This is a genomic window from Halorubrum californiense DSM 19288 (assembly GCF_000336875.1).
In the GTDB taxonomy this organism is placed as follows: domain Archaea; phylum Halobacteriota; class Halobacteria; order Halobacteriales; family Haloferacaceae; genus Halorubrum; species Halorubrum californiense.
On record NZ_AOJK01000020.1, the window covers coordinates 1 to 45,387 of the forward strand.

43 protein-coding genes and 1 pseudogene are annotated in these 45,387 nt (G+C 68.9%); 26 read left to right on the plus strand and 18 right to left on the minus strand.

What is annotated here, in order from left to right; genetic code table 11:
* Window positions 1-91 precede the first annotated feature (91 nt).
* Window positions 92-2,446, minus strand: coding sequence for a tRNA(Met) cytidine acetyltransferase TmcA (gene tmcA, locus C463_RS03850; RefSeq protein ID WP_008441230.1), 2,355 nt, complete (start codon window positions 2,444-2,446; stop codon window positions 92-94).
* A 131-nt stretch (window positions 2,447-2,577) separates the two neighbouring features.
* Between tmcA and C463_RS03855 the strand changes: the two genes are divergently transcribed.
* Complete coding sequence (locus tag C463_RS03855; RefSeq protein WP_008441231.1) at window positions 2,578-3,024, plus strand: UPF0179 family protein; 447 nt, start codon at window positions 2,578-2,580, stop codon at window positions 3,022-3,024.
* 23 nt (window positions 3,025-3,047) lie between these two features.
* On the opposite strand, the gene C463_RS03860 is transcribed toward C463_RS03855, so the two are convergent.
* Window positions 3,048-3,773 (minus strand): nucleoside phosphorylase, encoded by a 726-nt coding sequence (locus C463_RS03860; RefSeq protein ID WP_008441232.1) that lies wholly within the window; start codon window positions 3,771-3,773, stop codon window positions 3,048-3,050.
* A 188-nt stretch (window positions 3,774-3,961) separates the two neighbouring features.
* Here C463_RS03860 and C463_RS03865 point away from each other — a divergent pair, with 188 nt between their 5' ends.
* The 7 genes from C463_RS03865 (at window position 3,962) to C463_RS03895 (ending at window position 11,188) form a co-directional block, all read left to right on the plus strand.
* Window positions 3,962-4,156: a hypothetical protein gene (locus C463_RS03865; RefSeq protein WP_008441233.1), complete on the plus strand. Its 195-nt coding sequence runs from the start codon at window positions 3,962-3,964 to the stop codon at window positions 4,154-4,156.
* Window positions 4,157-4,242: 86 nt separating this feature from the next.
* Window positions 4,243-6,087 (plus strand): hypothetical protein, encoded by a 1,845-nt coding sequence (locus C463_RS03870; RefSeq protein WP_008441234.1) that lies wholly within the window; start codon window positions 4,243-4,245, stop codon window positions 6,085-6,087.
* A gap of 460 nt (window positions 6,088-6,547) precedes the next feature.
* Window positions 6,548-7,717: a carboxypeptidase-like regulatory domain-containing protein gene (locus C463_RS03875; RefSeq protein WP_049905493.1), complete on the plus strand. Its 1,170-nt coding sequence runs from the start codon at window positions 6,548-6,550 to the stop codon at window positions 7,715-7,717.
* An 81-nt stretch (window positions 7,718-7,798) separates the two neighbouring features.
* The gene (gene hmgB / locus C463_RS03880; RefSeq protein WP_008441237.1) at window positions 7,799-9,142 is read left to right on the plus strand and encodes a hydroxymethylglutaryl-CoA synthase; all 1,344 of its coding nucleotides are present in this window, start codon (window positions 7,799-7,801) and stop codon (window positions 9,140-9,142) included.
* Between the two features lie 136 nt (window positions 9,143-9,278).
* A complete protein-coding gene (locus C463_RS03885; RefSeq protein WP_008441238.1) occupies window positions 9,279-9,734 on the plus strand; it encodes a 30S ribosomal protein S19e in 456 nt (151 codons plus the stop codon).
* Between the two features lie 274 nt (window positions 9,735-10,008).
* A complete protein-coding gene (locus C463_RS03890; RefSeq protein ID WP_008441239.1) occupies window positions 10,009-10,368 on the plus strand; it encodes an ArsR/SmtB family transcription factor in 360 nt (119 codons plus the stop codon).
* A complete protein-coding gene (locus C463_RS03895; protein ID WP_008441240.1) occupies window positions 10,361-11,188 on the plus strand; it encodes an arsenite methyltransferase in 828 nt (275 codons plus the stop codon). The genes C463_RS03890 and C463_RS03895 overlap by 8 nt, the downstream gene beginning before the upstream one ends.
* A gap of 6 nt (window positions 11,189-11,194) precedes the next feature.
* On the opposite strand, the gene ppc is transcribed toward C463_RS03895, so the two are convergent.
* Window positions 11,195-13,897: a phosphoenolpyruvate carboxylase gene (gene ppc / locus C463_RS03900; RefSeq protein WP_008441241.1), complete on the minus strand. Its 2,703-nt coding sequence runs from the start codon at window positions 13,895-13,897 to the stop codon at window positions 11,195-11,197.
* A 269-nt stretch (window positions 13,898-14,166) separates the two neighbouring features.
* Here ppc and C463_RS03905 point away from each other — a divergent pair, with 269 nt between their 5' ends.
* On the plus strand, window positions 14,167-15,006 hold the full coding sequence (locus tag C463_RS03905) for a menaquinol-cytochrome c reductase (protein WP_008441243.1): 840 nt from the start codon (window positions 14,167-14,169) through the stop codon (window positions 15,004-15,006).
* 100 nt (window positions 15,007-15,106) lie between these two features.
* Window positions 15,107-15,499 carry a hypothetical protein gene (locus C463_RS03910; RefSeq protein WP_008441245.1) on the plus strand — a complete coding sequence of 131 codons (393 nt, stop codon included), beginning with the start codon at window positions 15,107-15,109 and terminating at the stop codon, window positions 15,497-15,499.
* A 33-nt stretch (window positions 15,500-15,532) separates the two neighbouring features.
* Here C463_RS03910 and C463_RS03915 read toward each other — a convergent pair whose 3' ends face one another.
* From C463_RS03915 to C463_RS03930, 4 genes are all read right to left on the minus strand, one after another.
* A complete protein-coding gene (locus tag C463_RS03915) occupies window positions 15,533-15,925 on the minus strand; it encodes a hypothetical protein (protein WP_008441250.1) in 393 nt (130 codons plus the stop codon).
* Window positions 15,922-16,935: a DUF7490 domain-containing protein gene (locus tag C463_RS03920; RefSeq protein WP_008441251.1), complete on the minus strand. Its 1,014-nt coding sequence runs from the start codon at window positions 16,933-16,935 to the stop codon at window positions 15,922-15,924. The genes C463_RS03915 and C463_RS03920 overlap by 4 nt, the downstream gene beginning before the upstream one ends.
* Before the next feature lie 69 nt (window positions 16,936-17,004).
* Entirely contained in the window at window positions 17,005-17,535 is a 531-nt protein-coding gene (locus tag C463_RS03925) for a DUF5817 domain-containing protein (RefSeq protein WP_008441252.1), read from the minus strand.
* 401 nt (window positions 17,536-17,936) lie between these two features.
* Window positions 17,937-18,806, minus strand: a complete 870-nt coding sequence (locus tag C463_RS03930) for an inositol monophosphatase family protein (RefSeq protein WP_008441253.1) — start codon at window positions 18,804-18,806, stop codon at window positions 17,937-17,939.
* Window positions 18,807-18,923: 117 nt separating this feature from the next.
* Between C463_RS03930 and C463_RS03935 the strand changes: the two genes are divergently transcribed.
* Window positions 18,924-19,181, plus strand: coding sequence for a hypothetical protein (locus C463_RS03935; protein WP_008441254.1), 258 nt, complete (start codon window positions 18,924-18,926; stop codon window positions 19,179-19,181).
* A 72-nt stretch (window positions 19,182-19,253) separates the two neighbouring features.
* Here the strand turns inward: C463_RS03935 and C463_RS03940 are convergent, their stop codons facing one another.
* From C463_RS03940 to priS, 4 genes are read right to left on the minus strand one after another with little or no spacing between them, the layout of a single operon-like run.
* A complete protein-coding gene (locus tag C463_RS03940; protein ID WP_008441255.1) occupies window positions 19,254-20,504 on the minus strand; it encodes an MBL fold metallo-hydrolase in 1,251 nt (416 codons plus the stop codon).
* A 25-nt stretch (window positions 20,505-20,529) separates the two neighbouring features.
* Window positions 20,530-21,177 (minus strand): DUF998 domain-containing protein, encoded by a 648-nt coding sequence (locus C463_RS03945; RefSeq protein ID WP_008441259.1) that lies wholly within the window; start codon window positions 21,175-21,177, stop codon window positions 20,530-20,532.
* Between the two features lie 9 nt (window positions 21,178-21,186).
* Window positions 21,187-22,305: a hypothetical protein gene (locus C463_RS03950; RefSeq protein ID WP_008441260.1), complete on the minus strand. Its 1,119-nt coding sequence runs from the start codon at window positions 22,303-22,305 to the stop codon at window positions 21,187-21,189.
* A 10-nt stretch (window positions 22,306-22,315) separates the two neighbouring features.
* Window positions 22,316-23,479 carry a DNA primase small subunit PriS gene (gene priS, locus C463_RS03955; protein ID WP_008441261.1) on the minus strand — a complete coding sequence of 388 codons (1,164 nt, stop codon included), beginning with the start codon at window positions 23,477-23,479 and terminating at the stop codon, window positions 22,316-22,318.
* A gap of 576 nt (window positions 23,480-24,055) precedes the next feature.
* Here priS and C463_RS20095 point away from each other — a divergent pair.
* From C463_RS20095 to C463_RS03985, 7 genes and pseudogenes are all read left to right on the plus strand, one after another.
* Complete coding sequence (locus C463_RS20095) at window positions 24,056-24,280, plus strand: hypothetical protein (protein WP_008441262.1); 225 nt, start codon at window positions 24,056-24,058, stop codon at window positions 24,278-24,280.
* A 125-nt stretch (window positions 24,281-24,405) separates the two neighbouring features.
* Window positions 24,406-24,552 carry a hypothetical protein gene (locus C463_RS19140; RefSeq protein ID WP_007345373.1) on the plus strand — a complete coding sequence of 49 codons (147 nt, stop codon included), beginning with the start codon at window positions 24,406-24,408 and terminating at the stop codon, window positions 24,550-24,552.
* Window positions 24,553-25,029: 477 nt separating this feature from the next.
* Window positions 25,030-25,305: a PadR family transcriptional regulator gene (locus C463_RS03965; protein ID WP_004597247.1), complete on the plus strand. Its 276-nt coding sequence runs from the start codon at window positions 25,030-25,032 to the stop codon at window positions 25,303-25,305.
* A gap of 199 nt (window positions 25,306-25,504) precedes the next feature.
* Window positions 25,505-26,830, plus strand: a complete 1,326-nt coding sequence (gatD, locus tag C463_RS03970) for a Glu-tRNA(Gln) amidotransferase subunit GatD (protein WP_008441263.1) — start codon at window positions 25,505-25,507, stop codon at window positions 26,828-26,830.
* Window positions 26,827-27,861, plus strand: a complete 1,035-nt coding sequence (locus C463_RS03975) for a GNAT family N-acetyltransferase (RefSeq protein ID WP_008441264.1) — start codon at window positions 26,827-26,829, stop codon at window positions 27,859-27,861. Before gatD ends, C463_RS03975 begins: the two co-directional genes overlap by 4 nt.
* On the plus strand, window positions 27,858-28,070 hold the full coding sequence (locus C463_RS03980; protein WP_008441265.1) for a hypothetical protein: 213 nt from the start codon (window positions 27,858-27,860) through the stop codon (window positions 28,068-28,070). Before C463_RS03975 ends, C463_RS03980 begins: the two co-directional genes overlap by 4 nt.
* A gap of 61 nt (window positions 28,071-28,131) precedes the next feature.
* Window positions 28,132-29,521: pseudogene (locus C463_RS03985) on the plus strand (DUF6498-containing protein).
* Window positions 29,522-29,527: 6 nt separating this feature from the next.
* Here the strand turns inward: C463_RS03985 and C463_RS03990 are convergent.
* Window positions 29,528-30,064 carry an HPP family protein gene (locus tag C463_RS03990; RefSeq protein WP_008441266.1) on the minus strand — a complete coding sequence of 179 codons (537 nt, stop codon included), beginning with the start codon at window positions 30,062-30,064 and terminating at the stop codon, window positions 29,528-29,530.
* Between the two features lie 221 nt (window positions 30,065-30,285).
* Here C463_RS03990 and C463_RS03995 point away from each other — a divergent pair, with 221 nt between their 5' ends.
* The gene (locus C463_RS03995; RefSeq protein WP_008441268.1) at window positions 30,286-31,344 is read left to right on the plus strand and encodes an A24 family peptidase; all 1,059 of its coding nucleotides are present in this window, start codon (window positions 30,286-30,288) and stop codon (window positions 31,342-31,344) included.
* A gap of 356 nt (window positions 31,345-31,700) precedes the next feature.
* On the opposite strand, the gene dnaG is transcribed toward C463_RS03995, so the two are convergent.
* Window positions 31,701-33,260 carry a DNA primase DnaG gene (gene dnaG / locus C463_RS04000; RefSeq protein WP_008441270.1) on the minus strand — a complete coding sequence of 520 codons (1,560 nt, stop codon included), beginning with the start codon at window positions 33,258-33,260 and terminating at the stop codon, window positions 31,701-31,703.
* Between the two features lie 177 nt (window positions 33,261-33,437).
* Here dnaG and C463_RS04005 point away from each other — a divergent pair, with 177 nt between their 5' ends.
* The 4 genes from C463_RS04005 (at window position 33,438) to C463_RS04020 (ending at window position 37,153) form a co-directional block, all read left to right on the plus strand.
* Window positions 33,438-33,707: a DUF3311 domain-containing protein gene (locus tag C463_RS04005; protein WP_008441271.1), complete on the plus strand. Its 270-nt coding sequence runs from the start codon at window positions 33,438-33,440 to the stop codon at window positions 33,705-33,707.
* A complete protein-coding gene (locus C463_RS04010; RefSeq protein ID WP_008441273.1) occupies window positions 33,704-35,188 on the plus strand; it encodes a sodium:solute symporter family protein in 1,485 nt (494 codons plus the stop codon). Before C463_RS04005 ends, C463_RS04010 begins: the two co-directional genes overlap by 4 nt.
* 512 nt (window positions 35,189-35,700) lie before the next feature.
* Window positions 35,701-36,573, plus strand: coding sequence for a YqcI/YcgG family protein (locus C463_RS04015; RefSeq protein ID WP_008441274.1), 873 nt, complete (start codon window positions 35,701-35,703; stop codon window positions 36,571-36,573).
* Window positions 36,566-37,153 (plus strand): cysteine hydrolase family protein, encoded by a 588-nt coding sequence (locus C463_RS04020; protein WP_008441277.1) that lies wholly within the window; start codon window positions 36,566-36,568, stop codon window positions 37,151-37,153. Before C463_RS04015 ends, C463_RS04020 begins: the two co-directional genes overlap by 8 nt.
* Window positions 37,154-37,175: 22 nt before the next feature.
* Here C463_RS04020 and C463_RS04025 read toward each other — a convergent pair whose 3' ends face one another.
* On the minus strand, window positions 37,176-38,642 hold the full coding sequence (locus tag C463_RS04025; protein WP_008441278.1) for an MATE family efflux transporter: 1,467 nt from the start codon (window positions 38,640-38,642) through the stop codon (window positions 37,176-37,178).
* Window positions 38,643-38,808: 166 nt separating this feature from the next.
* Here C463_RS04025 and C463_RS04030 point away from each other — a divergent pair, with 166 nt between their 5' ends.
* Genes C463_RS04030 through C463_RS17405 form a run of 3 tightly spaced genes read left to right on the plus strand, consistent with a single transcriptional unit; the run spans window position 38,809 to window position 43,457 of the window.
* Window positions 38,809-40,239, plus strand: a complete 1,431-nt coding sequence (locus tag C463_RS04030; RefSeq protein WP_008441279.1) for a HEAT repeat domain-containing protein — start codon at window positions 38,809-38,811, stop codon at window positions 40,237-40,239.
* 54 nt (window positions 40,240-40,293) lie between these two features.
* The gene (locus C463_RS04035) at window positions 40,294-41,862 is read left to right on the plus strand and encodes a phospholipase D-like domain-containing protein (RefSeq protein ID WP_008441280.1); all 1,569 of its coding nucleotides are present in this window, start codon (window positions 40,294-40,296) and stop codon (window positions 41,860-41,862) included.
* Window positions 41,863-41,906: 44 nt separating this feature from the next.
* On the plus strand, window positions 41,907-43,457 hold the full coding sequence (locus C463_RS17405) for a site-specific integrase (protein ID WP_080510761.1): 1,551 nt from the start codon (window positions 41,907-41,909) through the stop codon (window positions 43,455-43,457).
* Between the two features lie 111 nt (window positions 43,458-43,568).
* Here the strand turns inward: C463_RS17405 and C463_RS18945 are convergent, their stop codons facing one another.
* The 4 genes from C463_RS18945 to C463_RS19435 form a co-directional block, all read right to left on the minus strand.
* Window positions 43,569-43,742 carry a hypothetical protein gene (locus C463_RS18945; protein ID WP_160163094.1) on the minus strand — a complete coding sequence of 58 codons (174 nt, stop codon included), beginning with the start codon at window positions 43,740-43,742 and terminating at the stop codon, window positions 43,569-43,571.
* A 312-nt stretch (window positions 43,743-44,054) separates the two neighbouring features.
* Window positions 44,055-44,453, minus strand: coding sequence for a hypothetical protein (locus C463_RS18375; protein ID WP_152422358.1), 399 nt, complete (start codon window positions 44,451-44,453; stop codon window positions 44,055-44,057).
* Window positions 44,446-45,012, minus strand: coding sequence for a hypothetical protein (locus C463_RS04040; RefSeq protein WP_152422359.1), 567 nt, complete (start codon window positions 45,010-45,012; stop codon window positions 44,446-44,448). The genes C463_RS18375 and C463_RS04040 overlap by 8 nt, the downstream gene beginning before the upstream one ends.
* Window positions 45,013-45,016: 4 nt before the next feature.
* Window positions 45,017-45,387 (minus strand): hypothetical protein (locus tag C463_RS19435; RefSeq protein WP_204365866.1); only part of this gene is annotated, 371 nt, incomplete at its 5' end.

A 45,387-nucleotide genomic window follows, 5' to 3' on the forward strand; every position in this document is an offset into this window, starting at 1 on the left:
CGACTCCCTCGCGCGTGCGACTCGCGCCCTTCGGGCGCTCGTCGGCACGCGCCACCGCGGATCTATTTATAAATAACCGTCACCGTTCCGTTCACTCGTCGGTGAATCGCTCCCGTTCCTTGTGCGCGAAGTCGGTGCCGTACCGCTCGACGATCGGAACGTAGGCGTCGCCGAGCGCGCGCATACACGCGCTTGTCGAGACGAAATCGAGTTCGTCGGCGACCGCCTCCCACGGACGGCCTTGGAGCACCTTCCGGACGAGCAGGCGCTCTTCGCGCTCGTCGAGGTCGACCCCGTCGTCGCCCCCGCCCTCGATCAGCGTCGCGAGCGCGAGGTCCCGAAACGCCCCGGGCGCGGTGTCGTACATCCCCGGGCCGACCGACGCGCCGACGACCGAGCGCCACTCGGTCTCGGTGAGGTCTATCGGGACCGGCGCGGAACACGCCCCCAGCGCTCTCCGGATCACGTCCGGGTCGACGTCGCGGTGCGCGTCCGAGAGCCCGTCGCGCTCGCGGTCGCGGAAGGCGACCGCGTGGCGGTCCAGCAGGTCGCGGCCGGCCGCGGTTTCCGGCCGGAGCATTATCGCGGAGTACTCGCCGGAGGCGTCGTTGCGAGTCGTCGAGAGGTGGACGGTCCGGTAGCCCGCCCGCCGCCAGAACCGGAGCAGCCGCGGCGTCGCCCCGTACCCGACCGAGAAGTAGTCGAGGTCGCCTCCGTCTCCGGCGCGGTCGCCGCCGAACTCCGCGCGGACCTCGTCGAGGAGCCGCGAGCCGAACCCCCCGTCCCGGAGCGCGTGGTGGGTCGCGATCCGGACCGTGCGCAGGCCGCGCGGGGCGGCGGCCGCCTCGTCGCGCAGTTGGCTCGTGAGCACGTCCGGCACCATGTTGCCGCGCACGCGCTCGCCCTCGTACATCCCCTTCCGGGTGTCGGCGTCGAGCCCGCCCTCCCGTGCGAGGAGCGCGACGGCAACGACCCGCCCCTCGGCGACGAGCGCACGCGCGACGAGGTTCGGCGCGTCGAGCAGCCGCGCGAGGTCGTTCGGCTCTGTCCGGTAGTGGGCGGCGACGAGCAGCCCGAACGCTTCGCCGAGCAGCGTCTCGTCGGCGAGCAGGTCGTCCGGGTCGAGCGTCCGGTACGTCACATCCTCGACCGACGCGTCCGCGACCGCGGCGTCGACCGCCGGGCGAGCGTCCAACAGGAGCGCGCGGGACGCCCACGCCTCCACCGGGTCGTTGCGCGCGTACCGGATCGGCTCGTCCAGCCGCACGTCCCGGACCACGAACCGGGAGTCGAGCAGCCGTTCGCGGAACCGGACCGCGAACCCGCGGCCCGCGCCCTCGTAGCCGTGGACCGTCGTACAGAACGCGACCGCGGGCGCGTCGAGGAACCCCTCCAGCAGCCGCACCGGGAGCGCCGCCGCCTCGTCGACGATCACGGAGTCCGCCTCGTCGGCGACCGCTGCGGCCGCCGCGGGCGGAAGGAACCGAACGCGACCGTCGGCCGCCGTTCGGAGGTCACGCCCGCTCGCGTCGCCGGTGCGGTCGTCGCGGTCGCCCTCGCCCCCGCCGCCTCCCCCGTCCGCCTCGCTCTCGATCAGCTCTCGGGCCCGCGCGAACACCTCTGCGGCGTTCCGGAACGCTGGCGCCGTGACGAGCACGTCGGCGCCTGCCAGCGCGAGCGCGCCCGCAGCCAACCCGGCCGCGCTCGACTTCCCGCGCCCGCGGTCCGACTCGACCACGACGGCGGAACCGGGATCGGCGAGCGCCTCGAACGCGCGCAGCGCCCGCGACTGGTCGGCGGTGAGACAGGCCTCGTACGCGGCCGCGGGAAACGTCGCACCGGGCGGGACGCTCCGCGAGTCGGCCGCGTCGGCCGCGCCGCCGGCCGCATCCTCGCGCTCGTCGCGCTCCCCAGTCCGTTCCCCGGTGAGTCCGTCGCGCTCCACGCGGTCGCAGCCCGCCCCGTCGCCGAGCGCGACGACCGCGACGCCGGGGTGCGTTCGGAGCGTCGCGACGAGGCGCTCGCGGAACCGCCCCGTCACGTCGTCGACGTCGTACGGGGGCACCGCGAGCGAGTCGTCGAAGCGGTCGCGGACCCCGGGCCACTCGTCCAGCGCTGGCGTCAGGAGAACGAGGAGGCCGCCGCCGTCGACCGCGCCGACCGCCCGGCCGAGCGCGTTCGGGACGAACTGTTCGTGGCAGTCGAGGACGACCGCCTCGCGGGTGCGTCCAAGCAGTTCGTCGGCGCTCCGCGGGCGACGTTCCTCGAACCGGAACCCTTCCCGCGTCGAGACGAAAGAGACGTCTCCGTCCTCGACTCCGAGCGACTCCACCGCGTCGAACGCGGCGTCGATCGCGCGGTCGCGGTCGCCGGCGAGCACGAGGACGCGCCGCTCGTTCGTCCGCTCGGCCTCGGCGCGCAGGTCGCGCGCGACTCCCCCGATCATCTCCGCTCGTCGTTGCCGAGGCGCGCGGATGTGTCTTCCCCTCCGCGCCGCCGCCACCGCTGCTCTCCGGTCGACCCGATGACGCCCGCGGAGGCGGGAGGCTTACGGACGCTCGGCGCGTCGCTCCCGACATGACCACGGTCACGCTCATCGGGACCCGGCTCGCGGACGTGGGCCGCGAGTTCGTCTACGAGGGAGAATCGGCCGACTGCGAGGGGTGTCCCTACCGCGGCCAGTGTCTCAACCTCTCCGAGGGCACCCGCTATCGGGTGACCGGGATCCGCGAGAACGCGCAGACGCTCGACTGCGCCGTCCACGACGCGGGGGTCCGCGCGGTCGAGGTCGAGCCCGCGTCGGTCCCCGCGAACGTCCCGTCGAAGCGCGCCTACGCCGGCAGCAAGGCGTCGCTCGCCGGCCCCTGCCCGCACACCGAATGTCCGAGCCACGGCTACTGCGTCCCCGACGGCGCCGACTTCGACGAGGAGCGCGTCATCGATCAGGTGCTCGGCGAGCCCCCGCACGAGACGTGCGCGCTCGACCGCGACCTGACGCTCGTGGAGTTCCGCGCCGAGGAGTAACCCGAGGAGAACGGCTCGGCCGCTTACAGCGACGTGACCGCGTTCAGCGTGATCCGGATCGCCCGCTCGACGTTGTCCTTCGCCTTCTCCGGCAGTTCGTCGTCGGAGTCCGCGCCCTTCTGCGTCCCCGCGACGAGGTTCCCGTCGACGGTACAGATGGCGCCCGCGGCGAGCCCCTTGCGCCGCGCGAGCGAGAAGACGGTCGCGGCCTCCATCTCGATCGCGAGCAGGTTCGCGTCGTTCCAGTCCGCGACGTACTCGTCGTCCTCGTTGTAGAACGCGTCGTCCGAGACGATGGGGCCGACGTGGATCTCCTCGTCGTTGTCCTCGGCCGCCTCGACCACCCCGGTGAGTACGTCGTAGTCCGGGACGGCCGGGTAGTTAGCGGACTCGTACCGCTTGCTCGTCCCCTCCTCCTTGGCCGCGCCGGTCGCGACGACCATGTCGCCGACCTCCATGTCGGGCTGGAGCGCCCCGCAGGTGCCACAGCGGACGAACGTCTCGACGCCGACCCGCGAGAGCTCCTCGACGGCGATGGCGGCCGACGGGCAGCCGATCCCGGTCGAGCAGATCGTGAGGTCGACGCCGTCGTAGGTCGCGTTGACGATCTTGTACTCGCGGTTCTGCGCGACGACCTCGCTGTCGTCACAGAGGTGCGCGATCCGGTCGACGCGGCCGGGGTCGCCCGGGATGACCGCGATGTCGTGTACGTCGCCTTCCTCGACCAGCAGGTGCGGCTGTTTCGCCATACGCGCGGAGACAGCCGCCGCGCGCAAAAACGGACCGGTCGGCGGACCGGGATAGCGCCTTGAGCAAGATTTGATATCGCGCCATACAATTTACGAAGGCGATCGAGGGGGTCGCGTCCGTCACCTGACGGGACCGACGACTCCGACAGATCGGTCCGTTTTATCGCCCGAGGCCGCGACCGACGCCCATGACCGACGCTGACGCCTCGGCGGGTCTCGCTTCGACGCTCGTCGCTCTCACCGTTGCGTTCCTCCTCGTCACGCTCGTCTCGGGGACGCTGCTGGATTTCAACTGGACGCAGGCGGTGCTGATCGGCGGGTTCGCCGGCGTCGTGGCCGTCGTGTCGGCGTGGCTAACGGATCGGCGGGCGGGCGGCGGCTGATCCCCGTCTTCGCTGCCGTACTCCGAGTATCGCGACTGAGAGGTCGGACGGAGGATTTTATACCCGCTCGGCGTCGACATCGCATAATGCGCTTCAGTCGCGACCGTCGGGGCCAGTCGGTCGTGGTCGGGACGGTGATCCTGTTCGGGTTCCTGATCGTCGCGCTCGGGGTCTATCAGGTCCAAGTCGTCCCGACGGAGAACGCGAACGTCGAGTTCGAACACAGCCAAGCGGTTGAGGACGACTTCGGCGACCTCCGGAACGACGTCCTCAGGGCGGGATCGACCGGGTCAACCGGGTCGACGCAGGTACAACTCGGAACGCGGTATCCGGCCCGGACGTTCTTCGTCAACCCGCCGCCCGTTTCGGGGTCACTGGAGACCGAAGAGATCGGGCCGATACGGGTCCGCAACGCGACGGTCGGGCCTGGTGCCCACCGAAACGCCATCGATTTCTGGAACACGAGTCGGACGTTCGAGACGCGCTCGCTCCGCTACGACGCCCGCTACAACGAGTTCGACGGCGCCCCCGAACTCGTCTACGAGCACTCCGTCGTCGCCGCTGAGTTCGACGACGCGGTCCTGCTCCGGACCGGCCAGACGGTCGTCTCCGAGGAGCGGATCTCGCTGACCGCGCTGACCGGCTCAGTGTCCGAGAGCGGCGTCGAGCCCCAGAGCGTCGACCCGCGGGCGGTCTCGGCGAGCGACACCACGGTCCCGCTCGAACCGAGAGGCGGGCAGATCACCCTCGAACTCCCGACCGCGGTCGGGAACGCCTCCGCGCTCGAGGCCCGCTGGACCGAGGCACTCCCGGCGGGCGCGACCGCGACGCGGAACGTGACCGGCGAGGCGATCAACGTCATGCTGGCGAACGGTTCGGACCCCTATCGGCTGGCGCTCTCCGAGGTGTCGCTGGACGCGACCGGAGAGACGGAACCGGCGTACGTCGTACCGGTCGGCTCCGAGAGCGCCGCGGTCGGAGAGACGGTCACAGCCGAAGTGCGCGACCGGTACAACAACCCGGTGCCGGACGCGACCGTCTCGTTCGACGGCGAGAACCGCACCACCGGCGACGGGGGGCGCGCGTTCTTCGAAGTCAATGAGAACGAGGCCCTCATCGCGACGATCAACGGGACCGGCGGGCCGACCTACGAGCGGGTCGCCTTCGACGTGTCAGAGGGTGGCGGCACAGCCGGAAATCAGACGTTCGATGTCAGGTGGATACCGTCCTCGCCGGTGAACGCCACTGAGAACACCGATACGGATCTCGAAGTTCAGATATTCGACCGACAGAGCGGGGACCTGATTAACGACGCCACAATAGATTATTCGTTCGCACCGCTACAGAACGGGGGTTCTCCGAGTTTGAACCCACTATCATCTCCACAACACGACGGCTCTGACACCCTCGTCTTCTCCCCGAACAACGCGGACGTCGGTGACGAATTCTACGTGTACGCAGCAGCGGGTGACGATGTCGATAGGCTCCTGGTGCGAGTCATCGAGAGCGGTCAAGGAACGATGGCCGACCGCACGACTGTAACCGGAGAAGACACGGCGGGTGGAAACAATGATGTCACGTTCACCATCGGATCGTCCGGTCCGGACACACAAAACATCGAGATAACCGATATCACAGTTGAGTCGGCTGAGACCAACACGGGGAACACCGATGTCGACAACGTCGAAGACACCGAAGGTGACACGTTCGTCAATACTGAAACTGACACCACGTTGGTCAGCGGGCAAATTGATGTCGGCACTACAGCGACGCTGAGCCCTACGCTCCAGATCACGGGCGGAAACAGCGCGGACGTCCGGCTCGGTCAGTTCAGGGACGGCAACCAGAACGCGAACATGAACAAGGCAAACGTCGAACTAACCTTCCAATTCAGTGATGGGAGCAGCAAGACGTTCCTGCTGACCCTCTAACTGAACGGCCTCAGCTGACGGGTTTATACCATGCCATCTCTCCATGACCGACGTATTTTATCAAAAGGTAATTTGAGTTTTACGAGCGATCAATTGCGACCGCGATAAAAACACGGTATTAAGATCTAATCTGAGCAGGTGGGATTATGCGTAAAAACGGCTAATCTTGAAATAAATCGGTTGGGATCGAATCGTCATTAAGCAGGAAATCGGCACCGAACTCGGTTCGCGAACACTGACTGAATAGGACTCGGACACCTCTCTCGATCTGAAAAGAATCGATCCCAACAGAACGTCCCAGTCCGATACGAGGCACGCGGGAACAGCAATGAACTCTCGTTGGGCTACCAACGGCTAATTGGGTAGCCGTAAGTCTCAGTTTCTACGCTTATCGGTGTTGATATCTGCGACCGCATAGTAAAATACCGCACCGGAAATAGTTGACCTGACTCTTCTCTCTATGCCTCGCCCCGCAACCGCCCGCGCTCAGTCGGAGACGGTGGGGGTCATCCTCCTGCTCGCCGTCTTCGTCGTGAGCGCGAGCGCCATCGGGATCGCCTACGTCGGCGGCGTGGACTCCGACGCCGACGAGGTCGTCATCTCCGCGGACCTGAGCGCTAACGGAACCGATCTGCGAGTCGATCACCTCCGCGGCGACGCCCTCCCGAACGAGGCGCTCGCGGTCGTCGTCAGGGCCAACGGAAACGCGACGCGCTACCCATTCGCGCCGCCGCTCGGCGAGTTCGCACCCGGCGACAGTCGTGCGTTTCCGGACGCGCTCGCCGCGAACGAGTCGAACGAGGTCGCGCTCTATCACGAGCCATCGGGCGAGCAGATCGCGCTAGCAACGCTGACTCCGGAGCCCGAACCGGTCACAGAGACGGGATCGATCGAGGGCACCGTCGTCGGTCCGGGCGCGGCCTCGATGCGGGTCGCCTCAGGCGCCTCGTTCGGCGTCCGGCAGGTCGCCACCCCGCTCGTCGGCGCGACCGTCGCCGTCGACGGCGCGGGACGCGTGGCCGAGGCGACGACCGGGTCTCGCGGCGCGTACCGGATAGACGGCCTCGAACCGGCCGAGTACGAGGTGTCGGCCGCCGCCTCCGGGCTCGCACTCTCCGCGACGACCGTCGATGTCGACCCGGACGAGACGGCGACGACGACCGTCGAAGTCCTCGACGCCGCGATCGACGCGGTCGCGTACGTCGACCGCGACGGCGACGGCGACCCGGACGAGCAGTACACCCCGGTCGAGTTGGCCTTCCTCGGCTCCGTCGACGGTCACCTCGTCGTGTACGACGACGTCGAGGTCACGGCTGCGGCCGATCGAGTCACGATTCGCGACGGCGTCACGATTCGAGCGGACGGGGTCTCGCTCGAATCCGGAGGGAACCTCCGGGTCGGCGGCGACCTGAACGCCCGCGGCGCGACGGTGACCACCGCCGCGAGGGACTGGATCTTCGCTAGTGCGGGCGATATCGGGCTGACGGTCGGCGGCACCGCCGACCTCCGCGAGGGCCGGTTCGACGCGACCGGAGTCGGACTTTCCGGGGGCAGAGACGGCCGCATCACCGTCACCGCCGGCAGCGGCGTCCTGACGGACGGGGCGTCGTTCGACCCGGACCTCGCCTGACCGGCCCGGTGAATCGAATATTCCACGATCGACGTAACACTCATCGACAAAGCCATATGCCAGTCTCGTGAACGACCGTGTATGACCGCAGTCGGGATCGACGGCATCGAGATCTGGACCGGGAAGCTCAAACTCGACCTGCCGGGCACGTTCGCGCCGGAGAAGGGCGACGACCCCGAGAAGTACACGAAGGGGCTCGGGCTCACCAACTCCTCGTTCCCCGACGTGTACGAGGACATCGTCACGATGGGCGCGAACGCCGCGAAGGGGCTGATGGACCGGAAGGGGCTCGAACCCCAGGACGTCGGCCGGATCGACGTCGCCACGGAGTCGGCGTTCGACCACTCGAAGCCGGTGTCGACGTACATCGCGGGCTGTCTCGAACAGGTGTACGACGGCGACTTCACCCACGCAAACAAGGGCGAGCGGAAGTTCGCCTGCCTCGCCGGCACGCAGGCCATCGACGACGCGTACAACTGGATCCGCGCGGGCCGCAACCGCGACCGACCTGCCATCGTCATCACCACCGACACGGCGCTGTACGCCCGCGGTGACCCCGGCGAGGCGACACAGGGGGCCGGCGCCGTCGCGATGCTGATCGACGAGGACCCCTCGCTCGTCGAGCTCTCGACAGAGCAGGGGTACGGCTCGAAAGACGAGACTGACTTCCTCAAGCCGAACCAGCAGTTCCCCAGCGTCGACGGGAAGCGCTCGGTCCAAGTGTACCTCTCCCGGATGCGCGAGGCCCTGGAGGACTACGAGTCGGTCACGGACGACATCGAACTGGAGGACTTCGCGTACGCCCCGTTCCACACGCCGTTCCCCGGGATGGTCCGGAAGGCGGCGCTCCTCGCCTATCGGCACGTCATCCGCGACACGGCTCACGAGGAGTCGCTGGCCGACGAGATCGGTCGCCAGCCCCGCGAGGACGACTACGAGGACCGCGAGGCGTACGAGGAGGCGATCCGCGGGTACATGGATGAGCTGAAGACGACCGAGCAGTACCAGACGTGGTACGACACGGCCGTCGAGCCGACGCTCGGCCTCTCCCGGGAAGTCGGCAACTGGTACACCAGCTCCGTCCATATCGCTCGCGTGAGCGCCCTGCGCGACGCCCTGACCCGCGACCGCGACTTCGTCGGCGACACGCTGCTCGTGGCCTCGTACGGCTCCGGCGCGCAGGCCGAGATCCACGCCGAGACGATCCGCGAGGGATGGCGGGCCGAGATCGAGGGGCTCGACATCGACGCCCAGCTCGACGCCCGCTACGACCTCTCGTGGGACGAGTACGAGGACGTCCACGACGTCCACGAGTACGACGCCGACCTCGGTCGCGAGGTCGAGGAGTTCACCCAGCCCGACGCGGAGTTCGTCTTCACCGGCTGGGGTCGGATGAACGAGCGACAGTACGAGTACGTCGAGTAGCGCCGCGGCCGCCGCCGTTCGACCCGACGCCGGATCCGCGAGTCGCCCGCAGCGGCCCGCAGCCCCGTGAAAACGGCTCACACGGGCCGTACGCGATACGATGGTTTTAAACGACGCTGGCGTGAATCGAGACCCAATGGTAACCATCTACGACGTGCCGGCCGACGACCTCATCGAGGCCGTCGCCGCGCGCCTCGAGGACCGCATCGACGAGCCGGACTGGGTCGAGTTCGCCAAGAGCGGCGCCGGCAAGGAGCTGCCGCCGGAACAGGAGGACTTCTGGTACGTCCGCTCCGCGAGCCTCCTGCGAAAGGTCGCCCAGAACGAGCCCATCGGCATCGAGCGGCTCGCGACCGAGTACGGTTCGAAGAAGCGCGGCTCGAACCGCTACGTCGTCCGTCCCGGCGAGCACGAGGGCGGCTCCCGCAAGCTCATCCGCTCGTCGCTCCAATCTCTCGAAGAGGAGGGCCTCGTCACGACCGCCTCCGGCGAGGGCCGCCGCCTCTCCGACGAGGGCGAGGCGTTCCTCTCCGAGGTCGCGACCGAGGTCTTCGAGGATCTCGACCGCCCGGAACTCGAACGCTACGCGTAGACCGCGAGTCTTTTTCCGATCCGTTCGCCTCCCCAGCCCCGGCTCTCGGCCGTGATTCCGAAGATTCCGAGATAATTAGCTCCTCTTCCGATGGATCTGTCTGAGCGCCGCGCTCACCGTTCTCTCTTTCATATATTTCATATCGCTATATAAAATTTCTCGGAACAGAAGTCGGGGCGATCGGAGTATCGCGAGACTCCCGGGCGGTTCCGGTGTCGCGCGCGGTCTCTCGGGCGAAACGTATTAGAATCTGCTTGTATAAGCTGTAGCTGATATGATTGAGGGGACGACCGCCGACGAAACCGCGGAAGGGACCCACACCTGCTGTGAGTCGCCCGGAGACATCGACACGGACGCCGTGGCGACGGACCTCCGACTGCTGACCGCGATGGGGAACGACACGCGATACGAACTGCTTCGCCGCATCGCGAACGCCGGCGACGGCGTCTGCGTCTGCGATCTCGAAGCCGCAGTCGGGGTCAGCCAGAGCGCCGTCAGCCAAGCGCTTTCGCGCTTGTACTCCGCGGGACTGGTCACGCGTCGCAAGGAGGGATCCTGGCGGTACTACGAACCGACCGAGACGGCTGCGGCCCTCCTCGAAACGCTCGACGACCTGCGAGGCAGCCGTGCGTAACGGGACGGCGGCCGGCGACCGCGATCCCGAGGAGACTCGGCAGCTGGTGCGGGAGCGCTACGGGGCCATCGCCACGGAGGGGACGGACTGCTGTGGCGACGTCGGCGTCGACGCCGCCGACGGCGAGTGCTGTGACGGCGACGAAGCCGCGACCGAGAGCGAGCGTCTCGGGTACGATACGGACGACATCGCGTCGGTCGCAGACGGTGCGGACCTCGGCCTCGGGTGCGGGAACCCGAAGGCGTTCGCCGAGATGGCGTCCGGTGAGACGGTGCTCGACCTCGGGTCGGGCGCGGGCTTCGACTGCTTTCTCGCCGCACGGGAGGTCGGTCCGGAGGGCCGAGTTATCGGTGTCGACATGACGCCGGAGATGGTCTCGAAAGCGAGGGAGAACGTCGCGAAGAACGACGCCGACAACGTCGAGTTTCGCCTCGGCGAGATCAGCCACCTCCCCGCCGCCGACGCGACGGTTGACGTCGTCATCTCGAACTGCGTCGTCAACCTCGCCCCGGAGAAACAGCTCGTGTTCGACGACGCCTATCGCGTGCTCAGGCCGGGCGGACGAGTCGCCATCTCAGACGTCGTCCAAACCGCGCCGTTCCCCGACGACGTCGAGACGGACCCGGACTCGCTCACCAACTGCGTCGCCGGTGCGTCGACCGTCGCGGATCTCGAAGCGATGCTCGACAGCGCCGGCTTCGAGGCGATCGCGATCACGCCCAAAGACGAGAGCACCGAGTTCATCAGCGATTGGGACGCAGATCGCGACCTCGGGGACTACCTCGTCTCGGCCACCATCGAGGCCCGGAAGCCGCCGTGAGACGCGTTACCCGGTGTTTTTCATCCCGGCAGCGATGCCGTTGACGGTGAGCCGGAGGGTGCGCTCCTCCTCGTCGGTGCGGTGGGTGCGTCCGAGCAGGTTCGCTTGGAGGAGGTTTAGGGGGTCGACGTAGGGGTTCCGGCGGTCGAGGCTCTCTTCGAGCCACTCGCGGCGGAGCAGTTGGTCGCGGCCGCTGATCGACAGGACCAGCTCGCGGCCGCGCTCGTACTCGCCGACGAGTTCGGGGAAGAAGCGCTCGCGGAGGTCGTCGTCCGCGAGGCCGGCGTACTCGGCGGCGATCTCGGGCTCCGTGCGCGCGAGCGCCAGCGAGGCGTTGTCGAGCGTGGTCCGGAAGAAGGGCCACTCGTCGAACATCTCGCGGAGCGTCTCCATCCCCGCCTCCTCGCCGACCTCGTCGAGGTAGGCGTCGATGCCGGAGGCGATCGCGTACCAGCCGGGGAGGATGAGCCGCGTCTGCGTCCACGAGAACACCCACGGGATCGCCCGCAGGTCCTCGACGCTGCGCTCGCCGGAGCGGGAGGCGGGCCGCGAGCCGAGGTTGAGGTCCTCGACGACGCTGATCGGCGTCGCCTGCTCGAAGTAGGAGACGAACCCGTCGCTGTTCAGCAGGTCGCGGTACGTCTCCCGGGCGGCGGGCGCCATGATCTCCATCGCCTCGACCCAGCGGTCGGGCACGTCCTCGACCGGCTCCTCGTTCGCCTCCTTCCGGGCGCGGATCTGGGCGTCGAGCATCTGTTCCAGCTCGCGCTCGGCGACCCGCGGGTTGGCGTACTTTTCGGCGATCGCCTCACCCTGCTCGGTGAACTTCACCTGCCCGGTGACCGTCTCGTTCGGGAGCGCGAGCAGCGCCTCGTTCATCGGGCCGCCGCCGCGCGAGATGGAGCCGCCGCGCCCGTGGAACAGCCGGAGGGTGACCTCCTCCTCGCGGCAGAACCGGGCGATCCGACGCTGGTTCTCGTAGAGGTCCCAGTTCGCCGCGAGGAACCCGTTCTCCTTGTTGGAGTCGGAGTAGCCGAGCATGACCTCCTGGACCTCGCCGCGGGCCTCCAACGCCGTCGCGTACGCCTCGTTCTCGAAGAGGGTGCCGAGGATGCGCTCGGCGCCGTTGAGCGCCGACTCGGTCTCCAAGAGGGGGACCACGTCGACCGCGCAGTGGTCCGGGAGGGAGACGACGCCGACCTGATCGGACAGGAACAGCACCTCCAGCACGTGGCTGGGCTCCTCGGTCATCGAGATGCAGTAGGTGTCGATGGCCTGCTGGCCGTACTCCTCCTGCCACTCCGCGAACGACTGGAACCGTTCGAGGACGCGCTCGGTCGTCTCCGAGACCTCGCCGGGCTCGTCGATGTCGACGACCGGCTCGTCCTGAAGGATCGCCTCGGTGAGGAAGTCGACGCGCTCGTCTTCGTCCATCCCGGCGTAGTCGACGCCCTCGACGGCGACCGCCTCGGCGACCGCCTCGGTGTGGTTCTCGCGATGGTCCCGCAGGTCGAGCGACGCCAGCGTGAGCCCGAACGTGTCCACCTGCCGGCGGAACGGCTCGACGAACGACTCCAGTACGGACTCCTGGCCGTCCTCGCGCAGCGACTCGGCGATGACGTCGAGGTCGTCGAGGAACGCGTCGCCGTCGGGGTAATCGCCCGGGCGCACGTCGTTGACGCGGTCGAGCCGCTCGCGCATCAGCCGGAGCTTCTGGCGGTACGGCTCGTCGGGGTAGCGCTCGCGCGCCTCCTCGACGACGGTCGGGAACCGCTCGGCGTCGGCCGCGAAGGACCGCGCCAACGCGTCGCCGGCGGCGTACCGGTCGCCGTCCTGGCTCAGCACGGCCGAGAGCCGCTTACACCGGTCGCGGTACTTCTCGACGGCGACCTCGCGCTGGCGTTCGAGCGTCTCGTCGGTCACCTCGGGGGTGACGAACGGGTTGCCGTCGCGGTCGGAGCCCGCCCACGAGCGGAACTCGAAGAGCTTCGGGCAGTCGACGTCGTCGTACTCCTTCGAGATGGTCTCCTCGAACTCCTCGTAGGCGTCGCCGACGACGTCGAAGAGGGTGTTCTCGAGGTACCACTGGACGTTGCGCGCCTCGTCTTCCGGCTCGGGCGCCCGCTGGCGGACCTGTCGGGTCCCCCACAGGCTGGTGACCTCGGCGGTGACGTCGCGCCAGACGGCGCGCCGCTCGCGGTCGGTGAGGTTGCGCTCGTCGAGCTCGCCCAAGTGGTTCGCGATGGAGCGGAGCTTCGACTTCACCGTCGACCGCCGGGCCTCCGTCGGGTGGGCGGTGAACGTCGGCTCGATGAGCACGTCGGCGAGCAGCGCCTCCAACTCGTCGGCGTCGACGCCGGCCTCGGCGAACTCGGCGATCGTCGCGTCGAAGGAGTCGTGGAGGGCGGTCCCGTCGTCGGCGTTCCGGACCGCGCGGACGCGCTCGCGCTCCTCGGCGAGGTTGATGAGTTCGAAGTAGGTCGTGAACGCGCGGGCGACGACCTCCTCGCGGGTCGTCGAGAGGTCGTCGACCGCCTCGTGGAGGGCGCCTCGGTCCTCGGCGTCTCCCCGTCGGTAGTCGATCGCCGCGTTCCGCAGCGTCTCGACCGTCTCGTACGCCTCCGTCGAGGCCTGCGCGGCCAGGACGTCTCCCACCAGCGCCCCGAGTTCTCGAACGTCCGTCCGCACGTCCCGATTGTGCAACTTCATACCACAGACAGTTCGGTCGCGATCGGTTAAAACCGCGGTCTGGACGAAGGTTTGCCTCGGTTCCGAGTTAATTCAATCACGAACGTTCCTGTTCGTTCGGCGTCAGCGCGACGGAGACGATCGGGGCGCCGGCTGCCGCCGGCTGCCGCCGGCGTGCCCGGTCGGCGGCGAATCCGGGGCGACGGTCCGAACGCGGCTCGCGGAGCGCCGATTCTCGCGCCGGTGGAGGGTTCGTCACCCTTTTTACCGATCCAACCGCAGATGCGTGTATGAGTGCGTCCGACAAGTATCCGTCTGAGTCCGGGCGGCGACGCTTCGTGAAGGGCGTCGTCGGCGGCGCGGCCCTCGCGGGGGTCGGCGCGATGGGGTCGGCGACCGTGAACACCCTGACGACCGCCGGCGGGGTCGGCGGCGGGTCGACGATCGCGAAGACGATCGCGCACACCGGCGGCCCGGCGCCCCGCGGGCTCCCGCAGATCCCGGTTCAGGTCACCGACGACGGCTACATCGAGGGGCTCTGGCCTGAGACGACCACCGTCACGCAGGAGGGACAGGAGATCGAGGTCGCGCAAGAGGATCTCGGCGGAACGACCTACGCCGGCGCGTGGTTCCAGTACTGCGGCGTCGAGTCCCAGGAGAACGTCCAGCCGAACTTCGAGTCCGACAACCTGTTCCGCTCGGCGAGCGGCCCGCCGTACGACTGGCAGTCGGACACCTACTCGGCCGGCGACCGGATCCACATCGACGACTTCGACGACTACGCCGAGTGGGGCAACGGGGTCGGCAGCGACGGCGTCGGCAAGCCGGCGTCGGTCACGTGGCGCTCCGAGGACGCCGAGACCAACCTCAACGTGATCGTCATCCGCTCGCCGCAGATCGAGGAGGCGGCCCAGAACGACGAGTGGCTCGGGGCGTCGACCGATCAGGGGTTCATGGCCTACCTCAACGTCTGTACCCACTTCTGTTGTATCCCGGGCTACAAGGAGCTGGAGGAGTCCGCCCGCTACGACGCCGCCGACGGGACCTACTGCGTCTGCCACCAGTCGACGTACGACCCGTTCACCATCGAGGAGGCGCTATTCATCGCCCGGCCCCGGCCGGACGAGTAACTCGCGCCGTCCCGCTCCCGCCTTTTCCTTACCCGGCTCGCGTCACGCACAGCCGCCGGTCCCCGCCGCGCTTTTCACGCCGCTCGCCCGAGGTATCGATATGAGCGACGACGACCCCGCAGACGCCGACGCGCCCGCCGGAGCGGATCGCTCCGAGACCCCCGACGGCTCGACGGACGCCGCCGACGCGCCCGCCGGCGACGGCTTCGAGACGGAGCTCGCCCGCGCCCGCGACCTCCTCGACGGCGACGACATCGACGCGGTCCACGTCGGCGTCGTCCGCGACGGCGAGGTCGACACCACGTTCGCTCAGCGCACCGACGACGACGCCGACGGCGCCGGCCTCCGGGCGCTCGCGCTGCTCGCCGCGCACGTCAGGTCGGTCGCGGGCGAGGCCGGCGTCGAGCCCTCCACGGTCGCCGGCGACGCCGCGACGCTCGCGGGACAGGTGGAGCAGATCCCGGGCAGCACCGACCAGATTCCGGACGAGTAGCGGCGCCGTCTCGGCCGGTCGGTCCCCGCGCGATCAGCGCTCGGCGCCGTCGGACTGAGTTGCGCGAATCCGCCGGAGCTGGTGGGTCACGCCCGCGAGCGCGACGAGGAGGACCGCGAGGTTGAACACGGCGAGCGCCACGGACTGGTAGGCCGGGTCGAACCACGTGCGGATCGCGTTGCCGGACTGGCTGTAGAATCCCCAGCCGGCCACGACCGCGAGCAGCGACAGCGCGGCCAGCCCCACGCGGTCGAGGAGGCCGCGGAGGTCGTCGGTCAACCCGTTGGCGTCGGTGCTGTCCGGGTCCGTGCGGTCGGGATCGGTCGCGGTGCGGTCGGTCGCGTCGGTGTCGTCTGTCATGGGCTGTGATGGGTCGGGGGTGTGGTCGCTGTCGGTCGTGCGGTCGAGAGACTCTCCGTCAGTCATCGTCGCCTCCGCGCGGTCAGCGCCGCGGCGACGAGCGCGACGAGCGCGACAAGGGGACCGAAGCCGGGCGTCGAACCGTCGGTGGAGCCGTCGTCCGTCGGTGCGCGGTCGGCGCCGTCGCCGCCGACGCCGCCCTCGCCGCGCTCGAAGTCCTCGACGGAGAACGCCACGTCGCGGACGGTCTCGTTGGCGGTGATCGTCTCCCGCGGGTTCAGGTTCGCGACGCCCCGCGTCTCGTCGACGAGCACGTCGTCGTCGAACAGCGCGGCGTCGACGTAGTAGTTGTAGCCGGCCGGCACCTCGACGGTCGCCGTCACCGTGTCGGTGCGGCCGGGGCGGACGGTCCCGACCGTCTCCGTCGCCTCCGCGGCGACCACGTTCGACTCGGCCTGTCGGAGGTAGAGCCGGAGGTCGACGTCGTCGGAGGCCTCGTCGCCGCGGTTCGTCACCGAGACCGACGCCGACAGCGTCGCGGTCTCGTTGTCGGCCTCGACGACGCTCACCGCGACGGTCGGCCAGACGGCGCCCTCGGTGAACCCGACCTGCGTGTCCGCGTAGTCGGGCGTGAGCGCCGCGACGCCGGCGACGCGAGTGGTCCGCTCTTGGCGGCGCTGGCCGTCCGCGAAGACGACCGTCTCGATGCGGTAGCCCCCCTCGCGTTCGACGGTCACGGTGCCGTTGACGGTGCGTTCGCCCTCGAAGTCGACGTCGCCGACGTCGACGGTGGTCTCGTCGACGAGGAGACCGGACTCGCTGCCGATCGCGCGGTGGCGGACGGTGACGTTCTCGACCGTCGAGCCCCGGTGGCGGAGATCGGTGCCGAGTCGCAGGTCGGCGGTCTCCCCGCGCACCTCGCCGGGCGCGACGGTCGTGCCGGCGATGTCGATCCGGCCGGGCGGCTCGTTCGTCTCGCGCGGGTCGGTGATGGCGCCGGGGACGGCGGCGGCGCCGACCGCGCTCGCGACGATGAGCGCGGCGGCCGCCGCCAGGAGGGCCGTGCGGGTGTCCATATCCGACCCCTCACGAGCGTCATATAAGTGCTTTGTCCAGACGCGGGGGCGGCCCGCTCGAATCCGGACTCAGAGGGCGCGATAGCGTCCGTTCGACTCGGTGACCTCGCCGCGGCGCGCGAGGCGCGTCAGAATGTCGCGGGCCGCGTCGGCGGGGACGCCGTCGGCCGCGGCGCGCTCGACGACCGCCGACTCGGTGGGCTCGTCGACCGCGTCCACCGCGTCGCGGACGACCTCGGTGCGGCTCCGCGAACCGCCGCTTCCGCCCTCCGCTCGGTCGCCGGCGTCGCCGACCGCGTCGGCGTCGATCCCGGACGCTTCGAGGTACTCCCGGTCGTCGACCCCGGCGTCCTCGACGGCGGCTTCGAGTTCGGAGACGTGGTCCACCTCCGCGAACGCGGCGCTGTCGCCGCGCTTCTTCGCGAGCAGGGCGGACCGGGCCTCCCGGGCGGCCGCGCGGTCGTCGGACTCGAAGAAGCGCTTGAGCTTGGCGGTGCGGTGGGTCTTGCCGCACCGCGAACACTTCGCCGTCTCGCTCGTTTCCGGGTCCGTCACCAGCCACATGTTGGCGCACTCGTTGCAGCCGACGACCGCGTACATGCGACGAGGTTCGCCGTCGCCTGATTTGAATCCTCGGCTCGTGGGCGCGGTCTTGTCCTCCACATCTCGCATACTGCGGCGGTGCGTGCCGGTGAGCGACCGGAGGGCGCGAAGCGCACGCGCGAGGGAGTCGGCCGACCGAAGGGAGGCCGAGAGGCTGGGGAGGCGTGAGGCGCTGTGCGGGGCGGTGCGGGGCGGGACTCAGAGGGACAGCCGCGAGGGCGAAGGCGCGGGACGCAAGGACCGCAGGAGGGAGCGAGCGAAGCGACCGACCGACGAGGACCGCAGCGACCGCACCGAGCCCTCGCGGCTGGGGCTTTGGAGGTGCCTGCCGAAGGGTCGGTGGCCTCGTCCCATTCTACAACCACCCGGAAACGACTAGAAACTGTCTCAGATCCCAATTACTCATCTATTTCGATCTCGTTCGCGGCCGCGAGTACCTCGTCGTGGAGGGCGCCGTTCGTGGCGACCACCCCCTTCGAGTCGTGCCGCCAGCGGTCACCCTCCAAGTCCGTCACGCGCCCGCCCGCCTGCCGAATCACAAAGACCCCGGCCACCGTGTCCCACGGGTTCGCGCGGAGGTTCGTGATCGTCCCCTCCAGCCCGCCGGCCGCGACCGTGGGCAGGACCACCTGTGCGGCCCCCAAGCGACGCATGTCGCCGAATCGGGTGACGATCGCCTCGCAGGCGCGGGCGTACTCGTCGCGGGCGTCGTACGCCCACCAGATCGTCGGGTCGACGGCGGCGTCGCGGGGGTCGCGCACGTCGCTCACCGCGATCGGCTCGCCGTTCCGGTACGCGCCCGTGGCGTCGGCGGTGTAGGTGTCGCCGAGCGCGGGGGCGACGATCGCGGCCGCGACCGGCTCGCCGTCGACGACGGCCGCGACCGCGGTGGCCCACACGGGGACGTCGCGGACGTAGTTGTTCGTCCCGTCGATGGGGTCGATCACCCACGCGGGGCCCGCGTCGGGGACGGTCTTGCGCTCGTCCTCCTCCTCGCCCACGACCGCGTCGTCGGGATACGACTCGCGGATCGACTCGATAACGGCGCGCTGGGCGGCGCGGTCCGCCTCGGTTACCACGTCGTCCTCGCCTTTCGTCTCCACCGCGATGTCGCTCCGGAAGCTCTCGTTCGCTACCGCGGCGCCGGCCCGCGCTGCGCGCTTCGCCACGGCCGCGCGCTCGGCGACGTCGTCCGCGCGGTCCGCGACGGGGGATGGCTCGTCGCCGCGGTCGCCCGGGGCGGCGCCGCGCTCGTCTGCGTCGGTCATGGCCCCTGTCGACGCCCCCGACGCGTATAAACGTCGGTTCGGCGCGGGCGAGGAGACGAAATTAACTCAGTTTCGAATCCGAGTACCTTTAAGTGGGTCGGAGCCGGTGTACTGGACATGGAACCCGAGGAAGCGGTCCGTCAGCTCGAGTACACCATCGACGCCTCGCTCGACGAAATCGGTCAGCGCGCCGCCGCGGGCTACCGTCCCACCTTCGAGCGCGTCGCCGAGCGCGCGGACGGCGCCGCGGTGTACGACCTCGCGGGCGAACTCTGTCAGGACGTCGTCGACGGCTCCTGTCCGTCTCCGTCGGAGGCGAACGCCGTCGCCGAGCGCGTGCTGGACGACTGGGCGTACACCGACGGTGGGGAGTAGACGGTCTTCGAACTCGCCGCCCTGCTTGTTATTAATTTCGCGAACTGCCCCGTGGGGCCGCCGTGAAGATGTTTATAACCGGATCTGTTCTCCTACCTTCGGCGCGCTCGCGTCGAACCCGTCCTCGCGGACCTCCGCCGCGAACCCCTCGCAGCGGTCACCGTGGTTCACGAGTACCGTCGCGTCCCGGTAGGAATCGAGGAACCCGAACAGCCCCTCGCGGTCGGCGTGCGCGGAGAAGTCGTACTGTTCGACCCGAGCGCTCACGGGCATCACGCGGCCGTCGATCTCGACGCGGCCCGACTCCAAGAGGTCCCGCCCGGGCGTCCCCTCGACCTGATACCCGGTCATCGCGACCTTGTTCACCGGGTTCGACTGGATCGCGGGGATGTACGTCATCGCGGGGCCGCCGGACAACATCCCGCTGGTGGTGACGATCGCTGCGCGCTGGTCGGCGATGCGCTCGCGCTGCCCGTCGCGGCCGGTGACGAAGCGCGCGTGCGACTTCGCCCGTCGAAGTGCCTCGGGATCTCGGACGAACTCGGGGTATTGCCGCAGCATCTCGGTGACCCCCTTGCCCATCCCGTCGACGTAACAGGGGATGTCGTGCGCCGCGCAGATCAGCAGCAATTCCTGTGTGCGCCCGATGGCGAACGCCGGCACGACGACCGTCCCGCCCTCCCAGAGCGTCGTCTCGACGCTCTCCGCGAACCGCTCCTCGACGCGGCTCCTGTCGTCGTGTTCCACGTCGCTGTACGTGCTCTCGCAGACCACCGCGTCGGCGTCGGGGCGGGCGGTCGTCCCCGCGATTAGCCGCTGGTCGTCGGTGTGGAAGTCGCCGGTGTACAGCAGCCGCGTCTCCCCGTCGTCGACGAGGACGTGAGCGGAGCCCGGAATGTGTCCCGCCGCGAACAGCGTCACCTCGTAGCCGCCGTCGTCGATTCCGCCGGCCACCGGGAAGGGGTCGCCGTAACCGTGCCGCCGCTCCACCTCGCCCAGCCGCGCGACGTGCTCCCGGCCGAACGGACACAGCGGGCTGTTGCCGCGGAGCTTCAGCGTGTCCTCGGCGAGCGTCCGCGCGAGTTCGCCGGTCGGCGGCGTCCAGTGGATCGGCGGCCGCCGGTCGCCCTTCAAAAGCGCGGGGACCGCGCCGACGTGGTCGAGGTGGCCGTGGGAGACGACGACCGCCTCCGGCTCGGGGTCGCGGACCGGGTACTGCGGCGGCTCGCCGGCCATGAGTCCGTAGTCCACGAGCAGCGCGTCGTCGACGAGGAGGGCGCTCCGGCCGACCTCGCGGGCGCCGCCGAGGAACTCGACCTCCATCGGACGCCCGTAGCCGCCCGCGGCGTTAGTGTCCGTCGGTCGGACCGTCGCGTCTCGCGGCCCGCCCCCGGAGCGCTCCGACCACCGGCGCCGGTCCGACGACCCACACCCACGCGGCGAGCATGAGCGTCCCCGGAAGCTCCGGCAGCGCGAGCCCGGTCACGGGCCACCACCCGGCGACGAACGTCGCCCAGACGGTGACGTGGACCGGGGCGAACGCGAGCGCGACGCGGCCGGTCGCCGTCGCTCGCCTGATCCACCCGTCGACGGCGAACAACACCGTGATAAGGAGGTAGAACCCGATCGCGGCCGGTCCGTGGAGCGGCTCCGTGAGGTCGAAGACGCCGACTCCAGCCATCGCGACCATCGCCAGCGCGAGGAGGACCGCTTGGAGCGGGCGACCGGCTCGGCCGATCCCCGCCGCGTAGCCGACCCCGGCCGCCCCGCCGCCGATCAGGCCCCAATTGAATGCTGCGGCGCTCCCGTCGCGGACGCCCAAGTCGGAGAGCGCGTCGGTCGCCCACGAGAAGGCCGGGTCGAGGAGAATCGCGAGCGCGATGCCGCCGAGCGCCAAGAGCGTCGCGACGGCGCCGAGCGCGGCCGTGACACGCTCTGATTCGGGAGAATCAGATTGCGCGTCGGCGTCCCGACCGTCGGTCGAAGCGGACGCCATCGACCGCGGTCAGTCGATCGGCTCGGCCGCGTCGCGCTGGACCAGCGGGTCGGCGTTCTCGACCGGGAGCGAGACGACGTCCTCGCTCGCGAGCTCGTACTCCCGCTCGTCGACGCCGAAGATGGCCCCGACGTCGCGGGTGATCCGAACCGTGGCCCGCTCGGCGCCCTCGTCCGGCTCCGAACCGGCGTCCGGCTCGCCGCCAGCAGGCGCTTCGGGCACGGGTCCGCCGTCCGTCGTCGCTCCGGACTCGGCACTCTCGTCCGCGTCGTCCGCGTCGTCCGCGGGGCGGTCCGCGGCGACACCGTCCGGGTCGTCGCTCGCCCCGTCGGCGCCGACCGCTCCCGGGGGGGCCGGCTCGGGCGGGACCGGGGTCGGATCGCCGTCGCTGTCGGCCGCGGCGTCGTCGCCCTCGACCGCGGCGCTCTCCGCCGGCTCCGGCGCGGGGGGAGCCGGATCGGTCCCGGTCGGCTCGGGCGGCCCGTCACCGGGCGCGTCCGTCTCGCCGGTCGATACCCCGTCGTTGCCGCCCATCGCGCCGGCGAGGGCGTCCGAAGCAGCAGGTTCCGCGTCGGCGGTGGGGTCCTCGGTCTCGGGCGCCGGATCGCTCGGGGCTGGCTCGCGCGACGCGGGCGAATCGGTCGCCCCTGCGGCGTCGGCCGCCGGGGAATCAGCTGTAGTCGCGGAATCAGCCACCGTCGACGGCCCGCCGGAGTCCGGCGTCCCGGCCGACACCGGCGACTCGCCCGCGAGCACGTCGAGGACCTCCGACTTGTTGGCGGTGATGCGCTCGACCAAGTCGTCGAACAGGCGGCGCTCCTCGGTCGTCATCCCCCCCCCGTCGACGGACATGTCGGCCGCGGCGAAGGAGGCGAGCTTGACGACCTTGCCGACCCGGCGCTCGTACAGCGCCTCGGCGACCTCCTCGGCGGTCTCCACCTCGTCGGAGAGCCGGCGGACGTCGTCGTCCTCGAACGGGTTCGACACCTGCGCTGCGCGGCGGTCGCGCGCGGCGCGCAGGTCCGCGACGTACGCGCCGACGTCGTCGTAAAACGAGTCCCGCAGGTGCTGGAGGCTGTCCTTCCGGCGCTCCTTCGCCTGCGCGGACCGGAGTTCGTCGAGGTTCATTTGTAATCGGTCATCGTTCGGGGGCTTTCCGCGCCTCGCCGCGGGCCATCAGGAACGCTCCCGCGAACTCGGGCACGGTGTTTCTACCGGATTCAACTCTGACGCGCTCGCCGTTTAATTCTACCGTCCGATCCGCGTCCGTCTCGATCCGGATCTCGCGGCCGACGAACCGGTCCGGGACCGCGTCTCGGAGCGGGTCGAAGTCGGCGAGTTCGTCGCGGTCGAGCGGCGTGACGACCAAGGCGGAGCCGCCGTGGAGCGTCCCCGGCAGCCGGATGAGCCGCCGGGTGTCGGTCGTCACCGGCTCGTCGATCGGCGCGGCGTCTTCGGCGGCCACGCGCGACGCGAGCGCGGAGACGAGCCGGCGGACGCCGGGGCCGCCGGCCTCGACGTTGCCCTCGCGCACGGCGGTCGGGTTCCGGTCGAACGCGCCGCGGATCGTCTTCGCGCGCCCCTCGCCGATCCCGTCGAGTTCCATCAGGCGCTCGCGCGCGGCCTCGTCGTCCATCTCGCGGAGGTCGTCTGCGTACTCGATCAGGGCGTCGTGGACGCGCGCCCCCCACCCGCCCTCGGTGCGGAGGACGCGCTTCGTCGTCCCGCGATCGGAGACGGTGCGGATCAGGTTGTCGGTGTCGAGGTCAATCGCGCGCACGTAGTCGACAATCTCGCGGCGCGCGTCGCTGTCCAACTCTCGGACGCTCTCGTCGCGGACGTGGACGTGGTAGCCGCGCCCGCCCGAGAAGACGACGGTCACGTCGTCGAACGAGAAGTCGTCGTCGATGAAGTTCAAAAGCCGCAGGAGGGCGTCTTTACACGCCGCCAGCATCTCCGGGTACGAGGTGGTCTCGGGGTCGACGCCGGGGAGGTGGTCGGCGTCCAGATCGAAGACGAGGTCGGCGTTCCGCCACCCCTTCTGTCCCATCGTCGCCGCGCCGGGGTTGTCGTAGCGCGCGGCCGAGAAGTAGGCGTGGCGGGGCGCGTTGTCCGCGAAGAAGGTATCTACGTCGCCGAGGTCGAACAGCGACTGGTGGCGGACCATCGTCGTCCCCGACCCGGGCGTCCACGGGATGTGGCCCCACTCGCGGAGGTTCGCGTCGGGCGGGAGCGACAGCGAGACCGACCGGTAGTAGTCGCCGAACCGCCCCCGGAGGTACTCGCGGGTCCGGTCGTCCATCGTCTCCTCTCGTACCCGCGGTCGACGTATCAACGTTACCGTTCACGGGCGACGGCGACGCTACTGTTTGTAAATAAACAGGGGCGGTGGCGCGTGCCTGCGAGCGGCCGGAGCGAAGCGGAGGCCGCGAGGAGCACGCGCGAGGGAGTCGGCCGACCGGAGCGAAGCGGATGGAGGCCGACGAGGCTGGGGAGGCGTGAGGCTGCGGTTGCTGTGCTGTGGGGTGGACTCAAAGGGGCAGCCGCGAGGGCGAAGGCGCGGGACGCAAGGACCGCAGGAGGGAGCGAGCGAAGCGAGCGACTGACGAGGACCGCAGCGACCGCACCGAGCCCTNCGCAAGGACCGCAGGAGGGAGCGAGCGAAGCGAGCGACTGACGAGGACCGCAGCGACCGCACCGAGCCCTCGCGGCTGGGGCTTTGGAGGAGTCTGCCGAGGAACTGTTGACGACCACGGACGGCCGAGCGGCTGGGGCTTTGGTGGTGTTCGCGTCGATCAGTCAGGTCAGAAAGCCATCGTCCCCGGCCGTCGACAGTATTTTGGTCGGCAGAATCGTCGACCACACACGGCTGGTCCCCATGCTCGACGAGATACTCGACGTGTTCATCGGTGAGATAGCCAAACTGATCCCCGATGTCGTGTGGGGCGCCGTCTTCCTCGTAGCCGGCCTTCTGACGACGATGATCGGTGTAACGATGATGCTCGGGATGACGACGCTCAACGGGTCGCCGCAGTTCGGCGCGATACTGACCGCCGTCGGCGTGCTGCTGATAGCCGGCCCTTTCGTCGCGTGGTACCGATAGCCGCCGGGTGCTCGAATCCCCTCGACTTCGGGAGTTCCGACGACGGGATCCGGCCCCCCTTCCGAACCGACCCTCGACGGACTCCCGGCCACAACACTATCCGAGGCCGCCCCCTCTCACCCCGCATGCGCTCCGAAGAGGAAGTCAGAGAGCAGTACGAGTTCCTCCGCGAACAGTTGGACGACGAGGAGATGAACCACCGCGGCGTCGAGGAGCTGTTCACCCACTACAAGCGCGCGCTCGGATGGGTGTTAGAAGAAGAACATATGTGAGCGCCGTACGACACGTTTATGACGTTCTATCCTGTACGTACAGGTGACGCTTCGTCTGGAGGGCCGAAGCGTCAGCGGGGACCAATCGGCAGGCCCGACGCGGCTTTTTCCGCGTCGGGCGTGCCTTCTTCCGATACTCGACCGCTCAGCCCTTGGCTTCTCGTCTCGCGCCCGCGCCTCGCCCACTTTTAGACGTACGTCTCCCCTGTCGCTTTTACGGCGTCTTCATTCGACTGCTCCGGGATTCTCCCGTTCGGGGTGCCCCGACGGATGGTCGCTGTCCTCGAATCTGCCATACATATCAGACGGCAAAAACGATCTTCGGCCGCGGATAGCCGAATCCGCCTCTCGTGAGAGTTACGGAGTTGACAGAACGCCCCCGTCTGTTACGTGGCCGTAGGGGGCGGAGCGTGGTCGTACGAGGACTGATATAACGGTATATTTATTTATTTTCGAAAGATATGTACTGGCAGTTGTATGTACGACCTCACAGGTTTTCAGCGAGACCTGCTCTACGTGATCGCGGGGCTCGACGAGCCGCACGGGCTGGCCATCAAGGAGGAACTCGAAGAGTACTACGAGAAGGAGATCCACCACGGCCGCCTCTACCCCAACCTCGACACGCTCGTCGAGAAGGGGCTCGTCGAGAAGGGCCAGCGCGACCGCCGCACCAACTACTACACGCTGACCCGCCGCGGGCGCCGCGAGATCGAGGCCCGCACCGACTGGGAAGCCGAGTACATCGAACACTGACCCGGCGGCCCGTCGATCCCGCGATCGGCCCGTAGCCGTCGGCCTCCGCCGCTTCCCCCTCCGATTCTCCGCCTCCCTTTCGTTCGTCTCCGAGTCCCCGGGGTCGACTCCGAATATCCGGACGTCGGCTCCCACCGGAGCGACCCGCGCGCCGCCGCGAACGGTTGGATTCAAGTCCGCCCCGGCGGAACCGGATCGTATGCAACCGGGAGATCGCGTCCGCGTCGAGCGCGGGGGCGTCACCAACGAGGGCGTACTGCTCCCCTCCACGACGCGCGACCACCTCGTCGTCAAGCTCGACGGCGGCTACAACGTCGGTATCGACCGCGAGGAGGCGGACGCCGAGGTGCTGGAGTCCGGCGTCCGCGAGGTCGACTCCGCGGCCGAGACCGACGACGACGGCGAGGCCACCTCGGAGATCACCTTCGACGACGACCTCCCCACCGTCTCGCTCATCTCCACCGGCGGGACCATCGCCTCCACCGTCGACTACCGGACCGGCGCCGTCACCGCCCAGTTCGACGCCGAGGACGTCCTCCGGGCCGTCCCAGAACTCGCCGGGCGCGCGAACTACCGCGGCCGCGTCGTCGCGAACATCCTCTCGGAGAACATGGACCCGTCCATCTGGCGCGACCTCGCCGACGCGGTCGCCGAGGAGGTCGAGGCGGGCGCCGACGGCGTCGTCGTGATGCACGGCACCGACACGATGCAGTACTCCGCCTCCGCGCTCTCCTTCATGCTCGACTCGCCGGTGCCGGTCGTGTTCACCGGGAGCCAGCGCTCCGCGGACCGACCCTCCTCCGACAACGTGATGAACGCGGTGTGCGCCGTCGAGGCCGCGAAGGCCGAGCATAGCGAGACGCTCGTCTGTATGCACGCGAGCCCCTCCGACGACGCCTGCGCGCTCCACCGCGGGACGCGCGTCCGCAAGAACCACACCTCCCGCCGGGACGCCTTCGAGACGGTCGGCGCCGCGCCCCTCGGCCGGATCGACTACGCGGCCGCCGCCGAGGCGGGCGCCGAGGGCGACGCGGCCGACGCCGCCATCGAGTGGAACCGCGAGCCGCTCCCGCGCGGTGAGTCCGACGAGGGCGGTGCGGACGCCGACGACTCCGCGTCCGTCTCCCGCGACCCGGACCTCGACGGCGACGTCGAACTCGTCAAGTTCACGCCCGGGATGGACCCGGCGGCGTGGGCGTACTTAGACGACAAGGACGGCGTCGTGATCGAGGGGACGGGGCTCGGCCACGTCCACACCGATCTCATCCCCCGGATCGAGGAACTGGTCGAGAGCGGGACCGTCATCGCGATGACGAGCCAGTGTCTCGCCGGCCGGGTCTGCGACCGCGTGTACGACACCGGCCGCGACCTGCTCGACGCGGGCGTCGTCGAGGCCGGCGACACCCTCCCCGGCACCGCGAAGGTGAAGCTGATGTGGGCGCTCGCGAACCGCTCGGACCCCGCCGACGTGATGACGCGCGACCTCGCGGGCGAACTGACCGAGGAGTCGCGGCCCTGGCGATGACGGGGTCGGGGGAGGAGTTCGACGTCGTCGTCCGCGAGACGCGCCCCGCCGACGCCGACGCGGTGGAAGCGTTCACGCGGGACACCTGGGGCGAGCGCCACGAGGACTACATCCCGCGAGTGTTCTCGGAGTGGGCCGAGTCCGACGACCCCGACCGCGGCACCTTCGTCGCGACGCTTCCCCCGGAGGCCGTCGATGCCGCCGACCTCGACGGCCGAGAGTCGGGCGACACGCTCGTCGCGGGCGAGGGCGACGGCGCCGCCGACGCGGGCGACTCCGAGGCGGTCGTCGGCTGTATTCAGGCCGCGCTCCTCAGCGAGTGGGAGGCGTGGGCACAGGGGATCCGTGTCGACCCCGCGGCGCGCGGCCACGGCGTCGGCACCGCGCTCTCGGAGGCCGCGCTCGACTGGTCCCGCGAGCGCGGCGCGACCGTCTGCCGCAACATGGTGTTCTCGTGGAACGTCATGGGGCTCGGCCAGTCGCGCGCCGTCGGCTTCGAACCCGAGACGGAGTTCCGGTTCGCGGAGCCGGAGCCCGACCCGGACGCGCTCGCCGGCACCGGTCGCATTGGCATCCTCGACAAGCCCGACCCGAACGCCGCGTGGGCGTTCTGGAGCGATAGCGACGCTCGAGACCACCTGCGCGGGCTCGCGCTCGACCCCGGCGAGGGGTGGGCCTGCTCGCAGCTCACCCCGGAGCGACTCGCGACCGCCGCGGCCGAGGACCGGCTGCTCGCGGTCGCCGACGCCGACGCGCTCGCCGGCTTCGCGGTCCGGACCCGCGTGACGGAGCGCGAGGTCGACGGCGCGACGACCCGGACGGCGACGTACGGAGTCGCCGCGTGGCGCGACGTCGACGCGGCCGGCGCGCTCTTCGACGCGGTCGCCGCCGACGCCGCCGCGGCCGACGGGGCCCGCGTGCTGATCCCCGAGACGGTCGAACACGTGAGCGACGCCGCCGCGAACCGCGTGTCGGTCGCGGCCGAGCCCGACTTCGTGATGTGCGCGGACCTCACCAGCGGTGGGGCATGACCCTCTTCGGCGTCGCGCTCCCGTGGTCGCTCCCGCTCACGCTGGTGATCTACGGCGTGGTCGTCGCCGCCGCGGTCTGGATCTACCGCGACGCGAGGGCGCGCGGGAGCCGCTACGCGGTCTTCTGGGCGCTCTCGACGCTCCTCTTCACTATCGTTCCGGTGCTCGCGTACCTGTACCTCCACCGCGACGCCGGTCCGGCGCGGTAGCCGGCCGCGCGTCGCGACCCCTCCGCGGCGCTTTTGTGCCGCGGCTCGGAACGACCGACGGATGCCCTCCCTCCGCCCGTTCGACCGGGTGCGCGCGCTCGGTCGGGGCCGTCGCCCCCGCGCGCTGTCAGTCGCGCTCGCCAACCTGCTCCCGCTCGTCGGCGTGGTCTCGCTCGGCTGGAACGCGGCCGCGCTGATGACGCTGTACTGGTTCGAACTCGGGATCGCCTCCGGGTGGGCGCTCGTCCGCGCGCTGTTCGCCGGCCGACCGTCCGAACTCGACCAGCAGGGGCTGATCCTCGGCCCGCTCGCGCAGCGACGGGTCGGGCTGTCGATCCCGTGGACCGGCGTCGAGGTCCGGCTCTCGTCGCTGTTCGTTCTCCCCGTCGCCGCGCCGATCCTCGCGGTCGTCTGGGCGGTCGTGGGCACGCTTACCGTCGGCGTCGTCGTCGAGGAAGGGACGGTCTCGACCGTGGTCGACACCGTGATGCTCGCGACGCTCGCGATCTTCGTCGGCCAAGGGGTGACGACGCTCGTCGAGTACTTCGGCCGCGGCGAGTACCGCGACCACAGCGCCCAGACGGCGATCCAAGGCGTGTTCGCCCGGGGCGCGGCGATCTTTTTCGGCGCGCTGTTCACCGTCACGGTCGTCGGTGCGGGAACGCTGGAGGACGATGCGCCGATCTCCGCGCTCGACGCGGACGCGATCGGGCTCCCCCTCCTGCTCGGTATCGTCGGGGTGAAGTTCGCCTTCGACCTCGCGAGCCTGTACGGCGACCGGCTGGCGGCGTTCGACGAGTCGTCCGCGCTCGATCTGGGGNTGTATCGTCGGGGTGAAGTTCGCCTTCGACCTCGCGAGCCTGTACGGCGACCGGCTGGCGGCGTTCGACGAGTCGTCCGCGCTCGATCTGGGGTTCTCCTACGACCCGCCGTCGACGGATCCGGTCGACGGATCGCTCGCGGGACCGATCGAGACGGTTCGCCAGCCCCGCCGCGCTCGCCTCGCGGGGGCGCTGACGACGCCGCTCGGCCACCCGGGGCTGTGGTACCTCGCCTCCCTCCCCGCGCTCGGCGCCGCGCTGTTCGCGGTCGGCGGCGAGCGGGCGACCGCCGCGTTCCTCCTCGCCGTCGCCGTCGCGCTCCCGCTCGCCCCCGCCGCCGTCGACCACGAACTCCGGTACGGGCTCGTCGCCTACCGCGCCGGCGCCGACGCGCTCGTCGCCCGTGATCGCCTGTCCGGCGCGACGCTCTGGCGCGTCGAGCCGTGGGACGAGACCGACCTGCGCGTGAAGCGGGGCTGGCTCGACCGGCGACTGGGAACCGAGACCGTCGTGATCGAACTCCGCGACGACGAGTACCGGATTCCGGGACTCCCCGACCCCGAACCGATACTCGACGTGTTCGACCGTCAGCCGGACCGACCGGACGGCTCGGACCGATCGGTCGAGTGACTCGCGTCAGGGGTTCGCGTCCCCCGCCTCGTCCCACCCGTACAGCGGGTGCGTATCCCCGACGAGACGCTTGAACAGCAGGATGACGGCGGCGTGGAAGGCGACGAGGGCGGTCACGCTCGCGACGATGATCGCCACTTCGGCGGGCGTCGAGAGCAGGCCGAGCGAGACGATGAGCGTCGTCGCACACGCCGGCGGGTGGACCGTCCCGGTCGCGATCATCGCCCAACTGGTCGCCACGAGCGAGGTGACCGCGCTCGCGGTCAGCCGGGACCCCTCGGGAGAGAAGGCGGGCGGCGTCGCCGTGAGCGCGGCGCCGTCAGCGATCATCGTCCACGCCGCGAGCCCGGTGAGCCCGCCGATCAGGTGGCTCCCGACGACGCGGACGGCGCGCTCCCGCTCGCTCCGTCGGTCGAACGCGAGGACGAACGCGGACGGGCCGAGGCTCGGGAAGACGAACGGCTGGCCGGTCGCCCACGCAACGAGACCGAGGACGGCGAACAGCAGGCCGGCGTAGAGGCTCGTCCCGAGGCGGCGGCGCATTGCGCCCCGGTCGGCGGGCGACTCAGAAATGCCCGGCGAATCAGATACGGTGCCCCGGCGGCTCGCGGAACCGGGTGCCGGCAGTTCGCGGAACGGGGGCCGACGGCTCGCGGAACGGGGCGCCGACGGACCGTCGAACGGAGCGTCGGCGCCCGCGGTGCGATATCGCTCTCGATAGCAGAACCCGAACGCATAATTGGTCCCGTCTCGCCCGTGGAGACATGATCGCGACGCTGCCGGACCTCCTCCGACTCGTCGTCGTCCCGGTGTTCGCGTGGGCGGCGCTCCGGGACGTCCGGACCCGGCGCCTCCCGAATCGGCTGTGGCCGCCGCTGTATCTGTTCGGCGCGCTGCTGCTGCTCTGGGAGGCCGTCTCGCTGTGGCCGTTCGCGGGGTTCGACGGGCGGATCTTCCTCGTGCGGGCCGCGATCAGCCTGCTGTTCGTCGCGCCGCTCGGCTACGCCTTCTGGTACCTCGGCGCGTTCGGCGGCGCCGACGCGAAGGCGATGATCGCGCTCGCGATACTCTTCCCGACGTTCCCGGCGTACGACCTCGCCGGGGTCACGCTCCCGCTCGTCGACACCCAGCTCGGCGTGTTCTCGCTGACGATCCTCACGAACACCGTCCTCCTCGGGCTCGCGTACCCGGTCGGGCTGGCGGCTCTCAACCTCGTCCGCGGCGAGACCTCGCGTCTCATGTTCTTCGCGCGTCCGGTCGCGACCGACTCGCTGCCGGACCGCCACGGCCGGCTGTTCGAGGCCCCGGACGGCCCGACCCGCGGCGGCCTCGACCTCGACGCGCTCCGGATGTACCTCCGCTGGCGGGGGCTCACGCTCGCGGACCTGCGGAGCGATCCGGACGGGCGCCGTCACCCCGACTCGGTCGGCGAGACGTTCGACCCGACCGACGGCGGGACCCACGTCGGGCCGCGGACGGATGGGGGGCGCGCAGTTGACGACGCGCCCACCGACGGGGGGCGCGCGGTCGACGATGCGCCCTCGGACGGGGAACGCGCGGTCGGCGCGGGAACCGTCGACGCTGCCGACCGCGAACTCGACGACCCGTGGGCGGCAGAGCGCTTCCTCGACGACATCGACCACGGCGCCTACGGCACCGACGCCGCGACGCTCCGTGAGGGCCTCGACGTCGTCGCCCGCGAGGACCGCGTGCTGGTCTCGCCCGGGATGCCGTTCGTCGTCCCGATGGCGGTCGGCCTCGTCGTCTCGCTGACGTTCGGCGACGCGTTGTTCGCGCTGCTCGGCGCGCTCGGGCTGGTCTGAACCGGCACTGACGACGTGGTTTATCAACCGACGAGGTGGCTGCGGTGGCGCGTGCCGATGAGCGCCCGAAAGGCGCGAATCGCACGCGCGAGGGGGTCAGTCGCCGGAGCGAAGCGGAGGCGACTGACGAGGCTGGGGAGGCGTGAGGTGTGGTCGCGGTGCTGTGCGGGGTGGGACTCAAAGGGGCAGTCGCGAGGACGAAGCCCGGCGCAGTAAGCACCGCAGCGAAGGAGCGAAGCGACTGAGCGAGGAGCACAGCAAGCCGCGCGAGTCGTCGCGACTGGGGCTTTGGAGGTATTCCACGCTGACCCCGTGTCACCAATTTATGAATAAGCGACGACGACCGCGTCGCATCGTCAGCTTCCGGCGCGGAGGTCCGCCGCCGTCAGCACCCGCGTCCCGACCGGGCGCTTCACGAACTCGCCGAGGTCGCGGCCGACGACGTCGCCGACGCCGCGTTGGGCCGCCACGTCGAGCAGCCGCTGGTCGACGGTGCCGTCGACGACGACGGCGTGCGGCGCGGGCTCGGCGCCCTCGACCGCGTCGAACGCCTCCGCGGCGTCGACCTCGTCCAAGACGTCGAACTCGTCGCCAAGGAGCCGCGCACGGCCGGTTTCCCCGTCGACGACCTCGCCGACGTGCGCCGCCATCGTCCGCGGTTCGTCGGGCTCGTCGGATTCGTCGTCGGACTCGCCGGTCTCCTCGACGGGCTCGGACTCGGCTTCATCAGCCCCACCGATCTGCTCGGCATCGGTATCGCCTACAGAGTCCGTGCCGGAGCCGTCGCCGAGGTCGTCCTCGCCGTCGGGCTCGACGCTCGATCGCGTCTCGCCGTCGTCGGTCGTCGCCGGCTGCGGTTCCGGCGGGTCGCTCGCTCCGCCGGACGGGGGCGGATCGCCGGTTTCGGCCGTCCCGTCGGAGTCCTCCGAGTCGTCCGACTCGGGCTCCGGTTCGATCTCGGGCGACGCGGGCCCCGAGGTCGACGGCCCTGTCGAGTCGCCGCCGGAGGAGTCGCCCGGGAGCGCCCCGCCGTCGCCGACGCGGGCGACCGACCCGGGATCGTCGCCGTCGGCGACCTCCTCGTCGCTGGCGGCGGCTCGGAGGTCGGCGGCGTCCGCGAGGCTCGCGTACGGCACCTTCCCGCGGAGTGCTTCGAAGACGGCGTCGCGGTCGAGGTCCTCGACGGACTCGCCGGGCGGTGCGAACGCGACGTAGTCCACGTTGCCCACCTGCGCGAGCTCGCGGAGGATGAGCTCCCCGCCGCGGTCCCCGTCGAGGAACGCGGTGACGGTCCGGTCGGCGGTCAGGTCGACGACCGCCTCGGGGACGTTCGTCCCCTCGACGGCGACGGCGTTCTTGATCCCGCAGTCGAGCAGCGTGAGCACGTCCGCGCGCCCCTCGACGACGATGACGGCGTCGGAGTCGCCGACGCGCGGCCCGGCGGGGAGCCCCCGGTAGTCGACGATGCCCTCGACGCGGGCGGCGTCGCGGACCTCGTCCAGCACGTCGCTGCTCGCGAGGCTCGTCTCCTCGAAGCCGCCGGCGATCAGCTCCTTCGCGCGCTCGACGACCTCGCGGCGCTTGGCCGCCCGCACGTCCTCGATGCTCGTCACCTCGACCGAGGCGTGACAGGGACCGATGCGGTCTATCGTCTCCAGCGCGGCCGCTAGGATGGCGGTCTCGACCTTGTCGAGGCTCGACGCGACGGTGACCTCGCCGAACGACTGGCCGTTCTCGGACTCGACGGAGACGTCGATCCGGCCGACGCGCGAGGACTCCTGGAGGTCCCGGAGGTCCAGCTCGTCGCCGAGTAACCCCTCCGTCTGGCCGAACACCGCGCCGACGACGTCGCTCCGCTCGACGACGCCGTCGGCCGCGATGGTGGCGTGTATCAGGTATTTTTCAGTGTCTTTCATGAGTGGTGAATGGTGATGTCGGGCGGTAGCGCCCGTCCGTGTATGGTTGCGTTCCTCGCGGAAAATAGCTATCGCCACGTCCCTCCGGCGTGGTTTGTTGAAGAAAATTTCTCTCCAACACGCAACTTCGAACTTATTCGATAGTTCTTAGTGTTCATAGACGTACCAGTATTCCACATGACGCGCTTACGGAGCGATCTCGTGTGGATACCGACGTTCGCAGTCCTCGTCGCGTTCGCGGTGCCGTGGCCGCTGTGGGGCGTCGACCGCGTCGTCGCGGGGCTGCCGGTGTGGATCTGGTGGCACGTCGCGTGGCTCGGGCTGTGCGCGGCCCTGTTCGCGCTGTTCGTCCGGAGCGGCGCGTGGGAGCGCGGGATGGGCCGCGCCGCGACCGCACCGCCCGTCGACGGGAGCGGGAGCGCCGCCCGCGGGGGTGACGAGCGGTGACGCTCGGCCTCTCGCTCGGCGTCGTCGTCGGCTACCTCGTCGTCGCGCTCGCGCTCGGTCTCGTCGCGTACCGGGTCTCGGAGGCGACCGCCGAGGACTACTATCTCGCAAGCCGGTCAATCGGGACGCTCGTCCTGCTGTTCACGACGTTCGCCACCCTGCTGTCGGCGTTCACCTTCTTCGGCGGGCCGAACCTCGCGTACGCCGCCGGTCCCGAGTGGCTGATCGTGATGGGGACGCTCGACGGCGTCCTGTTCGCCGTGCTGTGGTACGTGATCGGCTACAAACAGTGGCTGATCGGCGCCCGCAACGGCTACGTGACGCTCGGCGAGATGCTCGGCGACCGGTTCGGCTCGACCGGGCTGCGCGCGCTGGTCGCGGGCGTGAGCCTCCTGTGGCTGTTCCCGTACGTGATGCTCCAGCAGATGGGCGCCGGCGAGGCGCTCGTCGGCCTCACCGACGGCGCCGTCCCCTACTGGGGCGGCGCGGCGCTCATCACGGCGTTCATGATCCTCTACGTCGCCGTCGCGGGGCTCCGCGGCGTGGCGTGGACCGATACGCTACAGGGACTCTTCATGCTCTCCGTCGTCTGGGTCGCGGCGGCGTGGGTCGTCTCGTCGCTCGGGGGCGTCGGCGCCGCGACCGAGGGGATGCTCGCGGCCCGACCCGAGTTCGGGAGCTTCGGCGGCGGGACGTACTCGCCCGGGTTCATCATTTCGACGGCTATCACCATCGCGTTCGGGGTGACGATGTTCCCGCAGATCAACCAGCGATTTTTCGTCGCGAAGTCGGCCGAGACGCTGAAGCGGTCGTTCGCGCTGTGGCCCGTCCTCGTCCTGCTGCTGTTCCTCCCCGCGTTCATGCTCGGCGCGTGGGCGGCCGGGACGCCGATCGAGGTGCCCGAGGGAGCGAACGTGCTGCCGGTCGTGTTGTCCGAGTACGCGCCGGCGTGGTTCGCCGCGCTCGTCGTCGCCGGCGCGATGGCGGCGATGATGTCCTCGTCGGACTCGATGCTGCTCTCCGGGTCGTCGTACTTCACCCGCGACCTGTATCGCCCGCTCGTCGACGCGGATGCCTCCGAGCGGCGCGAGGCGTGGATCGCGCGGGTCGGCGTGGCGGCGTTCGCGACGCTCGCGTTCGTCGCGAGCCTGTTCCGTCCGGGGACGCTGATCGAGGTCGGCGACACCGCCTTCTCCGGCTTCGCGCTGCTCGCGTTCCCCGTGATCTGCGCGCTCTACTGGTCGCGGACGACGCGAACGGGCATGATCGCCGGCGTCGCCGTCCCACAGGTCGCGTACCTCGCGGTGGTGTTGTCCGCGGTCGTCGGCGCCGTCCCGACGCTCCCGCGGACCGTCCTCGGCGGCTGGGACGTGGCGCTCGGGCTGATGGCCCTATCCGGCGCGCTCACCGTCGGCGTCTCGCTGCTCACCGCGCCGACGGAGGAGGGCGACGCCTCGCGGTTCGCGGTCGTAAGTGATTGAACGCAGCGACGGCAGTTCGTCGTCGTCCGGCGTTTCGGATCTCGTCGACGACGGATCGGTTGCGGCCGTCGCCAACGCCTCGGGTACTCGCCAATAAATAGTTGACCGCGGATCGGCGGCGGACACCGCCAACGCCCCAGTCGATCGGTACTACGCGTCTGGGTCCTTTTCGGCGAATACTCCCAAAGCCCCAGCCGCGAGGACTCGCGCACCTCGTTGCGCTCCTCGCTCGTTCGCTCCGCTCACTCGCTGCGGTGCTTACGTCGGTGTGCTTCGTCCTCGCGACTGCCCCTTTGAATCCCGCCCCGCACAGCCCCGCAGCCTCGCGCCTCCCCAGCCTCGCCGCTCGCTACGCTCGCGGCGTCCCTCGCGCGTGCTCCTCGCGGCCGCCGATGGCGGCCGCTCGCAGGCACGCGCCACCGCACTGGTCGGGTGGAAATCGCGTCGCCGAACCGTTCCCGCCACGCCGAACCCGGCGAAAGCCAAAAGCCGGTCTATCCCCGACAACGCGTATGAACGAGCCCGGGACCGAGGGCGTGCTGTTGGACCAGGAGACGCTCCGCGGTCGGCTCGACGACGCGCCGCCGTGGCTTCAAGAGCACTACCGAACCTTCCGGGAGTCGATGCTCGGCGAGCGCGACGGGTCGCCGTTCCCCTGCTACTTCGGCATCGAGGTCGAGCGCGAGGGGGACCTCCTGTACGCCGCCTGCGAGTCGACGACGGACCCGGCGGCGCTGCTGCGGCTGCGCGACGTCCTGCTGGAGTACCTCGACACATACGAGAACCACGCCGACCGCGCGCCCCTCGCGGTGTTCTTCAAGCCGCCGGCCGGCGACCGCGGCGAGGCGCACTACCACGAGCGGCTCTGGCACGTCTTGGAGTTCCTCCACGTCCACGACCCGGCGCCGTGGCCCGACGACATCCCGACCGACCCCGACACGCCGCGCTGGGAGTTCTGCTTCGGCGGTGAGGCGCTGTTCCCGACCTCGCGCGCCCCGTTCTACGACGACCGGAAGAGCCGGTACTCGCCGGTCGGCCTGGAGATCACGTTCCAGCCCCGCGCCGTCTTCGAGGGAATCACGGCCGACACCGAGGCCGGCGAGCGCGCCCGCGAGACCATCCGCGACCGGATGGGCGACTACGACGGGGTCTGCCCCCACGCCGACCTCGGCGACTGGGGCGCGGAGGGCGACCGCGAGTGGAAGCAGTACCTCTTCCGCGAGGACGACGATGCGAGCCCCGACGCCTGCCCGCTCGACCCGACGCGCGACCACCCGAAGGCCCCCGACGCGCTGCTCGAACCCGGCGCGTGGCGGCGGTTCGGGGACGACGCCGACGCGGGCGAACTCGACGACTCCGTCACCGCGGGGCTCGGCGATGACTGACCGGGCCGCCGGCGACGACGCGACGAACGCCGCGGCCGACGACCCCGTCCTCCTCCTCGTCGACTTCCAGACCGGCTTCGACGGGCCGGACTGGGGCGAGCGCAACAACCCCGACGCCGAGGCGGCCGCGGCCGCGCTCCTCGACCGCTGGCGCGAAGCCGACCGCCCCGTCGCGCACGTCCGGCACGCCTCCACGGAATCGGACTCCCCCCTCCGGCCGGACGCCCCCGGGTTCGCGTGGAAGCCGGAGACCGCGCCGGTCGGCGACGAGCCGACGTTCGAGAAGTCGGTCAACGGCGCGTTTCTCGACTCCGGGCTCGACGCGTGGCTCCGCGAGAACGGGCACGAGTCGCTCGTCGTCTGTGGGCTCACCACCGACCACTGCGTCTCCACAACGACGCGCGAGGCCGAGAACCGCGGCTACGACGTGCGCGTGGTCGCCGACGCGACGGCGACGCACGCTCGCGAGGCCCCCGACGGCGAGCGGATCGACCCGGAGACCTCCCACCGCGTCGCGCTCGCGCACCTGAACGGCGAGTTCGCGACGGTCGTCGAGAGCGCCGACTTGATCGCGGATTGACGGGTTTCTCCCGTCGTCCCGCTCAGTCGTCGGCGGCGTCCGCGGCGTCCGCGCCCCCGCCGCTCGCGCGGTCGGCGGCGTTCGCGAACATCCCGCGCCGCGTCGTGTAGAGGAAGTACCCGCCGAGGCTGAGGAAGCCGACGACGTTGGAGGCCGCGACCGCCCAGAAGACGGCCTCGACGCCCCAGCCCAGTCCGGGCGCCACCGTGACGCCGAACGCGCCGAACGTCGTCGCGACCGGGGCGGCCGCGACCGCGATCGGGAACCGGACCCCCCAGTACTTGATCAGGTCGGCGACGAAGGAGGTCCGGGTGCGGGAGGCGCCGTTGAACCCGGCCAGCAGGGTGTAGGTACCGCCGAGCGCCCAGTAGGAGGCGCCGAGGATCCGGAGGTACGTGGCCGCGAGGGCTCGGCCGTCGGCGGTGAGGTCGGGCGCGAGCAGGTCCGCGATCCCGCCGGCGAAGGCGAACTGGACGGCGCCGAGCGCGAGGAACCCGGCGACGACCATTCCGGTGCCGACCGCCGTCGTCCGACGGGCGCGCTCGGGGGCGTCCGCGCCGAGATTCTGTCCGATCATCGACTGGGCGGCCTGCTGTATCCCGAGCGCCGGGACGATGGCGAGCGTCGCGACCCGGGCGCCGACCGTGTACGCCGCGACGCCCGCCGCGCCGCCGGCGATCGCGACGAGTCCGACGACGAGGACGCGGGCCAGTTCGCTCACGCCGCGCTGGCCGCCGAGTGGAAGTCCGACCGAGACGACCTCGCGGGCGGTCTCGAAGTCGAGCGCGAACGCCTCCCGGGTGAGTCGGAAGGTGTCGCGGCCGACCCCCGCGGCGTACGCGAGGATCCACAGGAGGCCGGCGACGCCGGCGAGCGCGGTGCCGAGCGCGGCGCCGGCGACGCCGAGCCGCGGGACGGGACCGACCCCGAAGATGAGGACCGGCGCCGCGACGAGGTTGACGAGGACGCTCACGAGGCTCACGTGGAACACCGCCCGGGTGTCGCCGTACGCCGTGAAGCAGTTCTCGACGGTGTCGCCGACCGCACCCAGCGGGAGGACGGCGATCACGATCGCGAGGTACGTGGCGGTCGTCCCGGCGAGCGCGGGGTCGGCGCCGAGCAGCGCCACGACCTCCTCGGCGTAGACGACCACCGGGATCGCGACCGCCGCGGTGACCGCGAGCGCGACGACCGCGCCGTTGACCGCGACGCGTCGCGCGCCCGCCTCGTCTCCGTCGCCGGCGCGCTGCGCGACGAGGATCTGTGTGCCGACCGCGCCGACCACGACCGTCGCGCCGAGCAGCGACTGGATCGGGAGACTGAGACCGACCGCGGCGACCGCGTCCTCGCCGACCCGTCCGAGCCAGAACGTGTCGACCAGTGCGTTGGCGACGTACACGACGTTCTGCGCGACGAGCGGCGCGGCGAGGACGAGCAGCACTCGGCCGACAGGCCCGTCGGTGATCGCCTCGCGGTCGACGTCGAACATCGAATTGTTCCGGTATTGGTAGGTGATAATAAAAGTGTGCTGGTTGTGAACACGACTCTCTCACCGGTCGTCCGCCGCCGGTTCGCCCGCTCCTCCCCCCGCACTCGGTCGCCAGCCGCCCGCGAAGGGAAACCTCTTAATGGACTACACACGGAGTTCGTGGTATATGAGCAACGGCGACGACGACCCGGCCGACGCCTCCGAAGAGGCCGACGCCGCGGACGACGGCGGGGACGCCGGCGAGCCGACGGAGACGGCCGCTCCGACGCTCCCCGATGACGCGACCGAGGAGTCCCTCAACGAGTACCTCGACGAGATCGCCGACCGCCTCGAGGCCGCCGAGACGGAGGCCGACCTCGACGACGTCGAGGCGCTCCTAAACGACGCGGAGACCGGGATCGCGGAGGCGGACCTCCCCGAGCCGGACGAGGACGACGAGGACGCGGACGACCCCCGCGGCGACCTCGAAGACCGCGTCGCGGAGCTTCGCGACGGCGTCGAGGACGCCCGCGGCCCCTACGGCGAGGACGTCGTCGAAGCGATCGAGACCGCCGCCGGGAAGATCGAGGAAACCGAGTGGACCGACGCCGGCCACGAGGACGTCGCGGCCGCCGTGGCGTCGTTCGCCGACGCGGCCGCCGACGCGATCGACGACACGCTCGATGCGGCCGAGGAGGATCCCGAAGCCCTCCTCGCCGCGGACGAGGGCGGCGAGGCGGCCGCTGTCGGGGCTCCGTCCCCCGTCGAACAGCTCACCGCGGCGCTCGACGCCGTGGCCGCCGCGGTCGGGGACGCCGACCTCGACGCCGACGAGGACGCGGCCGACATCGCCGCGCTGCTGGAGGCGACCGACGAACTGGAGACCGGCCTCGACGACGCCGAGGAGTGGGACGACCTCGAGACCCACGAGCAGCTCCGCGCGCAGGGGTACTACGACGTACTCGGCCACTACAAGGACTTCCCGGTCGAGTGGGCCGCGCTGAAGGAACACGAGGCGCAGGGGAACGTCGACATGATCCTGCTCGCGCTCGACTCGCTCCAGTCCGAGTTCATGGAGCGCCACTGTCTGGAGGCGTTCGAGCGGATGGGCAAGCGCGGCAAGACCGAGGCGTCCGTCGAGGAGATCCTCGGCCGCGCCGAGAAGCGCGACCAGCCCGCGATCCGGATCCTCGGGAAGATGGCGGCCGAGGAAGCGACCGACACCCTCGTCGAGTACGTCCCCGAGGACTCGAACCCGCAGCTCCAGAAGGCCGTGTTCAAGGCGCTCGGCGAGATCGGCGCGCCGGAGGCCGTCCAGCCGCTCGCCGACCGGCTCGACCCCGAGGGCGACGACGACGAGCTCGTCCGCCCCCACGCCGCCCGCGCGCTCGGCCTGATCGGCGACACCCGCGCCGTCGACCCGCTCGCCGACGCGCTCGAAGCGCACCCGTCCGACGACGTCCGCGCGGCCGCCGGGTGGGCGCTCCGCCAGATCGGCACTCGGGAGGCGCTCGAAGCGGTCGCCGAGTACGCAGACGAGCACTCCTTCGTCGTCTCGACGGAGGGCGAGAAGGCGCGGGAGGCGCTCGACGAGGCCGAGCCCGCGCCGACGGCCTGACGCGGCCCGCCGTTCCGCCGACCCTTCTTATCCGATACCGAGGGCACTCCCCTCGTGTCACCCGCTCCGTTCCGTGTCCCGATCCACTCGACCGCGAGCGTCGCCGCCGTCGTCGCGCTCGGATTGCTCGTCTCGGCGGCCGTCGTCCCGGTCGCCGTCGCGGGCGACGCTGGAACTGACCCGGAAGTCGGCAGAGTCGACCCCGGCGGCGCTGCCGCCGCACCGTCGAGCGAGAGCCCCGAGAACCTGACGCTCGTGTCCACGGCGCCGCGGATCGTCGAGCTGTTCCCGAATCCGACGACCGCGGAGAACCGCGGCGAGTACCTCGTCGTCCGGCTCCCCGAGCGGGGGAACTGGTCGCTCTCCGACGGGCACCACGAGGCGGAGGTCCCGGCGAACGCCAGCGGCGTCGTCGCCCTCTCGATGGACCCCGCGAACGCGACGCCCCTGCTCGACGACGAGACCGCAGTAGCCGGCAACGGCGGCACCGGCGAGCCGACGCTCCGCGCGCTCGACGATCACTTCCCGCTCGCCGCGTCCGGTGACCGGATCGCGCTCCGCCGGAACGGGACGACGGTCGCCGCGGTCGACTACGACCGCGCGCCCGAGGGACACCGCTGGCGCGCCGACTGGGGGGAGTGGCGACCCCGTGGGTACGAACGGCGGTCGCCGCGTCGGACCGCCAACGCCGACGTGACGCCGTTCGTGCTCCCCGACAGCCCCGGCCTCCCGGTCGACCCCCTCCGGAGCGCGGAGGACCGCCTGTTCGTCGCGGGCTACACGCTGACCTCGGAGCGGGTGGTCGAGGCGCTCGTCGCGGCCGCCGACCGGGGAGTCACCGTTCGGGTGCTGCTTGAGGGGTCGCCGGTCGGCGGGTTCCCGGCGCGGAGCGCGGCCCTGCTCGACCGGCTGACGGCCGCGGGGGTCGAGGTCCGGATCCTCGACGGGGAGGTCGAACGCTTCCGTTTCCACCACGCGAAGTACGCGGTCGCGGACGACCGCGCCGTCGTCCTCACGGAGAACTGGAAGCCGTCGGGGACGGGCGGACGAAGCAACCGCGGCTGGGGCGTCGTCGTCGGGGGCGACGAGACCGGCGTTGCGGTCGGTGCCGGTTCAGGGCGCGCCGCCGTCGCCGACGACCTCGCGGCGCTGTTTGCCGCCGACTTCGAGGCGCACGACGCGCGGCCGTGGCACGAGTTCCGCGCCGACACCGAGTTCCACGGCGGCGGGCGCGCGAACGGCTCCTATCCGGCGCGGTTCGACGCGCCTCCGGAGCCGGCGGCTGCGGACGTGACCGTCCTCACCGCCCCGGGCAACGCCGCCGACCGGATCGTCGCGCGGATCGACGCCGCCGACGAGCGGGTCCTCGCGGTCGTGCCGCGGGTCGGCGGTCCGAACGACCGGATCGTCCGCGCGCTCCGGCGCGCGGCCGACCGCGGCGTGGACGTTCACCTGCTGCTCTCGGACGCGTGGTACGACCGGGAGGCGAACCGGAACCTCTCTGAGCGGCTGGCGGACGAGCCGATCGCTGTCGACCTCGCCGAGCCGCGCGGGCGGTTCGGGAAGGTCCACGCGAAGGGGCTCGTCGTCGACGACGCGGCCGTCGTCGGCAGCCTCAACTGAAACGCCGTCCACAGGTTGTTATACCATTAACCCAACCACGGTGTATGGTCGCATCAGGTGACGATCCTAACAGCTACCAACGTGAGTTCGAACACGAGAAGCAGAACATCACTGCGCAAAATGAGGATGGGGAATACCGTGTACCAAGAGAAATTGACCGGAAGGACCTGCGACTCTACGCGCAGACAGTTACCGACCGTGTAGACTACAGCTGTGCCTTCAATTACATCGGACGGCTTCGGAGGTTAGCTGAAGTGCTTGATAAGCCCCTCAGAGAGTGTGACGTTGACGATATCAACTTAGGAATGGCAGACCTGGCCGAGAAAAACAAAGGTGAAGGAGAATCGTATTCCGATGGAACACGCCGACAGTACCTGCGGACTGTGGAGGATTTCGGGCAAGCTCGTGGTATCGATGCCCTGTCTGACATTGATGTTCCATCAGTCACTCAGAGTAAAATCGATGAGGAGTGGGTGCTTGATAGGGACGAAGTTTGGGATTTGATCGATGCAGCCGACAAGACTCGAACAAAAGCTGTGATTGCGGTTTGCTGGGAGTGCGCCTGGCGTTCAACGGCGTTGATGTCGTTGAAAGTCAAACACTATGAGGATGTAAACGATGAGTACGGGTTGTTGTCAGCTCCTCTCGGTGTTACGGGGGACAAAGGTGCTGGCGGGGATAAGAAGCCGGTGACGATTTCGAGAGGGTATTTAGATAACTGGTTAGCCGACCACCCGCGGAGTGATGACCCTAATGCGGCTCTATTTTGTCGAACTGATAAGGAACGACACTACGGGGAGCACATGTCGTCTGAAGCGGTTCAGAAACAACTGAAGAGAGCGGCTGAAGGTGCGGGAATTGATGAAGATCGCGTATACGTCCATTGTTTTCGTCACGCACGAGTGACGTATATGAAGAAATCTTCTGAGTATAGTGATATGGATATCGAACATACATTAGATTGGTCTGAAGGGAGTAATCAGATGAAACGGTATAGTCACGTGACTCAGGAAGATAAGATTGCGTCCGTACTGCAGGCTCGGGGTATAGAAGCTGAATCTGGGAGTGTTGAACCAGAACTGATGGGGTGTCCGCGATGCGGACGGGATATCCCGTACGATGCTCGTAATTGTCCGTATTGTTCTGTGAGAGTTGATTCGAAACCAACTGACTGGTACCAACTGTACTCTGATCTGTTAATCGCTCCCGAGGAGGACCCGTTGTGTAAAAAATATGAGGGAATGGCAAGTACAACACCAACGATGCAGCGACTTCCGCGTGAACAATTTTCGTGGGTCACTGCAGTATTCATGTCGTTTTTAGTTGAGCGCGCTGAGATCGGAGAGCCGCTAGGAGCACACGAAGCGATTTTAGATGAGATTGATATTGACAGCTTGCCAGAAGAGGCAGTGGAGTCAGTGAAGCGTTTGATTTTATCATCGAGTCAGCAACAGAACTACCAATTACATCAAGCAGATTATGAACTCGCTGAAGATGAAGAATTCCTTGAGTGGCTCCGCGGGGAATCGTCTGTAGATGAAAATTTAACAGGGACTGAATACAAGGAAAAATTGTACGGTTCGATCAGAGATTAGTAAATCTGAATAAATAACGTACATATTTGTGCAGCTTCTGCGGATTATCTGGCGCATCATAGATCAAGAGGACCCACAACGGGGTCCTAAAACGATTCACCTCATAGCAGCTCAGAACAGACGGTCTGAGAAGTCTCCAAAGACATTTTCTAATCGTCCGACAGAATGAGGAGCAATTCGCTGGGCAGCTATCGGTTCAATGATCCGGGAAACGAACACGACAGCAGCAAGTTCCTCATCGCTTCCTTTTCGATAATCACTGAATGAGCCCTCTGTTTCGATCATCGGCCCATGAAGTCGCTCCGAAAGCCTTCGAGCTTGTTCCTTTTCGTCAGTAGTTCGAAAGAGCCGTGGTTGTTCTTCGATCCCACTCTCCGGAATCCACGCGTCGTAGAACGCATGTCCCACTTCGTGGGCAAGCACTAATTGGTTACTCTGAACGGTCAATACAGGCGAAGGAACCTATGAATACCAATCGCATATGGGATTCCCCATCATTTGTGAACAAAGTATAGTCATTCAATTTATTGATACTCTTCAGCGGCTGACGATTTTAGATGGAAATATAACTGAAAATGGGATCTCAGCAGAGCCAAATCATCCTGATTCCTCTCTGACTGATGGATACGCACCGTAGCTCGTATTCCACAACGTTTGTGGAATCTCAACTGAGTGGTGGTATTGGTCATCGTCACTGTCAGCTGATTCTTTGGTTTCACTCGCTGTGACGACAGCTAGGTCGATTGCTGTCTCTAATTCCTCTTGGAGAGACCCAAGCTGACGCACCAGTGCCTCAGCTTCTGCAGTCGCAACATCTGATTGTATCTCTGTCTGGTCGTGTGAGAGTGACCGTAGTGCGGAGAGATGTGCATGAGCTTCGTTGGCTCTGATTCCTAGCAACCCCAGCTGGTCATGGATCGCTTCGAGAGCCTCAGGGATGGGTGGTTCCGGATTCGCTTCTCTCCCACCATCTGATAACGTGTGATTGTTACTCATTGGATACCTGTCTGATCGCGTCGCGTACGACATTATTTGGCATCCCCGTGTCTGAGGAGATAGTTCGCACATCGGCGATCGAGATGTCCTCAGGGAACCGTTCGTTCAATCGACCCCAGTGACGGACTGCTTCTTCCGGTGTACTCGTATAATGGACTGTCCTACCTTTTTTGAACCGTCCAATATGGCCTGTACTAACGAGCGCAGCCAGTTGATCCCCCAGCCATGATCGGTATTGGGCGGAGCTGTATTGTTCCCTAAACTCCGCGCTTTCCGAGCCCACCTCGTCAAGGATTTCCGACAGAGTCATCGACTCTTTCAGTACACTATCGAGGTGGTGACTGAGTTCTGTTTGAGCCTCGGTGAGAGTCACCGACTCCGCATTCGAGATGAATCGACCGTCATCCGTCGCTCGGACTTCCTCAAGATAACCATATTCATCGAGAATCTGGCGAAGCAGTTCCGGACTTTCATCAATCAGTGACCTGAGCGCTGATGCTTCCTCCTCATCGAGTTGCTCGATCACATCCTGCAACGTGTTCTCGTCAGTTCGATTCATCATACTAACCACCGTCCGGAGACCGTATGATGATTTTCTTTTGTTGTTTGAAATGCCTCCCGTAGACAGCGAGATTGTGTTGACATCGCTCTCCCTTCCAAGAAACCGTCCCGTTCGATTCCGCGGGATGCTGACGCTCTGATACGTTGGGCTGGTCACCATGCTCATTGAACCCATGGATCCCGTGGAAGAACTCGAAATCTTCCGTTTCAAATGCTTCAACGAAAGAGTCACGGATGACTGAAGCACTTTCCTTATCTTTCGCACTGGGAGTTGTCGAACCACTCGGATGGGTATGGAACCTCGCAATCAGTTTTGGATGATCTCCATCGGGGAACCGACTTGCCACTTCTCGTGCCATTGCATGAGGATCAA

Excerpts from the sequence above, each read along its gene's own strand:
- C463_RS03975 (WP_008441264.1), top strand. The coding sequence starts at position 26,827 with ATGACGGGGTCGGGGGAGGAGTTCGACGTCGTCGTCCGCGAGACGCGC.
- C463_RS03990 (WP_008441266.1), bottom strand. The coding sequence starts at position 30,064 with ATGCGCCGCCGCCTCGGGACGAGCCTCTACGCCGGCCTGCTGTTCGCC.
- C463_RS04030 (WP_008441279.1), top strand. The coding sequence starts at position 38,809 with ATGAGCAACGGCGACGACGACCCGGCCGACGCCTCCGAAGAGGCCGAC.
- C463_RS03865 (WP_008441233.1), top strand. The coding sequence starts at position 3,962 with ATGACCGACGCTGACGCCTCGGCGGGTCTCGCTTCGACGCTCGTCGCT.
- C463_RS20095 (WP_008441262.1), top strand. The coding sequence starts at position 24,056 with ATGCTCGACGAGATACTCGACGTGTTCATCGGTGAGATAGCCAAACTG.
- dnaG (WP_008441270.1), bottom strand. The coding sequence starts at position 33,260 with ATGAAAGACACTGAAAAATACCTGATACACGCCACCATCGCGGCCGAC.
- C463_RS04040 (WP_152422359.1), bottom strand. The coding sequence starts at position 45,012 with ATGAATCGAACTGACGAGAACACGTTGCAGGATGTGATCGAGCAACTC.
- C463_RS03915 (WP_008441250.1), bottom strand. The coding sequence starts at position 15,925 with ATGACTGACGGAGAGTCTCTCGACCGCACGACCGACAGCGACCACACC.
- C463_RS18945 (WP_160163094.1), bottom strand. The coding sequence starts at position 43,742 with ATGATCGAAACAGAGGGCTCATTCAGTGATTATCGAAAAGGAAGCGAT.
- C463_RS03920 (WP_008441251.1), bottom strand. The coding sequence starts at position 16,935 with ATGGACACCCGCACGGCCCTCCTGGCGGCGGCCGCCGCGCTCATCGTC.
- C463_RS03925 (WP_008441252.1), bottom strand. The coding sequence starts at position 17,535 with ATGTACGCGGTCGTCGGCTGCAACGAGTGCGCCAACATGTGGCTGGTG.
- tmcA (WP_008441230.1), bottom strand. The coding sequence starts at position 2,446 with ATGATCGGGGGAGTCGCGCGCGACCTGCGCGCCGAGGCCGAGCGGACG.
- C463_RS03885 (WP_008441238.1), top strand. The coding sequence starts at position 9,279 with ATGGTAACCATCTACGACGTGCCGGCCGACGACCTCATCGAGGCCGTC.
- C463_RS03940 (WP_008441255.1), bottom strand. The coding sequence starts at position 20,504 with ATGGAGGTCGAGTTCCTCGGCGGCGCCCGCGAGGTCGGCCGGAGCGCC.
- C463_RS03995 (WP_008441268.1), top strand. The coding sequence starts at position 30,286 with ATGATCGCGACGCTGCCGGACCTCCTCCGACTCGTCGTCGTCCCGGTG.
- C463_RS19140 (WP_007345373.1), top strand. The coding sequence starts at position 24,406 with ATGCGCTCCGAAGAGGAAGTCAGAGAGCAGTACGAGTTCCTCCGCGAA.
- C463_RS03910 (WP_008441245.1), top strand. The coding sequence starts at position 15,107 with ATGAGCGACGACGACCCCGCAGACGCCGACGCGCCCGCCGGAGCGGAT.
- C463_RS04025 (WP_008441278.1), bottom strand. The coding sequence starts at position 38,642 with ATGTTCGACGTCGACCGCGAGGCGATCACCGACGGGCCTGTCGGCCGA.
- hmgB (WP_008441237.1), top strand. The coding sequence starts at position 7,799 with ATGACCGCAGTCGGGATCGACGGCATCGAGATCTGGACCGGGAAGCTC.
- C463_RS03965 (WP_004597247.1), top strand. The coding sequence starts at position 25,030 with ATGTACGACCTCACAGGTTTTCAGCGAGACCTGCTCTACGTGATCGCG.
- C463_RS04020 (WP_008441277.1), top strand. The coding sequence starts at position 36,566 with ATGACTGACCGGGCCGCCGGCGACGACGCGACGAACGCCGCGGCCGAC.
- C463_RS03860 (WP_008441232.1), bottom strand. The coding sequence starts at position 3,773 with ATGGCGAAACAGCCGCACCTGCTGGTCGAGGAAGGCGACGTACACGAC.
- priS (WP_008441261.1), bottom strand. The coding sequence starts at position 23,479 with ATGGACGACCGGACCCGCGAGTACCTCCGGGGGCGGTTCGGCGACTAC.
- C463_RS03980 (WP_008441265.1), top strand. The coding sequence starts at position 27,858 with ATGACCCTCTTCGGCGTCGCGCTCCCGTGGTCGCTCCCGCTCACGCTG.
- C463_RS03935 (WP_008441254.1), top strand. The coding sequence starts at position 18,924 with ATGGAACCCGAGGAAGCGGTCCGTCAGCTCGAGTACACCATCGACGCC.
- C463_RS18375 (WP_152422358.1), bottom strand. The coding sequence starts at position 44,453 with ATGAGTAACAATCACACGTTATCAGATGGTGGGAGAGAAGCGAATCCG.
- C463_RS03950 (WP_008441260.1), bottom strand. The coding sequence starts at position 22,305 with ATGAACCTCGACGAACTCCGGTCCGCGCAGGCGAAGGAGCGCCGGAAG.
- C463_RS03875 (WP_049905493.1), top strand. The coding sequence starts at position 6,548 with ATGCCTCGCCCCGCAACCGCCCGCGCTCAGTCGGAGACGGTGGGGGTC.
- C463_RS03890 (WP_008441239.1), top strand. The coding sequence starts at position 10,009 with ATGATTGAGGGGACGACCGCCGACGAAACCGCGGAAGGGACCCACACC.
- C463_RS03945 (WP_008441259.1), bottom strand. The coding sequence starts at position 21,177 with ATGGCGTCCGCTTCGACCGACGGTCGGGACGCCGACGCGCAATCTGAT.
- C463_RS03905 (WP_008441243.1), top strand. The coding sequence starts at position 14,167 with ATGAGTGCGTCCGACAAGTATCCGTCTGAGTCCGGGCGGCGACGCTTC.
- C463_RS04005 (WP_008441271.1), top strand. The coding sequence starts at position 33,438 with ATGACGCGCTTACGGAGCGATCTCGTGTGGATACCGACGTTCGCAGTC.
- ppc (WP_008441241.1), bottom strand. The coding sequence starts at position 13,897 with ATGAAGTTGCACAATCGGGACGTGCGGACGGACGTTCGAGAACTCGGG.
- C463_RS03870 (WP_008441234.1), top strand. The coding sequence starts at position 4,243 with ATGCGCTTCAGTCGCGACCGTCGGGGCCAGTCGGTCGTGGTCGGGACG.
- C463_RS03930 (WP_008441253.1), bottom strand. The coding sequence starts at position 18,806 with ATGACCGACGCAGACGAGCGCGGCGCCGCCCCGGGCGACCGCGGCGAC.
- C463_RS17405 (WP_080510761.1), top strand. The coding sequence starts at position 41,907 with ATGGTCGCATCAGGTGACGATCCTAACAGCTACCAACGTGAGTTCGAA.
- gatD (WP_008441263.1), top strand. The coding sequence starts at position 25,505 with ATGCAACCGGGAGATCGCGTCCGCGTCGAGCGCGGGGGCGTCACCAAC.
- C463_RS03855 (WP_008441231.1), top strand. The coding sequence starts at position 2,578 with ATGACCACGGTCACGCTCATCGGGACCCGGCTCGCGGACGTGGGCCGC.
- C463_RS04015 (WP_008441274.1), top strand. The coding sequence starts at position 35,701 with ATGAACGAGCCCGGGACCGAGGGCGTGCTGTTGGACCAGGAGACGCTC.